Consider the following 55,783-nt stretch of genomic DNA (forward strand, 5'->3'; position numbering starts at 1 on the left):
CTGTTTGTCATCAATCTGACCGCCTTCATGGGCGGTTTTTTTATGCTTCGTTCACCATAACCCGCAGTAAGGTTTCCAGCAGGCCGGGAAACCGCGCGTCCAGATCTTCACGCCTCAACGAAATCAGATTCTCACGTCCCTGAGGGCGCTGCCAAATCACGCCGCTATCGCGCAATACGCGCCAGTGGTGGGTCATGGTCGACTTCGCTACGTCCTGACGCAAAGCGCCGCAGGTAAGTTCTTCGCCACCGGCGAGCGATTTAACAATCCCCAGTCGCAGCGGATTACCCAGCGCAAAAAGGACATTTTCAAGGCGGATTTGTTCTCGTTCGGGATGGTTGGCGATCATACTCTTCCTGTATCGGCGGTTACGGCACGGCGGCCGGCTACTATAACAAACTTGCCGGACTTCGACTGTATCGAGATTAACGATAGCTCAAATTGTTCGAATATACTCGTACAGTTGTACTATGATGATGGCGAACAAATTGGGCGGCCATCCTGGCCGTCGCTTAACAGTCAAAAAGACTAAGGACACATCATGCCCCGACCCATCCCTCTCGAACGCTATCGCAACATTGGTATTTCCGCCCACATTGATGCCGGTAAAACAACTACGACCGAACGTATTTTGTTTTACACCGGCATGAGCCACAAACTGGGCGAAGTTCACGATGGCGCAGCAACGACAGACTGGATGGCTCAGGAGCAAGAGCGCGGCATTACCATTACGTCCGCCGCGGTGAGCTGCTTCTGGCCGGGTATGGATCGCGGTTTTGAACCGCACCGTATCAACATCATCGACACGCCGGGACACGTGGACTTCACCATTGAGGTGGAGCGCTCCATGCGCGTACTCGACGGCGCCGTAATGGTTTATGACTCCGTGGGCGGCGTGCAGCCTCAGTCCGAAACCGTGTGGCGACAGGCGAATAAATACCGCGTACCGCGGCTGGCCTTCGTTAACAAAATGGACCGTCCGGGAGCCGATTTCTTCCGCGTGGTGCAGATGATGATTGATCGCCTGAAGGCTAACCCGGTGCCGATTGTGATCCCCGTTGGTGCGGAGGAACGCTTCACCGGCGTGGTGGATCTGATCAAAATGCGCGCCATTTTGTGGGACGACGCAACCCAGGGTATGACGTTCAGCTATGCGCCGGTGCCTGAAGATCTGCTGCAAACCGCACAACAATGGCGGGAAAAAATGGTGTCCGCTGCGGCGGAGGCCAACGATGAGCTAATGGACAAATACCTGGAAACCGGCGAGCTGAGCGAGGCGGAGATCGTTACCGGCCTGCGTGCCCGTACCATCTCCGGGGAAATACAGCCTATGCTGTGCGGCAGCGCGTTCAAAAACAAAGGCGTACAGCGCATGCTGGATGCGGTTGTTGAGCTGATGCCTTCCCCGCTCGACATTCCTTCTATTCAGGGCGTGGACGAAAAGGGCCAGACGATTGAACGCCATGCCAACGACGACGAACCGTTCTCGGCGCTGGCTTTCAAGCTGATGACCGATCCTTACGTTGGCCAACTGACCTTTATCCGTGTTTATTCCGGCGTGCTGCGTAAAGGCGATTCGGTTTATAACCCGGTAAAAGGCAAAAAAGAGCGTATTGGCCGCATCGTGCAAATGCACGCGAACGACAGACATGAGGTAGACGAACTTCGCGCCGGTGATATCGCGGCCTGCGTAGGGCTGAAAGACGTTACCACGGGCGATACGCTAACCGACCCGAATGCGGTGATAACCCTTGAGCGTATGGAGTTTCCAGAACCGGTAATTTCACTCGCTATCGAGCCGAAGACCAAGGCCGATCAGGAAAAAATGGGTATCGCACTGCAGCGGCTGGCGGCAGAAGATCCCTCTTTCCGACTGCATACGGACGAGGAATCCGGCCAGACGATTATTTCCGGCATGGGCGAACTCCATCTGGAGATCATCGTGGACCGCATGAAGCGCGAGTTTGGCGTGGAGGCGAACATCGGTCGGCCTCAGGTTACCTATCGTGAAACGATCCGCAAGGCGGTGAAAGATGTTGAAGGTAAATTTGTGCGCCAGTCCGGCGGTAAAGGGCAGTACGGTCACGTGGTGCTGACGCTTGAGCCGCAGGAGCCGGGGAAAGGGTTTGTGTTTGAAGATGCGACCAAAGGGGGCGTGGTCCCGCGCGAGTACATTCCTTCCGTGGAGAAAGGCCTGCGCGAAGCCATGAACACCGGCGTGCTGGCCGGCTACCCGGTGGTGGACATCAAAGCCACGCTGACCTTTGGCTCTTACCATGACGTCGACTCTTCGGAAATGGCGTTCAGAATGGCGGCGATCTTTGGCTTCAAGGACGCCGTACGCAAGGCAGATCCGGCTATTCTGGAGCCGATCATGCACGTTGAGGTGGAAACGCCAGAAGAGTACGCCGGTAACATCATGGGCGATCTCTCTTCCCGTCGCGGCATGTTGCAGGGCATGGAAGAACGTTTTGGCAGCCAGATAATCCGGGCCGATGTTCCGCTGGCGGAGATGTTTGGCTACTCCACCACGCTGCGGTCTATGTCTCAGGGCAGGGCGACCTACAGCATGGAGTTCCATCACTATGCTGAAGCGCCGCGCAACGTGGCCGACGACATTATCGCCAGCCGCGTAAAAGCTTAAGCTGTACTCAAAATGGGCGAGGTTATCTCGCCCATTTTTTTATCTGCGAGTTAGTTCCCATCCGCTCTGCAACATCCCGTATACGTCAAAAAATACCTGAAGGCCGCTCGGTCATTCTGAATCAGAGCCATGTTCCGCTTCATTTTTACACAGATACTCCCCGATATAGTCTTGTGCCTATATAGTATTTAACCTATAGTGAAAAGGATGTCGTATGTGGTCGATAAAAATGACGGATACGTTTGATGCCTGGTTTACGGCATCGGATGATGCAATCAAAGCCAGCGTCATCGCATCAATGGTGTTGCTGAAGAGCAGAGGACCTTTACTAAGCAGGCCTTACGCAGACACGGTGAGAGGTTCGCAATACGCCAACATGAAAGAGCTGCGCGTTCAGTGCAGAGGCGAACCATTAAGGCTATTTTTCGCTTTTGATATAAGACGTTGCGCCATCCTGCTGTGTGCTGGCAATAAGGCCGGAAACGAGAAACGATTTTATGATGTCATGATTCCTCGGGCCGATAAGGAATTTGCAGCTCACCTTAAACAGTTAACGGAAAAGGAGCAGATAGAATGGGTCGAACACTAGAAGAGCTACTTGCCACGGAAAAACCAGAAGTTGTCGCCGCCGCGCAGGCCATGGCCGATGAAATGCTGCTGAATATCCATCTGGCTGAGCTACGCGATCGGGTAAGGAAAACGCAGAACGAGATGGCGCAAAAGCTGGGCGTGAAGCAGCCGACCGTTGCCGAAATGGAAAAAAAAGGACGTGATATCAAGCTATCTTCACTCAAACGCTACGTCGAAGCGGCGGGCGGCAAGGTTCAGCTGGATGTTGAGCTACCGGACGGCTCTCACTTTAAAATTGCGCTCTAAAGCTATTCGGGCAGGAAGACGGCCTATGCCGTCTCCGCCGGGTAATCTATGCCTGCCCGGTTTCCTGCAAGTGACGCCACAGCACCTGTTCACCTTCACGACGGAAGATAACGGTAGACCAGCGCCCGGTAGTCGAGCCGTTCAGGGTCTGCGTCTCGCGGTAAAGCACGGCGGCACCGTACTGCCATTCGTCCAGCAGAGTAAGGCTATCGACTTCAATTGCCAGCCCTTCACGGCTGCCGCCGCTGGCGCTGAAAAAGCCGCAAAGCGCCGGGTAATCCAGCTTTGTACCGCTCAACGCGATCATCGAATAATCGTCAGAAAAGCGTGCCAAAAGCGCCTCCAGCTCGCCCTGGCCCGCGCCAAGCCAATGCTCAATGGCAACGTGGGCGTCGATCACCTCTTTAAACCAGATATTCATCGCTCAGTGCTCCTTTTGGATAAGTTGATTTTTAATGTGCTGATTATTCAGCCGCAGATGATAAGCCAGCGGGGCAAGCGTCCCGGCGGCGGCAAGGCTAAAAGTAAAAAGGTAAGCGCGAGGGGCGGGCATCAACCCCTGTAATACGGCCAGCAGCAGGCTCAGCAGCGCCACGCCAAAGCAAAAGCTTAGCTGGCGATTAATGTTCCACAGCGCGCTGGCTTCGGGCATTGCCTCAGAAGCTATGGAGATAAAAGCGGTGCTCTGCGCCGTGCTGCTGGAAAGGCTCCCGCCCAGGCCCATCAGAATATAAGCCCCCACCAGCAGCGGAGTTTGCTCGCCGGAACTGACCTGCGCCAGCAGCAGGATCCCTGCAGCCTGAAGTAAGCCTCCGGCAGTAATCAGCGGGCGAGGGCCGAGGCGGTTAAACATCTTGCCGGTAAACGAAATTGCGACAAAAGAGGCCAGCGCCCAGGGTAGCATCAGCATGCCGGTTTGGGTGGCGGACAGGCTCAGCTGAGTTTGCAGATAGACGATGCTGACCAGGCTGGTGCCCATAAAAATGCCCGGAATGCATTGGTAAACGAACATCGCGTAGCGCAGCAACGGGTCTGCCAGCAGCGGTAGGCTGAATAGAGGATAAGGGTGCCTGCCGTTCCGGCGAACGAACAGCCACAGAATAAGCGTGCCGGAGGCCAGTAACAGCAGCGCCGATAAATGTGCCGCCGGGTTTCCGGCCTGGGTGACGCCCAACAAAATAGCAAACAGTCCGGCAGATCCCAGTATCAGCCCTTTGACGTCCAGCGGCCTGCGGGGAGTTTGTTGCCCGGTGGGTTTTAGCCACAGCCCGGCGAGCACTAACGTTAGCAGCGCCAGCGGCAGGCTCGACAAAAATATCCAGCGCCAGCCGAAAGACTCCACCAGCAGGCCGCCCGCCGTTGGCGAAAGCGCCGGAGCCAGCAGCGCCACCAGCATAATGGCTGATGAAAGTCTGGCCCGCTCGTGCACCGCAAAAAGCTGCCAGGTCAGCGCCTGGCCAACGGGGATCAGCAGCCCGCCGCCAACGCCCTGCAGAATACGCGCGGCGACCAGCGCCTCGAGGCCGGACGCGAGGCCGGATGCCAGCGTACCCAGCGTAAATAGCGCAAGTGAAAGCATAAACAGGCGTTTGGCGCCCAGGCGCTGCGTCAGCCACGCGCTGCAGGGAATAACCAGCGTCAGGCCGCAAAGATAGCCGTGGCTTATCCACGCCAGTTCGGTGACCGGCGCATTAAGCTCCCTGCCCATTTCAGGCCAGGCGACGTTGGAGATAAACATATTGATCAGGTCGAGAAAAAAGCCGAGCAGATAAACGGCAGCAACCCTGTAGCGGTAAGGCATGACGGTTCTCGTGAAAAAGAAAAGGTGATTTCAGCAGGTTCGGCCGGGCGGATAAATCCTGTTGCGGCTGATACACTGTCAAAAATAATTTGATAATCAGGCGAATTAGCATGCTGAACTTACAGCGAGTGGCGCAGTTTGTGGCCGTGGTGGAGGCCGGGGGCTTTACCGCCGCGGCGCAATCAGCGCAGCAAACTAAGGCGGTGATAAGCTTTAACGTTCGCCAGCTTGAGGCGGAGCTTGGCGTTTCGCTTCTCGTGCGCTCCACGCGCCGCGTGGCGTTAACCCAGGCGGGCGAGGTGTTTTACCAGCGTGCTTTACAGCTCTTAAGAGAAAGCGAAGCGCTGGTTGAAGACGTTCAGGGGCACCACGGAGGATTTTCGGGCGAGCTGAGTATTTCGACGACGCCGGAATACGGCCAGGCAAAGGTCATTCCCGCCCTGAGCGCCTTCGGCAGGCTGCATCCCGGGCTGACTATCCGGCATGAGTCCTCTTCTGCGCCGGTTAACCTGATCTCCGGGCAGTTTGACGTTGCTATCCGCCTCGGCAAGCTGGTGGATTCCTCTTACCGCGCCGCGCTGATAGAGCGCTTTGAGATTGTGGCAGTTGCCGCCCCGCAGTGGATCGAACGCAACCCGATCGGCAGTCTGGAAGCCCTGGCCGAAGCGGAATGGGTTATTCATCGTCGGCTGCCAACGCCGAGAGAATGGCAGGTTATTGGGCGTGACCAGGAAACGCGAGATCTTACGATTACCGGGCCAGCACGCTTTATGACCGACACGGCGGCAGTGCTAATGGCCTTTGTGGTGCAGGGCTGCGGCGTGGGTTTACTGCCCGAATGGCTGGTGCGAAACGCGATAGAACGCGGTGAACTTCAGTACGTACTGCCTGAATATCGTTTCCCCTCCCAGGGGATTTATGCGGTTTACCCAAATACCCGGCACGTTCCGGCGAAGGTGCGTGCGCTGATAGATTTTTTACAGGACTGGGAAAGTAACAGACCCGCTTAGCGGGTCCGTTTTTAGGCTTACAAAGCTTTTTGAGCCTTGCCCTGCAAGGTTACAGCCGCTGGCGCAGATGAGATCCCCGGCAGCCCAATCTTCAGGCCGAAGGTCAGCAGCGAATACATCACGCCGCCGGTCAGCATCGAGGCAATCACACCCAGGTTCGCGGTGGCAAAGACGCTATGGCGGGTCTCTTCCGTCAGCAGGAAACCGACCACATGCGCGATATACGGGTCGCCCGAGGTAATCGTGCCCAGGCCCACAAACGTTGCCACGCCCAGCGAAAGCAGCGCCGTCCAGCGGCCATCTCTGCCACCAAAACCCGCCTTGTTCGCCATCGCCACATCCCAGCCCAGGCGCTTCTGGCGCAGGAAGTCGATCAGCTGAATCGCCCCGGCGGAGCCAATCACCACCGAGATAGAGGCCAGGAATGACTGGAAGGTCGCGAGGAACGAGTCAGAAATAAACATCAGGTAGAACGCGCCGAAGCCTATGATGGCCGCGTTCAGCGTGGTGGTCGTGGCGCGGCTGGCGGGAATGCCCAGCGCCAGTAATGCCAGGCCGGAACTGTACACGCCGGTAATCGCAGCCGCCAGTAGCGAAACGATAATCACGATGGAAAACGGTACGTAGAACCAAAACGGCAGCAGGTTAGTCAGCGAGGCGATAGGCGACTGCGCCGCAGCTGCGCCCAGCTCCGGGTTACTGTCGGCCAGGAACGCGCCTAACACCAGCAGAATGCTTACCGGCAGGGAAATCCCCGTTGTCGTCCAAAAAATCACTTTTGAGGCCTGCGTTTTCTTCGGCAGATAGCGCGCGAAGTCGCCGCCGTAGTTCAGGAAGCCCAGGCCCACCATGGTCATCGCCATCACCACGCCGCCGATCCAGGTCAGCAGGTCGCCGTGCGCGGCGCTCTGGCCCAGCTTTTCCCAGTGAATGTGCGGCAGCATCAGGAAGATAAAAATGATGCTCATAAACCCGGTCAGCCACGCGATGTATTTCTCGACCTTCATGATCAGCTGGTGGCCATAAATGGCGACCGACATGGTCAGCGCCAGGCTGACGATAAACCAGCCGAGAATGCAGACCAGCGTTGGTTTGCCGTCCGCCAGCGCAAACGCCGCGGGCCAGAGTTTGGCAAACAGCGCCGCGCCGGTGGACGAGGCGAGGGTAATAATGGTGATTTTCCAGCCCATGTTGGAGATATAGGCAAACAGCGTCGGGAATTTATTGCCATGATAGCCGAAGCAGAAACGGGTCTGGGTCAGCGTCGGCAGGCCGGTTCTTGGCCCGCCCACCGCCAGCACGCCGACCAGGCAGCAGGAAAGCAGGTAGCCGAGAATCCCGGCGGTGATAGACTGCCAGACGCTCAGGCCCAGCGAGTAAACGTAAATCCCGTAGGTCATCCCCAGAATGGAGACATTCCAGGAGAACCAAATCGGGAACAGCCCCGAAGGTTTGCCGTAACGTTCAGCTTCGGGCACGGCATTGACGCCGTTTGATTCAACTTTTATGCCGCCAGAGGCCGGCTGGTGTGTAGAGTTTGTCATCGGAGAACCCTTATGGGAGAAATCAATCGCAGAGAATTGCGGTTTCTAAAGCGAGCTCAATCATTTTGTCTAACGTGTTTTGGAGTTCTTCTGCCGTCGGCTCTTCACCCGTAACGCTGCTTACGCAGGCCGTTAGCAGGCTCAGGGCTTTGGCGCGGTACTGCGCGGCGATAGTGAATAGCGCCGAGGTTTCCATTTCCACCGCAAGGATGTTCATCTTTTTGAGGGCAGGGAGCATGCCTTCGGGTTTGTCGTACAGCAGGTCGTTGGTGAAGGTGTTGCCGAACTGGGTCGGAATATTATTTTGCTCAGCCGCCATCCAGCAGCGGCGCAGTAGGTCAAAGTCCGGCACGGCCGCGTAGTCATAGCCGCCAAAGCGGTCGCGGTTTACCGAAGAGGACGTCCCCGCGCCGGTGGCGACAATCACGTGGCGCATATCCACGCTTTCATCCACCGCGCCACAGGTGCCGATGCGAATAAGCTGCTTAACGCCAAACGCGTTGATCAATTCATGGACGTAAATCGAAACGGACGGAATGCCCATCCCGTGCGCCATCACGGAAAGACGCTTGCCCTTGTAGTAGCCGGTAAAGCCGAACATATTGCGGGTATCGCACACGCGCTTTGCGTCGGTTAAATAAGTCTGCGCGATGTACTGCGCGCGCAGCGGGTCGCCGGGCATGATCACGGTTTCGGCAAAGTCGCCTGGGTTGGCGTTAATATGTGGCGTCATCAGACGATCTCCTGGCTGGTTTCATGCCGCTAAGATAGAAACCCCGTCGCTTGCAGAAAAAGGCAAATGTCCGACCGGACTGACGGCGATCACAAAATTGATTTTTGCCCTGGCAAGAAAAGAGAAACGCCAGGGCTGGCAAGGGATGAGTAAAACGCGGAGTATTGACAATACCGAGGGACGATAGTTAATCTCAGCCGCCTTTTTCACCGCAGAGTCTGGTGAAACAGGCAATACTTGACGAGTTAGTGACCTTATTTTGCTGCGTGGCAGCCCTGCCGGAGAGCGACAACACCATGAATATTATTCAGCAGTTCGCTCAGCGCGGGCACCAGATCCTGCGCGATGCCGTGTACGCCGCGCCGCTTAAAACCAAAGAGATCGGCCCCGACGAATTTATTCTGCGTCAGGGCGAAGAGATCAAAGCGCTTTACTGGATAACGCTCGGCGAGTACACCATGCACTACAACGCCGAAAACGGGAAAGCGTTCAGCCTGGGGCAACGCTTCGTCAGCGATACCATCATCGGCGAAATTGAATATCTTACCCACACGCCGAGCCAGTTCTCGGTCGTGGCCCACGACACCATGGCGGTAAAAGTCATCCCGCTGGCGATGATGGACACCATCCTGACCAGCCACGCGGAAGTCGGCGTCTGGCTCAGCCAGCTGCTTTCCACCAGCTACCAGCGCGGAATGGCGAGAACCATGGAACGCTTCCTGCAGCCGCTGGTGTTTAACATCGTGGCCGACCTGTATGAACGCCATCAGCAGAACAAGCCGCTGGTGGACTTCTCGCAGGTGTCCCGCGAGGCCGAACGTTTTGGCTGCTCCGAAAGAACCTACCGCCGCGTCATTAATCAACTGATAGAAGAGCAGTACATTCAGAAAGTGGCCCATGAGTACGTGATTTGCGACATAGAGAAATTCCGCCAGGTGCTGACCCATCCAGGGCGCATTGGCTAGCAAAATTTATGTAGCAAACGGCTAAAAAACCGGGAAAAAACGGTGATAGACTCCGGCAATACATCATCCGCAAGGGAGTAGGGCTGTGAGTGAGTCCGTCGAAAATCAGAACGCGTTTAAGCATGCTTTTAATCATGCGCTTTTGCAGGAAATTGCGAACTTAATCGCGCAGCACTATCCCGCCTTTAACGTCGATGCCTTTCTAAAAAAAGCAGAGAAGCTGGATAAGCTGGAGATGAAGGCCAGGGTCCAGACCATCCGCGACGCGCTGGCGGCTGAGCTGCCGCAGGACTACCCGGCGGCACTGGGCGTGGTGGTTTCGGTATTAAAAGAGAATAAGCTTCGCGGTTTTGCCGTCTGGCCCTTCGCGGAGTTTATTCAGGTTTATGGCCTGGACCAGCCGGAAATTTCCCTCGAAGCCCTGAAAGTGGTCACCGTTTGTTTTACCGCCGAATGGGCGGTGAGGCCTTTTATAAAACAGGATCCTGACGCAACCATGCGCTTTCTGCTCAAATGTGCGCAGGACGAAAGCGTGGACCTTCGCCGCTGGGCTTCGGAAGGCACACGCCCGCGCGTGCCGTGGGGCGAAAAGCTGCATCTGTTTATCAAAGACCCGGCGGGAACACGCGCGATTCTGGATGCCCTGAAGTTCGACCCGGAGCTGTACGTCCGAAAAAGCGTGGCCAACCACCTGAACGACATCACCAAAGATCACCCGGACTACGTAATTCAGCTCCTGCAAAGCTGGCAGCAGCAGGCGAAACAGTCCGGCAGTGAAGAGGTAAAAAAAGTCGCGTGGATAACCCGCCACTCGCTGCGCACCTTAATTAAGAACGGTCACCCGGACGCGCTGGCGCTGATCGGCGTGCAGCACGGCGCGGACGTCGCGTTGGATGCCTTCTCCATCAGGCAAAAAGCCATCGCCCTCGGAGGAAACCTGGAATTTAAGGTCAGCCTGCGCTCAACCAGCGACGCTCCACAAAATATCGTTGTCGATTACGTGCTGCACTTTATGAAAGCCAACGGCAGCACCGCCCCGAAGGTCTTCAAGCTCCGCGCGTTCGAACTCCCGGCCGGAGGCACGGTCACCATAGAGAAAAAGCACGCGGTGAAGAAAATCACCACCCGCCAGTATTACCCCGGCGTGCAACTGATTGAGATCCAGGTCAACGGAAAGGTGCTTGGGGGAGAGGAGTGGGCGTTGGATTTATAGCAAGTATTCGCCACCGGCGGTTTGCGGGTGGCGACAGTTTTACTGCTCTTTAGTCTTACGTTGGCCGACAGCCAGGTTTGCTCAGGGGCAACGCCTAACGCATCGGCAATAAGCCTTTCCCCTTTAGGCCAGCGCGCTTTAACGCATTTGCCAGCGTAAAAGACGCCAGCCCAGCTTTACGATACACCGCCGCCAAAAACGGACCTTGTACACTCAAAAGAACTGAGGCCGGGCAGAGTGAAATGCTTTTTATGTTTGCTTTTATCTATTGTTATAGATATCAGGCCGGGTAATAGCCCACGCGTAATTTTTCTTATTCACCGGTTCATAGCCAAATTTTTCATAAAGCCAGGGCGCAGTTGTTGTGAATAACAAGACCCTGCGAAGCTTTTCAAACACCGGGTGGCTATGAATACATTCCATAAGCCATCTTCCTAACCCGTCGCCCTGGTATTCCTCAAGTACATACACATCACAAAGATACGCGAAAGTTGCATAATCCGTTATCAGACGTGCAAATCCTGCCTGGGATTCATTATGATAAATGCCAAAGTTAAGGCTGTTCGCTGCTGAAGTCGTGACGGTTTCCAGATCGATACCTTTTGCCCATGTGGATCTTGTCAAATACTGATGCACAGCCTGTATGTTCAACTTTGCATTGTCAGTACTAATCAGAAAATCATTCATCCGCCATTCATGTATCGCTGAAATGCTCACTTTGACACCTGCACAGATACTTTAGGGAGGCTTAACCTTAGCATTGTCTAAGAGAAATGATCCGAACTGAATCGAGCTGACTTCCAAAGATTGAACCGTTAGCGCTAAAGCACAACATCCGCAGTTCGCTCAAAGCAGAAGCAAAGAATCAAAAGCAAAAGTCCGCTTAAGTTTCTTTCAGTTGACTTCTTAAATATCACTCGTTCGCACTACAGCAGCGCTGTTATGGATTCGCCTGGCGGCATTTTGTCTCATGAGGGCAGTTGAGCCGCGTACAGGGTACATGATAAGGTGTTCTTTAAATCAACAGGGAAAAGACAATGCCAAAACAATTGTTCAAGCCGTCAGAAGTGCAACAAACGTTTGCCCAACTCAACATGCGTATCAGCAATGAGGAGCTCTTTGAGGCAATCGTCAATGTGCCGACCATGACGCCAATCGAACTTGCGGCTATTTCTCTGCCGCCAGGCTATCAGCTTGTGCGTATTGATAACCGATTGCCTGCCGTTCCTTTTGAGCATTTCGAGCTAGTGGTTATCAACCATCTGTTGCGCGAGGTGGTCTATTACAACCGCGTAATAATCCAGCCGGATGCCTTCCTGAACCATTTGCCCGTGACGCAGATTCTGGTATGGCGTACACCAAACCCAGTGCACAATGCTGCGTTGCAGGGACTGGCCGGTAAAGTGTTTACCTTGTATTTGCTGAAAAATTACAATGTGGTGATAACTGACCGCCACCAGACGCAGCAGGGGCAAAACTTTTGGTTAACGCGGCTGTATGAAGCGCTGGCGGCAAATAAATTCGTGTATGGGTATGACATGATCTCTTGCGAGCTGCGCCAGATAGAAACGCCTGAGCAAATAGGGCAGGTAACAGAGTGGCTTTGGGGAGATGATGATAACTACCAAAACCGCCTGGCGATTATCAGCGTAATGCCATTGCCAGCCGCAGAACAGACCTCATGATTGACGTTAAAGCATTACGCGAGAGTTTGGGTATCAATCGTGCCGAATTTGCTGATGCGGTCGGGACTTCGGTTGCGCTGGTGCAGAGTTGGGAGTTGGGGCGACGCCAGCCAAACGGCACGGCCTTAAAGCTCCTGTCATTATTGCAGCGTAACCCTAACCTGATAAAAGATTTGAGAGCATAAGAATCCGGGTGATCGCCGAGCTTGGTGGCAGCAGGTAGCGCTTTTTCCTGAACCATCAAAAGCAAAAAGCCCGCTTAAGTTTCCTTAAGCGGGCTTCTCAAATATGGCTCCTCTGACTGGACTCGAACCAGTGACATACGGATTAACAGTCCGCCGTTCTACCGACTGAACTACAGAGGAATCGTGTGAACGGGGCGAATATTAGCGGCGGCTCAGGGGCTTGTCAAAGGCAAAATCTCACGGTGCGGTGCGTTTGCAGAAACTATCAACATCTTGTTGCCTTTTCAGGCAATCAGAGACAAAAAAATCCTTTGCAGGATAACGATTTGTCGCCCATTATTTGAAATGCCGTTTTATCTTTCCTTGCAGGTCCTCGCTTGAACTTACATGCAGTCCTTCGCCAGACCGTGGCGAAAACGCCGTGGTACGCCAAACGTAAGAGTTATCGGGTGCTGTTCTGGCGAGAGATAACGCCGCTGGCGGTGCCTATCTTCCTCGAAAACACCTGCGTGCTGCTGATGGGCGTACTCAGTACCTTCCTCGTCAGCTGGTTAGGGAAAGAGGCGATGGCGGGCGTGGGGCTCGCCGACAGCTTTAATATGGTTATTATGGCGTTCTTCGCCGCTATCGACCTTGGCACCACGGTGGTGGTGGCGTTCAGCTTCGGCAGGCTGGATCCGGAGCGGGCGAGGGCGGCGGCCAGGCAGTCGCTGATCCTGATGACCATCGTGTCGTTTATTATGGCCGCAGGCATTCACCTGGCAGGCACGCATATCATCGATGTCATCGCCGGGAACGCCACGCCAGAAGTAAAAGGTCTCGCGCTTTCCTACCTGCAAACCACCGTCTGGAGTTACCCGGCGGCGGCCATCGCGCTGATCGGCAGCGGCGCGCTGCGCGGGGCGGGGAACACCAAAATCCCGCTGCTGATTAACGGCGGCATGAACATCCTCAATATCATCATCAGCAGCATTCTTATCTACGGCATCTTCGGCTGGGGCGGGCTGGGCTTTGTCGGCGCAGGCCTGGGGCTGACCATTTCCCGCTACATCGGCGCGGCGGGTATTATTTTCGTGCTGATGATTGGCTTTAATCCGGCGCTACGCATTTCGCTGAAAAGCTACTTCACGCCGCTCAACTGGGGCATTTTGTGGGAAGTGCTCGGCATCGGTATCCCGGCCAGCGTCGAGTCGGTGCTGTTCAACGGCGGCAAGCTGCTGACGCAAATGTTCGTCGCCGGGATGGGCACCAACGTCATTGCCGGGAACTTTATTGCCTTCTCCGTAGCCTCGCTGATTAACCTGCCGGGCAACGCCCTCGGGTCGGCGTCAACAATAATCGTCGGCAGGCGGCTGGGAAAAGGGCAAATCGGCCAGGCCGAGCGCCAGCTGCGCCACACGTTCTGGCTCGCCACGATTGGCCTGACGATCATTGCCTGGGGAACTGCGCCGTTCGCCGGGCTATTCGCCTCGTTCTATACCAGTGAAGATGACGTCAAAGAAGTCGTTAAAGTCCTGCTGTGGATGAACGCCGCGTTTATGCCTATCTGGGCCGCGTCCTGGGTGCTGCCGGCCGGGCTGAAGGGCGCGCGGGATGCCCGTTACGCGATGTGGGTGTCGATGGCGGGAATGTGGGGTTGCCGTGTTATCGCCGGTTACACGCTGGGGATTGTGCTCGGGATGGGCGTGGTGGGCGTCTGGCTGGGGATGTTCGGCGACTGGGCGGTGCGCGGCGCGTGCTTCTACTGGCGAATGATCAGCGGCCGCTGGCTGAAAAAATACCCGCGACCGCCGAAAGAACCGCTTACGGTGCCAGAAGAAAGCGCCGTTTAGCGATCGAAAGCCCCGGCAATGGCACGCATGTCGTTGCCGGTTGGCGTCTGGTGAATACGCAGCCCAAACTCGTCCACCACGGCAAAAATGTGGTCGAAGATATCGGCCTGGATGCTTTCATACTCCGCCCACACCACGGTGTTGGTGAAGGCATAAATTTCCACCGGCAGCCCTTCGCTTTCAGGGGCAAGCTGGCGCACCATCAGGGTCATGTCTTTGCGAATTCGCGGGTGGCTACGCAGGTACTCATTCAGGTAAGCCCGGAAGGTGCCGACGTTGGTCATTTTGCGCTGGTTCAGCACCGAGTCGTCGGCGTGCTGCTGGTTATATTCGCTGATCTCTTTCCCGCGCTCTGCCATATACGGTTGCAGCAGCTTCGCCTTAAGTAGCTTCTCCTGCTCGTCCTGCGACAGAAAACGAATGCTGGTAGTGTCGATGTTCACGCTGCGCTTAATGCGTCGCCCGCCGGAGGCCGACATCCCGCTCCAGTTTTTAAAGGCGTCAGACACCAGGGCGTAGGTTGGGATGGTGGTAATGGTATTGTCCCAGTTGCGGACTTTCACCGTCGTCAGGCCGATGTCGATCACCGCACCGTCCGCGCCGTATTTCGGCATTTCAAGCCAGTCGCCCATCTTCAGCATGCTGTTGGCAGAGAGCTGGATCCCGGCCACCAGGCCAAGAATCGGATCTTTAAACACCAACATCAGCACGGCGGCCATCGCGCCGAGGCCGCTTATCAATATTGCCGGGGATTTCCCAATCAGCAGCGAAACCATCATGATGCCGACGACAATCGCGGCCAGCAGCTTCACGCCCTGGAAAATACCCTTCAGCGGCAGTTGAGAAGCGAAAGAGAATTTACCCGACAGGCCGAAAATCACATCCAGCAGGGAGAAGAAGGACATCAGCGCGTAGAGCATCACCCACAGCTGGGCGCAGGTGGTCAGAATGGTCGCCGCATCGCTGCCTTTTTGCAGCCATAACACAGCCTGAACGTTAACGATGATGCCCTGCAGCAGAAACGCCAGCCGGTGAAACAGCTTGTTCTGGGTGATTATCTGCAGCGAGAGGCTGGAGCTGGACTGCGCCCGCTTCTCAAAGGCCCGCAGTACAATGCCGTGCAGAATAAAATGCACGACCAGCGCGGTCAGAAAAATGATGCCGAAAATGACGATCAGGGAAGTGGTGTGGTTGGGTTGAATACCGTATTGCTCGAGGGCGGATATCAATTCCTGCATAACGTCTCCTTTAAAAACAAGAGGACATCATGCCCTCTGAAGCCAGCGGTCGCAACCCGACCGTTCAATTTGTAAACATATTCACCGCCGATCCTTACAGAATTTTCTCGGGGCGGTTATGCTTAACGTATTCACGTCATGTTAACTAACAGGGAAATTATGATTCGTTTCTCCACGCTGGCTTTTGCTCTGGCGGCGGTCACGCAAAGCGCGATGGCCGTAACTTATCCTTTGCCGCCGGAAGGCAGTCGCCTGGTTGGCGCGCCGATCACGGTAACCGTGCCGGAGGGCAACAAGGAGCCGCTGGAACATTTTGCCGCTCAGTACGGGCAGGGCTTCAGCAATATGCTGGAGGCTAATCCGGGCGTCGATCCGTTCCTGCCCAAAGTCGGCACGCAATTGGTTATTCCGCAGCAGGTTATTTTGCCGGACACCGTGCGTGAAGGGATTGTGGTGAACGTGGCGGAAATGCGCCTCTACTATTATCCAAAGGACAGCAACACGGTTGAAATCCTGCCGATCGGCATCGGTCAGGCCGGGCGTGAAACGCCGCGCAACTGGGTAACTCGCGTGGAGCGCAAGCAGGACGCCCCGGCCTGGACGCCAACCCCGAACACCCGCCGCGAGTACGCCAAAGAAGGCAAAACGCTGCCTGCTTTTGTGCCGCCGGGGCCGGATAACCCGATGGGCCTGTACGCCATTTACATCGGCAAGCTGTACGCCATTCACGGCACTAACGCCAACTTTGGCATCGGCCTGCGCGTCAGCCAGGGCTGTATCCGCCTGCGCAACGACGACATTAAATTCCTGTTCGATAATGTGCCGGTCGGGACTCGCGTACAGCTGATTGACCAGCCAGTGAAGGCCACCACAGAGCCGGACGGCAAGCGCTGGTTAGAGGTTCACGAGCCGCTGTCGCGTAATCGCGCGGAGTTTGAGTCCGACAAAAAAGTCCCGCTGCCGATGACCACGGTATTGCGCAGCGAAACTCAGGCGTCGGATGTGCATGCTGCCGTCGTCAGCGAGGCGTTGAATCGTCGTTCCGGTATGCCGGTACAAATAAATGCAGCCGCTACGGAGTCCGGGCGACTGTAATTATCAGTAAGAAAAAGAAAAGCTCGCCATGCGCGAGCTTTTCTTTATTTGAATAATTCTGCCGTGGCGAAGAGCTTATTTTGCCCGCCTGCGGAGGTCACTTTAAACGATGTTGCCCCGGCCTTATCGGCTTTGTCGGAAAGCTGATTAATAGCCTGGTCAAGCGTAGTTGCGCCGCTGGTTGAAATGGAGCCTATGCTTTGCCCGGCGCTTGCCTGCTGAACTTCAGTGGCGGCTAAAACCGTGCCGGTCAGGGCGGTAAATACGGTAAGGGCAAGGGCGGAAGTTATCATTTTACGCATCATAATGAGTCTCTCAATGTGGGTAATAAGCGAGTCGTCGGTGAATGCGTTGCATGCTACGTTGCCACCTGGTTAATGAATAGCAGGGGTTATTGATGAAGACTTTCAAAAATTCTGGCTGGTAATATCTGGGTGTTATTGACTGTAAATTAGCTTAAGCCGCCTTATATTTTCCTTAATTAATCTGCCGCAACGTGAAGTTTTCGCGGCGATAAAGCTTTGGGCCGTTAATAAAAAAACGCACGGAGGGATCGCTCCGTGCGTCGGGTTTATTTAAACCCCAAGGCGATCGCGAAGACTGTAGTAAGCCGCGCCCATCGCGGTAAACGGAATACGGAACGTGCGCCCACCAGGGAACGGATAGTGCGGCAGGTTGGCGAAGGCGTTGAAGCGCTCGGCGTCACCGCGCAGCAGCTCTGCAATCAGGCGGCCAGCCAGATGGGTATAGGTGACGCCGTGCCCGCTGCAGCCCTGGCTGTAGTAAATATTGTTATCCAGACGGCCCACCTGCGGCATGCGGGACAGCGTCAGCAGGAAGTTCCCGGTCCAGCTGTAGTCAATCTTCACGCCTTTCAGCTGCGGGAAGGTTTTCAGCAGGTTAGGCATCACCAGGCGCTCAATATCTGCCGGGTCACGCGCGCCGTAGACCACGCCGCCGCCGTACAGCAGGCGGTTGTCGGCCGTCAGGCGGTAGTAATCCAGCAGGTAGTTACAGTCTTCCACACAGTAATTTTTCGGGATCAGCGAACGGGCAAGATCTTCGCCCAACGGCTCGGTGGTCAGCACCTGGGTGCCGCACGGCATGCTACTTTTTGCCAGCTCTGGTTCGAGCTTATCGCCAAGGTAGGCGTTACCGGCCACGATCACGTACTTCGCCGTGACCTTGCCTTTCGCCGTGCTGACGACGGCCGGGCTGCCGTGCTGAATATGGGTCACCGCAGACTGTTCGAATACTCGGCCACCGTTGAGGCGAATGGCGTTAGCTTCGCCAATGGCCAGGTTTAGCGGATGAATATGGCCGCCGCTGTGGTCGAGCAGGGCACCCACGTAACGATCGCTGTTCACTTCGCGTTTGATTTCGCCGGCATCCAGCAGCTCCAGCTGGGTATTGCCATAGCGCTCCCAGTTAGCTTTCTGCTCTTCAAGCTTTTCCAGCTGCTTGTGGTTCATCGCAACGAACAGGCCGCCAGGGCGATAGTCGCAGTCAATCTGATAGCGCTTAATGCGTTCGCGAATAATTTCTCCGCCTTCAAACATCATGCCGCCGAGCATTTTGGCCGCTTCCGGGCCATAGCGGCGCTCAATCACATCAATATCGCGGCTGTAGGAGTTAACCAGCTGCCCGCCGTTGCGCCCGCTGGCGCCAAAGCCGATGCGGGCGGACTCTAACAACACCACGTCATAGCCCATTTCGGACAGATGTAGCGCAGAAGAAAGGCCGGTATAGCCGCCGCCGACCACGCACACGTCGCAGATTACGGACTCGGTCAACTGCGGGAAGGGCTCATATTGGTTGGCGCTGGCCGCGTAATAGCTGGTGGTATGTTCAGTCATGATGAAGGCTCCAGGGCAATCCAGATGGTTTTCAGTTCGCTAAATTTTTCGAGGGCATGCAGGGACTTATCGCGTCCGTTGCCGCTCTGCTTGTAGCCGCCAAACGGGACGGTCATATCGCCGTCATTGTAGTTATTGACGAAAACGGAACCTGCTTTAAGGCTGCGGCTCATACGGTGGGCTCGGGAAAGATCGCGGGTCCACACTGCAGCACCGAGGCCATAGTCGCTGTCGTTGGCAAGCGATAGCGCCTGAGCTTCGGAGGTAAAGCGGGTGACGACGAGCACCGGGCCAAAGATCTCTTCCCGGCCGACTCGTGCATCCGCTGCGGTGTCGATGAAAATCGTCGGGCCGATGGCCGCCGGGTGGCTGCCGTTACGCCCGTCGAGCGCCAGCTTGCCCTGGCTTTCGCCATCGCGAATAAAGCCGTGGACGTTGTCGGCGTGGGCGCTGTCGATAAGCGTGCCCATCGTGGTTTCAGGGTCCAGCGGGTTGCCTGGCTGCCAGTTTTTGGCCTGCTCTTTCAGCAGGGCGATAAACTCATCGGCGATGCTTTCTTCTAACAGCAAGCGAGTACCGGCGATGCAGACCTGGCCCTGGTTATAGAAAATACCGGCGGCGGTGGTGGTGGCGGCCTTTTTCAGATCCGGGCAGTCGGCGAAAACGATATTGGCGCTTTTGCCGCCCGCTTCCAGCCAGACGCGCTTCATGTTGCTGTCGCCTGCATCTTTTAGCAGCTGTTTGCCGGTACGGGTGGAGCCGGTGAAGGTAATCACGTCCACGTCCGGGTGCTGAGCCAGCGCCTGTCCCGCTTCGTGACCAAACCCGGTCACGACGTTAAACACGCCGTCCGGCAGGCCCGCTTCTTTGGCCAGCGCCGCAAGGCGAATGGCCGACAGCGGTGATTTTTCAGAAGGCTTGAGGATGACGCTGTTGCCCGCGGCCAGCGCCGGGCCGAGCTTCCAGCAGGCCAGCAGCAGCGGGAAGTTCCAGGGCACAACGGCGGCAATCACGCCAACCGGTTCGCGCACAATCAGCGCCAGTTCGTTCACGCCTGTGGTGGCGACTTCACCGTACACTTTGTCGATGGCTTCGGCGTACCAGCGAATGGCGCGGGCGCTGCCCGGAATATCATCACGCAGGCTATGGCGGATAGGTTTGCCGGTGTCGAGCGTCTCCAGCAGCGCCAGTTCCTCGTGATGCTGTTCCATTAAATCTGCCAGCTTGCCGAGCACGGCTTTGCGTTTTGCCGGGGAAGCCTGCGCCCAGTCGCCACGCTCAAAAACATCTCGAGCAGCGCGAACGGCAACGTCGACGTCCGCTTTTTTGCCACGGGCGACTTCGGCGAGATTGCGTTGCGCAAAAGGATCGACGGTACTGAATGTTTCGCCGTCTTTGGCAGAGCAATATTCGCCGTTAATAAACAGGCGGGTTTCCGGCGAGGCATTTTTTGCTTTTTCCTGCCAGTAATTAAGATGCTGAAAGTCCATGATGACTCCTTTTATTCAATCGGATAAATGGCCTTACTGGGTTCTTCAGGCAAATTTGGGCTGCAAAAAGCCCCAGGAATTGAGTCCTGTTAAAAACGTGGTTTAAATAAGGCCTGAAAAACTCAGGCCTGAAAATAATTAGAACGTGGTGGGGGTGTGGGCGCTGATAATGCGGCAAATACCTGCCGAGGTGTTGCTGAAGCTGTGCGGCATGCTGGTGTTAATCGCATAGCTTTGCCCCGCAACAAGGTGCCAGGTTTGCCCGTTTACGGTCAGAACCACTTCACCTTCCAGTATCGTGCCCGTCTCCTCACCCTGGTGTTTGATCCTCTCGCCGGTGGTTGTGCCCGGCTGATAGGTCTCAATGATCATCGCCAGCGTACGGTTAGGATTCCCATTGTGTATTAATTTCATTGAAACACCCTGACTGCCTATTTCAATCAGGTCGTCATAATTAATAACCACCTGCGGCTCATCAGGTTTTTCCGGTTCCGCGAAGAACTCGGAGAGCGACAGCCCGTAGACTTTCAGCAGCTTTTGCAGCGTACTGATGGCAGGACTGACTTTGTCCTGTTCTATGGTGCTGATGGCGCTATGCGTTAATCCAGACAGTTCGGCGGCACGACGTTGTGAAAGACCCAGTTGCTGGCGGATCGCTGACAAACGTTTACCCGGCGCCAGGCCGTCATCGCTCATATTGGCATTTCCTTAACAGTAGTGGTCAGAGCCGCTGTTTTTCAGACAGGTGCTTCTGACAGGCGTTGATAAAACCTTCAAGCAACAAACGCGACAGGGCGTATTCGCTACTGTTCCATTCTGGGTGCCACTGAACGCCGAGGGCAAAAGGATGATCGTGAACGCTTGCCGCCTCCACCAGTCCATCCTGCGACCTTGCCTCTACGCGCAGCAGCGGGCCCACCGTTTTCGCTCCCTGGCCATGTAATGAGTTAACCCAAAACGTGTTGCAACCCGGTATTAAATGCGAAAGCAATCCTCCCTCCTGTACCTGAACTTCATGTGAAGGCGCGTACTGCTGCTCCACGGGAAGCTCGGGATCTTCACGGTGTTCCAGAAGCTGAGGCTGATCGCACAGGCGACGATACAGAGTCCCGCCTGTGGCGACAACCAGTTCCTGTAAACCCCGGCAAATGGCGAAAATGGGAATGCGCCTTTTGAGCCCGGCGGCGATAAGCGCCATGCTCAGTTCATCACGCCCTGGGTCGGCGTCAGGCTCATCGCCATTTTCACCATAGAGGTGCGGCTGCACGTTGCTGGGGCTGCCCGGCAGGAAGATCCCGTCCAGTTTTGGCAGCAGCGCATTCAGCAGTTCAGGCTCTGCCAGCGCGTGGGGAAGGGCTATCGGTAATCCGCCGGCGTTCAACACGGCATTCAGGTATTTTTCTTGCAACGTCTGGGTCAGATGACCCTTAAGCCTGTTCCTGCACATCACGACACCAATCACTGGCTTGTCAAATATATCGACCATGATCAACCTCACATAATGGACTAAATTATTGCCAAACGATTCCATGTTGCCCGTATCCGTTCAATATTTTTTCAATCTAGCAGCGGTGTAACGTCCTTGCAAACTTAAATTAACATTTGACAAACATTTTGTTTCACACCATTGTCGATAAGTGGACATTATATTTAACGGTCGACATCAGCGACCGGCATCCAACGCAACGGCGGTGAATCATGGAAACCAATATCGTAGAAGTTGAGAATTTTGTTCAGCATTCCGAAGAGAGACGAAGTAGCGCGTTTGCACGCGAAGTGAATACCTTTCTTGAGCGTTATCCCAATACCCAATATGTCGATGTCCTGCTTACTGACCTGAACGGCTGTTTCCGCGGAAAACGTATTCCGATCGCCGGTCTGCGTAAGGTAGAGAAGGGCTGTTATTTCCCGGCGTCGGTGTTTGCCATGGATATCCTCGGCAATGTAGTAGAAGAGGCCGGGCTTGGGCAGGAACTGGGCGAGCCGGATCGCCGCTGTGTGCCGGTGCCGGGAACGCTGACGCCGTCGGCGGCAGATCCCGAGTTTATCGGCCAGATGATGCTCACCATGCTGGACGAAGATGGCGCTCCCTTTGACGTTGAGCCGCGGAACGTGCTGAACCGACTCTGGCAGCAGCTGCGCCAGCGCGGCCTGTTCCCCGTGGTAGCGGTAGAGCTGGAGTTCTATTTAATCGATCGCCAGCGCGATGCAGAAGGCTACCTGCAGCCGCCTTGCGCGCCGGGCACCGACGACCGTAATACCCAAAGCCAGGTCTATTCCGTCGATAACCTGAACCACTTTGCCGATGTGCTGACCGACATCGACGATCTGGCTCGCCTGCAGCTGATCCCGGCGGATGGCGCGGTGGCAGAAGCCTCGCCAGGCCAGTTCGAAATCAACCTCCATCACACCGATAACGTGCTGGATGCCTGCGATGATGCGTTAGCGTTAAAACGCCTGGTGCGAACTGTCGCAGAGAAGCATAAGATGCACGCCACTTTTATGGCGAAGCCTTACGAAGAGCATGCGGGCAGCGGGATGCATATCCACATCAGCGTGCTGAATAACAAAGGCGAAAACGTGCTGGCGGACGCCGACGGCGAAGACTCTGCGCTGCTGAAACGTGCGCTGGCGGGCATGATCCACCTGATGCCGTCTTCTATGGCGTTGCTGGCGCCGAACGTGAACTCGTGGCGCCGCTTCCAGCCGGGGATGTACGTCCCGACTCAGGCTTCATGGGGGCATAACAATCGTACCGTGGCGCTGCGTATTCCGTGCGGTGACAGGGACAACCACCGCGTGGAGTACCGCGTGGCGGGGGCGGATGCCAACCCGTATCTGGTGATGGCGACGATCCTCGCCGGGATTTTACACGGCCTGGATACCGACCTGCCGCTGCAGGAAGAAGTTGAGGGCAACGGGCTGGAGCAGGAAGGGCTGCCGTTCCCGATTCGCCAGAGCGACGCGCTGTGGGAGTTCACTCAGAACGATCATCTGCGCGAACTGCTGGGCGAGCGTTTCAGCCACGTTTTCCACGCGTGTAAGCACGATGAGCTGGTGCAGTTTGAGCGTTTAATCACGGAAACTGAAATTGAGTGGATGTTGAAAAACGCCTGATAGTGGCTCCTGCCCGGTGGAGCAAGCGTGGCCGGGCAAGCCGATAAATAAGTAGCATCATGCGGGCTGAGCGGAGCCAGTCCGGACGTTTTGCAGGGCAACCTGCCATTTCCCGAAGTCGCGTAACGGAGCGCAGGCGGCAACGGGTCTTCTGTTAACGACAATGTGTACGACGAGGAAATGAGATGATGCAGACGCAAATGTTTAAATATCCGCACGGCGAGGGCGAACGCTGCTGCCGTATTGATAACGACGGGCCAGCGGCGTGCGTGAGTCCGATAACAATTCCCCGACAGTTACGATTAACCCCCAGGCTAAGCAGGTTTGCCCGAACGAAGAACGCTTCGCAAACCTGTATCCGCGTGGGGGGACATCGTCATGGCGACTAATTCCTCCGTAGACATCGCTTCGCAGGCGGGTAAGCCGCAGCTGCGCAAATCTCTAAAACTCTGGCAGGTAGTGGTGATGGGGCTGGCCTATCTCACGCCAATGTCGGTGTTTGATACCTTTGGTATCGTGTCCGGCATCAGCGACGGCCACGTGCCTGCGTCCTATCTGCTGGCGCTGGCTGGCGTGCTGTTTACCGCCATCAGCTACGGCAAGCTGGTGCGCCAGTTCCCGCAGGCGGGTTCAGCCTATACCTATGCCCAAAAGGCCATTAGCCCGCACGTGGGTTTTATGGTGGGCTGGTCGTCGCTGCTGGACTATCTGTTCCTGCCAATGATCAACGTCCTGCTGGCAAAAATTTACCTTTCGGCGCTGTTCCCGGAAGTCCCGCCGTGGATTTGGGTGGTGGGCTTTGTTTGCATTCTGACGGCTGCCAACCTGAAGAGCGTTAATCTGGTGGCGAACTTCAATACCCTGTTTGTGCTGGTACAGGTCGCCATCATGGTGGTGTTTATCATTCTGGTGGTGCAGGGGCTGCATAAAGGTGAGGGCGTGGGGACCGTGTGGTCGCTGCAGCCGTTTATCAGCGAAAATGCACACCTGATCCCGGTGATTACCGGCGCGACGATAGTCTGCTTCTCGTTCCTCGGCTTTGACGCGGTCACCACGCTTTCGGAAGAGACACCCGACGCGGCCCGCACCATTCCTAAAGCCATTTTTCTGACCGCAGCCTACGGCGGCATTATCTTTATCGTGGCGTCGTTCTTTATGCAGCTGTTCTTCCCGGACATCAGTCGCTTCAAAAACCCGGACGCGGCGCTGCCGGAAATTGCGCTGTACGTCGGCGGCAAGCTGTTCCAGTCGATTTTCCTCTGCACGACCTTCGTGAATACCCTGGCTTCCGGTCTTGCCTCTCATGCCAGCGTTTCACGCTTGCTCTACGTGATGGGACGCGACAACGTGTTCCCGGAAAAATACTTCGGCTACGTGCACCCTAAATGGCGCACCCCGGCGCTGAACGTGATCATGGTGGGCATCGTGGCGCTGTCCGCGCTGTTCTTCGACCTGGTGACGGCGACGGCGCTGATCAACTTCGGCGCGCTGGTGGCCTTTACCTTCGTTAACCTGTCGGTGTTTAACCACTTCTGGCGTCGCGAAGGCCGCAACAAAACCTGGCGTGAGAAGCTGCACTACCTCATTCTGCCGCTGATCGGCGCGACAACGGTGGCGGTGCTGTGGGTGAACCTGGAAGTGACTTCCCTGACGCTCGGGCTGGTGTGGGCCGCGGTCGGCGTCCTGTACCTGACCTTCCTGACCCGCCGTTTCCGCAGGCCACCGCCGGTGTTTGACGCCAGCAAGGCCGAGCGTGCCTGGGAGTAAAGCCAGGCCGCGTTAGAGAATAAAAAGCCCGCTTAAGAAGGTTAAGCGGGCTTTTCACCTTCGATCTTCCTCCGGCGCAGCCCGAATACGGAAACTGCGCCGCATTTCGTTTATCCAAACCGCCATAATCCTTTGAACCGCAGAAAGAGTTTTCTATTATCGGCCTTCTTACTTGAAAAATGCCGGATCTGCCCTTCGATGGATTAAGACTTGCTTTACGCACTATTACGCTAAGGAAATCACAATGAATCTGATGAATAATTGTGCATCCCCTACCGTGAATGTTATATTAAAATATAATATTCGGAGGTGCTCTATGCATAAAACTCGCCTTAAAAAGGTCGGCGGCTCTATCATGCTGGCGGTTCCTCCCGCCGTGCTGAAAACGTTGGAGCTGTCGACGGACAGCGAAGTGGGCATGACCATTGATAATGGCTGCCTGATTATTGAACCCCAGAAACGGCCTCGTTATTCGCTTGAGGAACTGCTGGCGCAGTGCGACCCGCACGCCGAAATGAGTGAAGAGGATCGAGAATGGATTGATTCGCCTGCGGTAGGCAAGGAGATCCTGTAAATGGACAGAGGGGAAATCTGGCTCGTTTCACTGGATCCAATTGCCGGTCACGAGCAAAGTGGAAAGCGTCCGGTACTTATCGTCTCGAAGGCATCGTTTAACAAGCTGACCCGACTACCCGTTGTTGTTCCTGTCACCAGCGGAGGAAACTTTGCCCGTACAGCCGGTTTTACCGTTTCACTGGATGATGCTGAGACCAAAACGACGGGTGTTATTCGCTGTGATCAACCGAGAACGATTGATATGGCGGCCAGAAATGGTAAGCGTCTGGAACGTCTACCCGAGGCTATTGTGAATGAAGTGCTGGCAAGGCTGGACGCTATTCTGAGTTAATCTCAACACATACAAAAGCAAAAAGCCTGCTTAGTTTCCTAAGCAGGCTTCTTAAATATGGCTCCTCTGACTGGACTCGAACCAGTGACATACGGATTAACAGTCCGCCGTTCTACCGACTGAACTACAGAGGAATCGTGTGAACGGGGCGAATACTAGCGGGGTGAGTCTGGGTTGTCAAAGGCTGTTTTGGTGAAATGCGTTCAACTGCCGATTAATCCAGCAAATCAATGAAAAAGGCCGCATTTCTGCGGCCCTTGAGCGGTTACCGGCGTCGCTGAACGCTGGCCGGTTCCGTAGCTGAAGCAAGCCAGCGGCGGGTTTCTTCCCCAACGCGCGAAGAGAGCGTCTGGCGCACCTGCCGGTGGTAATCATCAAGCCAGGCTATCTCCTGGGTACTCAGCAAATCAAAATCTACCGCCGACAGGTCAATAGGGATAAGCGTCAGCGACGAGAACTTGCAGAAGCCCGGCCGGGAGGCAACCACCTCGACCTGGTTTTCGATGCGGATCCCGTGGCTATACGCCAGGTAATAACCCGGCTCGATGGTGATGATGTTGCCCGGAAGCATCGGCCACGGGTTCACCTTCTTCGCCATGCGGTGCGGGTTTTCATGGATCATCAGCCGATGGCCGACGCCATGCCCTGTGCCATGGTCGTAATCCAGCCCAAGTTCCCAAAGCGGGCGACGGGCAAAGGCATCGAGCTGGTGGCCCTGAGTCCCCTGCGGAAACTGCAGCGAGATCAGCGCCAGGAAGCCTTTCAGCACGGCGGTGTAATGCAGGCGCCGGGTCGCGTCCAGCTCGCCAAAGCTGAGCGTGCGCGTGGCGTCCGTCGTGCCGTTGATATACTGCCCGCCGGAATCATTCAGGTAGAACTGGTCGCCGGTGAGGGCGAAATTCGTTTCCGGTGAAGAGTGGTAATGGCACATTGCGGCGTTGCTGCCCGCTGCGGAAATGGTGCTGAAGCTCTGCTCGGTAAAAGTGGCACCTTGCTGGCGGAAGCTCAGCTGTTTTTCCTGGGCTTCCAGCTCGGTGACCGGGTTGCCTGCGGCCTCGCGCAGCGGCACTTCATGGGTTAGCCAGCTCAGGAAATTCACCCAGGCCACGCCGTCTTCGACGTGGCTGTCGCGGTAGCCCGCCAGCTCGGTTTCATTCTTATTGGATTTGATAAGGGTAATAGGGTCGGGTGCCCACAACACGCTGCCGCCACCTTGCTCGACGGCAAAGCGCACCGCGACCGGCGCAGAGTCTGCATCAATCAGAATACGTTTACCTGCCGCCGCCTGCTGGCAGCGGGCGAGGAATTCACCCATCGGGCTGTGAGATATGCCGCTGAGCTGGGCTTTATCCAGATTGTGCAGTTTGCCCTCGTCAACAAACCACTCAATGCCGCCGTCGGCGCTCACCAGCGCGAAGGAGTGAGGTACCGGGTTCATCGCAATATCCGAGCCGCGCACGTTCAGCAGCCAGGCGATATTGTCCGGCAGCGTCAGAGCCAGATAATCGGCCCCGGCTTTGTGTAGCGCCTGCGCCACACGATCGCGTTTTGAGGCAGAACTTTCGCCACTGATTTCCTCCGGCATGGCGCTGATTTCCCCGCAGGGTGCCGCAGGGCGGTCTGGCCAGATCGTGTCGAGCGGGTCGTCATCCACCGCCACCAGGTCACAGCCGCTGGTGCGCAGGCTTTCGTACTGGCTGTTAACCATCAGCAGCGGCTCGAAGGCGATGCGTTTGCCCGCAGGCAGGTTGTCCCGCAGCCACAGGTGCAGCGGCTCCTCGTGCAGGTGATGAATCTCAAATTCCTGCAGGTTCACCTGATGGCGAGCCTGAACCTGGTAGCGCCCGTCCACGAACAGCAGGGCGCGGTCGGCGAGGATCAGCGCCAGCCCGGCTGACCCGGTAAAGCCGCTGATAAACGCCAGTTTATTATCATGAGCGGCACAATCTTCGCTCTGATGGGCGTCGGCACGCGGCACGATGATCCCATCCAGCTCGCGTTCTTTGAGTAGCGCACGCAGGGCGCCAAGTGATGAAGTGTGTTGCATCCAGCTTCCTTATTATTTTTGTTAACGGAACGGCGGCTCGTTGAAGGTACGCAGCTTGCGCGAGTGCAGCTTTTCGCCTTCTGCGCGAAGCAAATCAATGGCGCGAATGCCAATTTGCAGGTGTTCGGAAATCGCCCCTTCATAGAAGCGGTTGGCCTGGCCCGGCAGTTTGATTTCCCCATGAAGAGGTTTGTCGGAAACGCACAGCAGCGTGCCGTATGGCACACGGAAGCGGTAACCCTGCGCGGCAATGGTGGCGCTTTCCATGTCGATAGCCACCGCGCGGCTAAGGTTAAAGCGCAGCGCGGAGGCAGAATAGCGCAGCTCCCAGTTTCGGTCATCGGTGGTGACCACCGTCCCGGTGCGCAGGCGTTGTTTAACTTCTTCGCCCGGCATGCCGCTGACCTGTTTGGTGGCGTCGTAAAGCGCACGCTGCACTTCGGCGATGCTTGGAATCGGGATATCCGGCGGCAGCACCGCGTCCAGCACGTGGTCATCGCGCAGGTAGGCGTGTGCCAGCACGTAATCGCCAATCTGTTGGCTTTCGCGCAGGCCGCCGCAGTGGCCAATCATCAGCCAGGCATCCGGGCGCAGCACCGCGAGGTGGTCGCAGATGGTTTTGGCGTTTGACGGGCCCACGCCAATGTTAATCAGCGTAATGCCGCTGCCGTTTTTGTCGATCAGGTGCCAGGCAGGCATCTGGTGCTTTTTCCACGCCAGGTCAGAAATGGCTTCTTCCGGGGCTTCCGTTTCGGCGGTAAGCCAGGTGCCACCGGCGCAGGAGAGGGCGATGTACGGGCTGTCCGGGTCGAGTATCTGCTGGCAGCCCCAGCGGACGAACTCGTCCACATAGCGGGTGTAGTTGGTGAACAGCACGAAAGGCTGGAAGTGCTCAACCGGCGTGCCGGTGTAGTGGCGCAGGCGTGCCAGCGAGAAATCCACGCGGCGGGCGTCAAAGTGCGACAGCGGCCAGGCTTCCGTCGGGTGGAACAGGCCGTCGGCGGTTTCATCGCCAATCTGCGACAGCTCGGTGGTCGGGAAATGGCGCGTCAGCCCGGCGCTCATGGTGCGGTCGAGGTTCAGGCCGTCGAGCACGTAAGGGTAAGGGATCTCGTGCTGAGAAGGCCCAACCTCGATGTGGACGCCATAGTCTTCACACAACAGGCTCAGCTGTTCGTTCAGATAGTCGCGGAACAATGCGGGGCGAGTCACCGTGGTGGTGTAGCTGCCGGAGTGGGTAAAGCGGGCGTAGGAGCGGGTATTTTTGGGGCCACGGGGAACGCCGTCCCAGCTGACGCGCAGTTCAGGGTAGACAAACAGCCCGTCGGAGCGGGCGTCGACGTCCGGCAGCGTGCCTTGTTGAGTGTAAAGGGCAATCGCGTCGCGAAGGGCGGTTACCGAAGTTTCGTACAGGGCTTCCAGCTTATCCAGGGCCTCAGCAGGCGTCAGCCCCTGGCATACAGCGTTATTATTCATTGATTCTCCTTTACCGGTTCAGGCCGGATTAGACATTCAGTATGTCATGCCGGGAGCAGAACGGAAGGGGAACCGGGCCCGAGTTGCGAGCCTCATAAAAAATTCATCACAAATAAATGAATACCCGCGCAAAGACTGCCGATAACTCCTTTGATACCCGAGATTAATGGGATAACGACAATAATGATTAGGGGAACAACATGGGGATGTTTAAGAATTTTACCGTACGCAGGGTGATGCTCACCGTGCTGGGGCTGTTCTGCCTGCTGTGGTCGGCCGTCGGCGTGTTTACCGTCTATTCACTGGCGAAGCTTGGGGACGGTAACGCCGTTGATCATCAGCTGGTGTCACAGATGACGATTCTCAGCAAAGGGAATGACCAGTACTTCCGCTTTATTACCCGCCTGTCGCGGGTGATGGAAGCGAAGGCCGCAGGCGAAACTGCCGAGTTTAAGCCCGTGCAGGAAGCGCTGGATAACATGAAAAGCGAGCTTGAGCGCCTGAAAAGCGTTTCACCGGGCCCGATGGACCCGCTGGTTTCCGCCGACGTGATAGCAAAATGGCAGCAGCTTTTGGATAACGGCGTGGCGGTACAGATGCAGCTTGCTCAGCAGGGGAGTGCGGGAGATTATCGCCAGCAGGCCACCCAGGTTACGCCGCCCCTGAGCAGGGCGTTTGGGGCCAGCAGCAGCAAATTTACCGCCGTGGCCGAAGAACGTCTGGACCGCACCCGAGTGGCCGTAGACTCGCTAACCCGGCTGATGAAAATCACCGTGCTGGTGGCGATTGTTATTGGTCTGCTGATCCTGCTGTTTACCGACCGCTACCTCGTGAACCTGCTGGTGAAGCCGCTGGATCGCATTCGTGAACATTTCTCGGTTATCGCAAAAGGCGATCTCAGCCATCCCGTGGAGGACTTTGGGCGCAATTGCGTAGGCAAACTGTTCCCGTTGCTTGCCGAGATGCAGGCCAGCCTTCGCGATGCGGTCAGCGCCATTCGCAGCGGCACGGAGAATATCTATCGTGGGTCGGCGGAAATCTCCTCCGGCAACAACGATCTCTCTTCGCGCACCGAAGAGCAGGCCGCCGCGCTGGAAGAAACCGCCGCCAGCATGGAACAGCTGACCGCCACGGTAAAATTTAACGCCGAGAACGCCCGCCAGGCCAGCAGCATTGCGGAGAAAGCGTCGCAAACCGCCAGCCGCAGCGGCAAGCTGGTTGGGGACGTGGTGGTCACGATGGAAGGGATCTCCGACAGCTCCCGTAAAATCAGTGAAATCACCAGCGTCATCAACAGCATTGCATTCCAGACCAATATCCTGGCGCTTAACGCCGCCGTAGAAGCCGCCAGAGCAGGCGAGCAGGGCAGAGGTTTTGCGGTGGTGGCGGGTGAAGTACGCAATCTGGCCAGCCGTAGCGCGGGCGCTGCGAAAGAGATTGAAACGCTGATTGCCGATTCGGTGAACCGGGTTAACAGCGGTGCGGCGTTGGTCAATGAAGCGGGCAACACCATGAAAGAGGTGCTGAAGGCCGTCTCCGATACTACGCAAATCATGAAGCAAATTGCCTCGGCGACCGACGAGCAGAGCAAGGGGATTTCGCAGGTGAGCGTGGCGGTCAGCGAAATGGACAGCGTGACCCAGCAAAACGCCGCCCTTGTCGAGCAGATCTCTGCGGCTGCGGCGGCGCTCGAAGGCCAGACTGAAATGCTGCAAAAAGCGGTGGCGCGATTCCGCCTGTCCGGGCGTGAAGAACAGGCCGTGGTGGAAACGAAGGTAAAACCTCAGGCGAAAGTCGCCGCTGCTGGCGCGGCGGGGGATGACTGGGTAACGTTTTAACTTTCTATCGTGGGCAGGGTGCGCATTGCGTTTTCGCAGCGCGCTTTGACCGCTTCGTGCAGTAACCGCACCGTGGCAGACAGCTGTTTACGGTGCGGGCAAATCATATTCAGCGGAATGCTATCCCCTTCGTACTGCGGCAGCAGCAGCTTCAGGCGGCCTGCCTGCACATCTTCGCTCACGTCCAGCCAGGATTTATAGGTAATGCCTTCGCCTTTGACCGCCAGCCGATGAATCACTTCCGCATCATCGCTCATCATCGTGCCTTTCACCGCCACCTGCTGCTCTTTGCCGTGCAGGCTAAACGACCAGCTATTGTGCACCCGCCCGCGAAGCACAAACGTGAGCGCGTTGTGCTGAGCCAGGTCGGCAAGGGTTTGCGGCTCGCCATTACGTTCAAGATAGGCCGGAGACGCCACGAGCACGCGGCGATTTTCTGGCGCGACGGGCAGGGCGATGTAAGACGCATCATCGTTGTTGCCATAGCGAAAGGCCACATCCACAGGGTCTTTAAACACGTCGGTTATCCTGTCGGAAAACAGAAGCTTCAGGCTCAGCGCCGGGTAAGTGCTGCGAAACTGACGGAAAACGTCGAGCAGCAAATTACGGCCCAGGTCGGAAGGGACGGCGATTTGCAGCGTACCTCGCACTTCGTCGCTGGGAGGCTGGATCTGCTCGTAGCCGGCATCAAGGGTTTGCAATACCTGCATGGCATAGGGCAGCCACGCTTCGCCTTCCGGCGTGAGCCTCAGGCTGCGGGTAGAGCGGGCGAACAGGCGAATATTGAGGTTTTGCTCCAGGCGCTTAATGGCCGTGCTCACCTGGGCTGGCTGCAGCCCGGCTTCTCTGGCGGTATCGCTAAAACTGTTTAACGCCGCGGCCCTGACAAACAGGGTAAGGTCTTCCAGCCTGAGCATTTTCACTCTCCGAGTATAAGTGTTGTTTCCTGGCGCCTGTTTTTCACCTTCCGCGCTCCTTGTACCATGATTTTACTCAATTGATGAACCCATTACCTTATTGGAGCTGCTATGAAAGCTATTGCTATTACCCGCGCTGCGAAAGACGGCAGCAATATTGACGCGCTGCAGGAGATTACGCTGCCAAAACCTGTTGCTCAGGGCCACGACATCCTGGTGGCGGTGAACGCCATTTCCGTCAACCCGGTGGATACCAAAGTCCGCAGCGGCTTTAGCAGCGACACGCCTCGCGTGCTGGGCTGGGATGCGGTAGGCACCGTTGTGGAAACAGGCGAAGCCGTGACGCTGTTCAAACCAGGCGACGCGGTATGGTACGCCGGTTCGCTGACCCGCCCCGGCAGCAACAGCGAATATCAGCTGGTGGATGAGCGCATTGCGGCGCTTAAGCCTCAGTCCGTAGAAAATGCCGCAGCGGCCGCGTTGCCGCTGACGGCGATCACAGCCTGGGAAATGCTCTTTGACCGCCTGGGCATTCAGGAAAACGGCAGCGAAGGTGAAGTGCTGCTGATCGTCGGCGCGGCCGGTGGCGTGGGTTCTATCCTGACCCAGCTAGCCCGCAGGCTGACAAAAGTCACGGTCATTGGCACAGCTTCTCGCCCTGAAAGCCAGAAGTGGGTGACCGAGCTTGGCGCACACCACGTTATCGACCACAGCAAACCGCTGACCGAAGAGTTGCAGCGTATTGGCGTGAAGCACGTCACGCATGTTGCCAGCCTGACCAACACCGAGGAGCATTATGCCCAGCTGATCGAAGCGCTCATTCCGCAGGGGAAATTTGCGCTGATTGATGACCCGGTTGCGCTGGACGTTCGCGCGCTGAAGGCCAAAAGCATTTCGCTGCATTGGGAGTTTATGTTTACCCGTTCGATGTTCGTCACCAGCGATATTATTGAACAGCACAACCTGCTGACGCGCGTGGCGAAGCTTATCGACCAGGGCGTGTTGAGAACCACGCTTGGCGAACATTATGGCACGATTAACGCGGACAACCTGCGCCGCGCCCACGCGCTGCTGGAAACCGGGCGTGCGGTGGGCAAAATTGTGCTGGAGGGCTTCTGATATGGCGACGACGGAAACGCTGACCATTATTGCAATGCTGAAGGCGAAAGCCGGTCAGCAGGATAATCTGAAAGCCGCGTTGAAAGCGCTGGTTGCGCCGAGCCGCCTTGAACCGGGCTGCCTCGATTACACGCTGTTCCAGCTTCAACAAGCGCCTGATACGTTTTATGTCCGCGAGTCGTGGCGGGGCCAGCAGGCGCTTGATCTGCACAATTCGCTGCCTCACTTCCAGGCATTTGTGCAGCAGATGGACGCCCTGCTGGCGGAACCGCTGAAGCTGGTGCCGCTGGACGAAGTTGCCGTTTAACTTATATGCGCGGCGGCCAGGCAGGCCGCTGCAAAACACAAAGACTTATTCAGGAAAAATCATGAACATTATTGATGCTGCCTCCCGCCGTTATGCGACGAAAGCTTTCGATGCTGCTAAAAAAATTGCCGCCGAAGATGTGGATAAGATTAAAAATCTGCTGCGCCTCAGTCCTTCAAGCACCAACTCGCAGCCGTGGCACTTTATTCTGGCGAGCACGGATGAAGGCAAAGCGCGTATCGCGAAAGCGACCACCGGGCCTTACGCGGCAAACCAGCCCAAAGTGCTGGATGCTTCACATGTCGTGGTGTTCTGCGCGAAAACTACCTACGACGATGCTCATCTGCATACGCTGCTGCAAAAAGAGCAGGAAGACGGGCGTTTTGCCACCGAGCAGGCAAAAGAAGGGCAGCACAAAGGCCGCTCTTTCTATGCCAATAAGCACCGTTTTGACCTGAAAGATGCGCAGCACTGGATGGAGAAGCAGGTTTATCTCAACCTGGGCACGCTGCTGCTGGGCGTCTCCACCCTGAATATTGATGCCGTGCCGATTGAAGGGTTTGACGCCGCCGTGCTGGACGAAGAGTTTGGCCTGCGTGAGAAAGGCCTTACCAGCGTGGTGATGGTGGCGTTGGGCTACCGTAGCGTGGAGGACTTTAACGGCAGGCTGCCGAAGTCGCGTCTTGATTTTAGTCAGATCCTGACAGAGATCTAAGTGCGTGATGATAACGTGATTTAACTTTTATTTTCCCTGCGCGCAGGAATGGATATTAGGCCATTCCTGCGCTTATTCATCAGATTGGGGGCATTGAGGCGTGGAAAGAGGGGGGAAATGATCTATACTTTGCTCTCTTAATTCTACGGATGGCCATGGTTGTGAAGGACACGTATTATAATGACAGCAAGGTAAATTCATTAATTCAGCGCGAACTTGATGAATTTATTCTGAATTACAAACATACGACCTATGCGTATGCTGTGATGAATAAGAAAGACCCTTCCCAGATGCGTATTATCAATAACAATCCGCAATGGTTTAACATCTATCTCGAAAATAAATATCAGTTTATTGACCCGGTGATTGTCCGGTCTCTCAGCAGCCTCGAGGATTTCTCCTGGGACAGCGGCATGATGGTCTCTTCCGGGTATACGCTGAAACGTATTTTTGACGAAGGCTCGCAGCACAACATCGTTCAGGGGCATACGTACCCGCTGCATGACTATGTTAATAACCTTGTGGTGCTCTCGCTGATCAGCCATCAGCCTTCCGACGCTAACCTGACAGAAAACCGCGAAGCGGTGATTGCTTTCTTTATCAGGCTGCATCAAAAGATGCTGAATTTATACAGCGATATTCGGCAGAAAAAAAACGTCTTCCTGTCGCCGCGTGAGCAGCAAATTTTGCAGTGGGTTTATGCCGGTAAAACGTATGCAGAAATCGCCGTGATTCTCTCAATCACCGAGCGTACGGTAAAATTCCACATGGGCAATGCCATGAAAAAGCTGGGCGTAAACAATGCCCGCCACGCGGTCAAATTAAGTATCGAACTCCGCTTGTTGGACCTGAACGCCTGACCGAAATACTACAGGTGGTTGAGCTGTGTAAGCGTGTCGCGCAGCCATGCGCTGTTGTTGTCTTTATTGATAATGTCTTCGATAATCTGTTGATTGGCGGGCATAAAAATATAATAAACCGCCTCGCCCTTCTCTGAGAGCCCTTTCTGAATCACCTCAACTTTCCAGTCTGCCTGACGGAAAATGGCGTACATCCCACGACTGGTTACCGCGTGCATGCCGGGATAGCCGTTTTTAATGCAATACATAATCATCGCCAGGAATAAGGCTTTGCTGGCGGGCAGGGTGCGTAAATTACCGTCGTCACGACGTTCTTTGTCGAGGAATAATCGGGTGATTTCACAGCATGGAATATCTTTTGGTAAACTAATATTATTGAAATATTGATGAAATATTTCATCGGTCATTGTCGGGTATTTAGCGTCAATAAAGCGCGCGCCACAAAACAATTGGCCTTCCGACATGCCCATTAAATAAGTTGTATTCTCGTTATCGAACTGATCTCTTTCCAGATTATCTTCACATTTCACATCCCATTCGAGCCGTTCATGAAATGTTTTTTTGCGCAACGCATACAGCTCCCGGGCAAGACCAGGGTGTAAATCATTATGATGACTTATAAAAAATTCAATTGCAGAACACATAGCGTATCCCTGTATGTGGAAGTCCCCCTGTACTTAAAGACAGCTTTTTTTTGCCTAAGGCCTTCTCTAAACTAAAAAAATCCTGACCGGCCGCGCCAACACGCAAACTGGTCAGGCGGTCAAAGACCTGAGCAACACCAAGGGAAATGTTCACAGATTATTATCTAGTACACCGATTTCCCGATGCACAAGATTGTAAGCACTTGTAATTTTACATTACGAAAAATAAAAATAAAGAAAATTAAGCCCTCGCTCATGCGGGGGCTTTTCTTTTATATCTCTCAGGATCGCTACACGTTCTCCGCCGTTCTCTACAATATGCCGCATTTCTTCGTGAAAATTTACTAACATAACGGCCTGCAGGCGGAAAATTATTTTATAAAACAGAGGGCTTTGATCGCGCGAAAAGCGTACGGCACAGTTGAATAGTAGCCGACGAATTAAAAAAGTGAATGCCTTGCGCGAGGGAAAAGTGAATTTTGTGAGGGCGTAAAGGCTGTATGAAAAATCCAGATGCAAAAAGCCCGCTTAAGTTTCCTTAAGCGGGCTTCTTAAATATGGCTCCTCTGACTGGACTCGAACCAGTGACATACGGATTAACAGTCCGCCGTTCTACCGACTGAACTACAGAGGAATCGTGTGAACGGGGCGAATATTAGCGAGGGCGCTCTGGCTTGTCAAAGCCTGCAAGACATCTTTTGCATCGTTTGCCGATAAAACAATCAACCCCCGGCTAAAATCAGTCCCCGACATAACTTTACAGCGCAAAGATTGCCAATCTTTCACCAGCCGCTAAGATAGGCCGGGTTAAACAGTGAGGGCCTAATGGTAAAACAGCAGCGTATAGGAATATGGTTTCTTTGTCTGGCATGTGTCGTGGTACTGGTTTGTACCGCACAACGCATGGCGGGCCTGCACGCGTTGCAGATGCAAACCGTTGCCAGCGCCGTTGTTGCCCAGTCCGAAAGCCCACAGGCCGACAGTGACGCCCCGGTCACGCCCTGTGAGCTGAGCGCCAAATCACTGCTGAGCGTGCCGCCCGTATTATTTGACGGCGCCTTATTCGTATTCTGCCTGCTGCTTTCACTGCTGGCACCCGTGCGTTCCACGCGAATGCCGTTTTCCCCTCCAAGAGCGACTTCACCTCCCACCCTCAGGGTGCATCTACGTTTCTGCGTATTCCGTGAATGACAGACCGGCTGTTACCGACAGTTAGTTAATCATTTACGGAGAAAAAACATGTTTAATCGCTTCAGGCAGGCGCTGCTTTGCCTGCTTATGCTATGGCTGCCCGTATCCTGGGCGGCAGAGGCCGGCTGGCAACAATCACCGGATAACGATCACGCCAGCGTCAGGCTGCGCGCGGACACCACAGCCAATAACGAAACTCGTCTTCTGCTGGACGTAAAGCTTGAGAAAGGCTGGAAAACCTACTGGCGCTCGCCGGGAGAAGGCGGCGTTGCGCCGTCTATTGCCTGGCAAGCGGATATGCCAAAGGTGGAATGGTTCTGGCCCACGCCTGCGCGCTTTGACGTCGCCGGAATAACGACCCAGGGCTATCACGACCGGGTCACCATCCCGATGGTTATTCATGGCCGTGCGCCGGAAACCCTTCGCGGCGTGCTGACGCTTTCCACCTGCAGCAACGTTTGCCTGCTGACCGATTATTCCTTTACCGTCACCTCTACGGCTGCGGACGCTACGTTTGCTCACGACTTCGCTCAGGCGATGGGGCAGGTGCCGGTTGAAGGCGGGCTGACGGATTCGCTAAAAGCGGGCTACCGCCAGGGAAGCCTGGTTATCGACGCCGTGCGTGCCGGAGGCTGGACGAATCCGGGGCTTTATCTTGACCCACCGGAAGATACGGATCTGGGCAAGCCGACCTTCCGCATCGACGGCGACACGCTGCAGGCGACGGTGCCGGTGAGCGACGGCTGGGGCGAGGGTGCGCCAGATCTACGCGGTAAATCGGTCACTCTGGTGCTGGCTGACAGCGGCATCGCCCAGCAAAACACGCTCACTATTGGTTCGGCTCCCGCCGCTGCAGGCGGAAACGACGCGTTCCCGCTCTGGCAGGTGGTGCTGATGGCGCTGGTGGGCGGTCTTATCCTTAACCTGATGCCGTGCGTGCTGCCCGTGCTGGGCATGAAGCTCGGGTCTATTCTGCTGGTTCAGCAAAAAGACAGAAGTCTGGTGCGCCGCCAGTTTTTAGCCTCGGTTGCAGGAATTATCGCTTCCTTTATGGTACTGGCCTTGTTGATGACCGCCCTGCGGCTGACCAACCAGGCGCTGGGCTGGGGCATCCAGTTCCAGAACCCGTGGTTCATCGGCTTTATGGCGCTGGTGATGCTGGTGTTCAGCGCCAATCTGTTTGGCCTGTTCGAGTTCCGACTTTCCTCCAATATGAACACTCGCCTGGCTACCCAGGGCGGCAACGGCATGGCCGGGCATTTCTGGCAGGGTGCTTTTGCCACGCTGCTGGCAACGCCGTGCAGCGCGCCTTTCCTCGGCACGGCGGTAGCCGTTGCGCTGACCGCTTCCTACCCGGTTCTGTGGGGGCTGTTCCTGGCATTGGGGCTGGGCATGAGCCTGCCGTGGCTGCTGATTGCGCTTCGTCCCGGCCTTGCCATGCGCTTACCGCGTCCGGGGAAATGGATGAACTGGCTGCGCCGCGTGCTTGGCCTGCTGATGCTCGGGTCGGCTATCTGGCTGGCAAGCCTGCTGCTGGTGCATTTCGGGGTTTCTGGCGGCAAGCCCGCGCAGGAAAATATTGCCTGGCAGCCGCTCAGCGAACAGGCGATTCAGGACGCGCTGGCGCAGCATAAACGTGTGTTTATCGACGTCACCGCCGACTGGTGTATCACCTGTAAAGCCAACAAATACAACGTGCTCAATAAAGAGGACGTGCAAGCCGTGCTGCAGGCTCCGGACGTGGTTGCCCTGCGCGGTGACTGGACGCTGCCGTCCCCGCAAATCACCGACTTTTTAAGAAGCCGCGGCCAGGTTGCCGTGCCTTTCAACCAAATTTATGGCCCAGGCCTGCCGGAAGGCAAAGTGCTGCCCACGCTGCTGTCTCGCGACTCGGTTCTGACGACCCTGGATGAAGCCAAAGGAACAACCCAATGAAATACGCCTTTATTCTGATCCTCTCTCTGTTCTCCGGCCTGGCGCTGGCGGCAAAAGAAGAGCCCGCTCCGTTTTCCGCCGAGCAGCAAAAGCAGCTGGAAGTGCTGATTGAGCAGGCGCTGTTTAATGACCCGGCCAGCCCGCGCTTCGGCGCCAAAAAACCGCTATTAACCCTGGTGAACTTCACCGATTACAATTGCCCGTACTGCAAGCAGCTCGACCCGATGCTGGAGAAGATTGTGCAGAAATATCCCGATGTGGCGGTGATTGTGAAGCCGCTGCCGTTTAAGGGAGAAAGCTCCGTGCTGTCGGCGCGAACCGTGCTGACCACCTGGCGTCAGCATCCCGAACAGTTTCTGGCGCTGCATGAAAAGCTGATGCAGAAGAAGGGCTATCACGATACGGCGAGCATCGCGGTAGCCGTTGAAAAGAGCGGAGCAACCCCGGTAAAGCCGGATGAAAAAAGCATGGAAACCTTAAGCACCAACCTTCAATTAGCGCGCATCGTCGGCGTGCAGGGCACACCAGCCACCATTATTGGCGATGAAATGATCCCCGGTGCGGTGCCGTGGGAAACGCTGGAAGAAGTGGTCAAAGAAAAGCTGGCGGCCGCCCGTGGCAAGTAAGCTGCGGCGCTGGCTGCGAGAAGGATTAATTCTGCTGGTGCTGCTGGCGGGCGTGATGCTGGTAATGGACTGGTGGCGCGCACCTCAGTCACCTCCCGCTTTTGACAGCACCCCGCTGTACACGCTAGACGGGCAAAACGTCACGCTCGGTGCGCTGAGTGCGGATCGCCCGCTGCTGGTTTACTTCTGGGCCAGCTGGTGCGCGGTGTGCCGTTTTACCACGCCGGACGTGGCGAAGCTGCAGGCCGAAGGGCAGAACGTGATAACCATTGCGCTCCGCTCCGGCAATGAAAGCGAAGTTTCCCGCTGGCTGTCGCGTAAAGGCGTGAGCTTCCCGGTTATTAACGACGCCGACGGCGCAATATCCCGCAGCTGGAAGATTGACGTGACGCCAACGCTTGTCGTGGTGGATAAAGGCAAGGTGGTGTCTACAACCAGCGGCTGGACGAGCTACTGGGGAATGAAAATGCGCCTGTGGTGGGCCGGGATGTGAATAACCGTGTCGGTTTATAACCGGCACGCTGTTTTCAGTCTCAGAAATGCACCCTCGTGGTGCATTCATACCTCTTATGGGGCATAAGCAAAACCCCAGTTTCATTAATCATCCCCGAAGGCTTTATTAGTTTCTCTTATTATCCAGCCTGTTATCGTGTTTGTGCCGTAAACGAGAAATGTGGCAAGCATATTGCAAAACCTTCTACGACATCACTGCCATGACTGGCGCTGGCATTCCGTAATAGGGGGCAAAATGAATTTAAGACGACTGAAGTACTTCGTAAAAATCGTTGATATTGGCAGCCTGACCCAGGCGGCAGAAGTACTGCATATCGCACAGCCGGCGCTCAGCCAGCAGGTTGCCACCCTGGAAGGGGAGCTGGATCAGCAGCTGTTGATCCGCACCAAACGAGGCGTAACGCCGACGGAAGCGGGAAAAATTCTTTATGCTCATGCGCGGACCATTCTGCGCCAGTGTGAGCAGGCGCAGCTGGCGGTTAATAACGTCGGCCAGACCATTAACGGGCACGTCTCCATTGGCCTGGCGCCTGGGATGGCAGCCTCCTCTATTACCATGCCGCTGCTGCAGGCCGTGCGTGCCGAGTTGCCGGATGTGCAGGTTTATCTGCATGAAAACAGCGGGTCGCAGCTTAACGACAAACTGCTCAGCGGGCAGCTTGATATGGCCGTTCTGTATGACCGCACGCCAACGGCCGGGCTAACCAGCCAGCCGCTGCTGAAAGAAGATTTGTTCCTGGTGGGCACCCGTGACTGCCCGGGCACGACGATAGATTTGTCTGACGTTGCCGCCATGGATCTTTTCCTGCCACGCGACTACAGCGCGGTGCGCAAACGGGTGGATGAGGCTTTTTCCCTGCGCCGCCTGACGGCAAAAATCATCGGCGAAATCGAGTCAATTTCGACGCTAACTGCGGCGATTGCCAGCGGTATGGGCGTGACCGTGCTGCCGGAATCTGCGGCTCGTTCGCTTGCCGATTCGGCCAGCGGCTGGATGGCACGCATCACCAGTCCGTCGCTAAATTTACCGCTGTCGCTGAACCTTTCCGCGCGTTTACCGCTTTCCCCTCAGGCCCAGGCGGTAAAAGAAATTCTTATGTCTCTGGTGACCCGCCCGGCGCTGGAAAATCGCGAGCTGATGCTGGTGGGTTAAGTTCGCTTATTACTAAATGGAATAGGTTGCTGGTTTTTATTATTTGTCCCGCCGGGGCTGTGACTTTAACAATGGTGTAAAGAACAGTCACGATCCCGGGGGCGATGTGAACTTCCAGCAACTTAAAATAATCCGCGAGGCGGCGCGGCGGGACTACAATCTCACCGAAGTCGCCAACATGCTTTTCACCTCTCAGTCCGGCGTCAGCCGTCATATTCGCGAGCTTGAAGAAGAGCTGGGCATTGAAATATTCATTCGTCGCGGCAAACGGTTATTAGGTATGACCGAACCGGGCAAGGCCCTGTTAGTGATCGCCGAACGCATTCTTAATGAAGCCAGTAACGTTCGTCGCCTGGCCGATCTCTTCACCAATGACACCAGCGGCGTGTTAACGATAGCCACGACCCACACCCAGGCTCGATATAGCCTCCCGGTGGTGATCAAAGCCTTTCGCGCATTATTCCCCGAAGTTCGCCTCGAGCTTATTCAGGGTACGCCACAGGAAATTGAATCCCTGCTGCACAGCGGGGCGGCTGATATCGGCATCGCCAGCGAACGCCTGAGCACCGACCCGCTGGTGGTCGCCTACCCGTGGTTCCGCTGGTATCACAGCCTGCTGGTGCCGCAGGGGCATCCGCTGATTCATACCAGCCCGCTGACGCTGGATGATATCAGCCGCTGGCCGCTGATCACCTACCGCCAGGGGATAACCGGCCGTTCACGCATAGATGAGGCGTTTGCCCGCAGAGGCCTGACGGCTGATGTGGTGCTTAGCGCCCAGGACTCCGACGTGGTGAAAACCTACGTCGAGCTCGGCCTGGGGATTGGGCTGGTGGCCGACCAGGCCAGCGGTGAAGAAGGGAGTCTGGTACGCCTGGACACTCGCCATCTGTTTGACGCCAACACCGTGTGGCTTGGCATTCGACGCGGGCAGCTGCAGCGAAACTATGTCTGGCGCTTTATTGAATTGTGCAACCCGGAGCTTTCGGTCGACGAAATTAAGCGCCTGGCGCTTGAGCCCGAAGAACCCGCCATCGATTATCAAATCTGATATGCCCATACCCTAATTGTGGTATTTGTGGCGTTGTTAATAAAATATTAAATAATTAAATAAAGCGGTGCGCGGTGAATTTATATTTACCGCGCGCTTGCTGTATTTTTAAAAATAGTGTTGAGAAAGTTTCTCGCTGAGAAAAATAAGACAGAAAAACGCTCCCTATCGCAAATTATCGATCAATTGCGATTCAATTAATAGCTCTCAGCTATCTATGTGGCCTGACCATACGAAAAAACCGATCAAATTCATAAAGTTAATCAGAATGTATCCGATAAGCCTGTACGAGGTGCTTCCATCCCTTTGTGCTATTTATTTTCTGCTGTTTCGACCGCAGAGGATTTTGCGCATTCATAAAAATACGCTTCCCAAGGGAGAAAAAATGTCACTACATGATGTAAAAATTCGCAGCAAATTAACGCTGACGATCGCTATTTTTATTGTGCTGATGGTATTCAGCTCGGGGCTTTCTTTACTCAGCCTCAGCAGGGCAAATACCGGCATCCAGACCATTGTTAACAGTGATTACCCGACGACCGTTAAAGCCAACGACCTGATTGATAGTTTCCAGGAGTTTGTTAATACGCAGCAGCTGATGCTGCTGGACGAAGCGGGCGTCTTTCGTCAGAAGTCAGAAAAGCACCTGGCCGAAATTAGCGCGCACATTACCGCGCTGCTGGCCGATTTAAACAAATCCAGCACCGACGCGGCTTCACAAAAAGCATTGCAGGAGCTGACTGGCATCCGTAAAGAGTATCTGGACTCGCGTTTTCGTATTTTACAGGCGGTGCAGCAGAACAACCGGGCCGGCGCGCTGCAGGAAATGATGGCCACTACCATTCAGATTCAGGAAAAATACAAAGATAAGGTGCAGGAGCTTATCGTCATCCAGAACCAAAAGATGGCCGCCGCCGGGCTGCAGGTGGATAAAGATTACCGATCCAACCGGCTCGTCACCGTCCTGCTGACGCTGCTGAGCATTGCGCTGGGTACCCTGATTGGCATGTTCATCGTGCGCTCCATCACCCGCCCGCTGGTTCAGGCCGTTGAGTTTGCCGAGGCGATTGCGGAAGGTGACCTTACGGGCAGCATCACGGTGACCCATAAAGACGAAACAGGCGAACTGCTGCAGGCGCTGATGAGCATGAAAGTGCGCCTGCAAGAGATTGTCCATCAGGTTCAGCAGGGCTCGGAAACTATCTCTTCTGCCGCCGCGCAAATCGTGGCCGGTAACCAGGACCTGGCGGCGCGTACCGAAGAGCAGGCCAGCTCGGTAGAGGAAACGGCTGCTTCTATGGAGCAGATTACCTCTACGGTGAAAAACACCTTTGACCACACCAACGAGGCAACCAAACTCTCATCCGAAGCCGCGTCGGTGGTGAAAAACAACGGCCAGATGATGTCTCAGGTCACCAGCAAAATGCGCGTGATTAACGAAACCTCTAATCGTATGTCGGACATCATTAACCTTATCGATTCCATTGCGTTCCAGACCAATATTCTGGCGCTGAACGCGGCGGTGGAAGCGGCTCGCGCGGGTGAGCACGGCCGCGGTTTTGCGGTGGTGGCCGGTGAAGTTCGCCAGCTGGCGCAGAAAAGCGCCTCGTCCGCGAGCGAGATCAGAAGCCTGATTGAAAACTCGACCACCCAGACCCGTGAAGGGATGGGCCTGGTGGAGAAAGCCAACGCGCAGATTGCCGGTATGATCGAAAACGTGCAGGAAATGAACACCATCCTCGGCGAAATCAAGCAGGCAAGCCAGGAGCAAACCGACGGCATTTCCCAGATCAACAGCGCCATTGGCATGATTGACTCAACCACCCAGCAGAACTCCGCGCTGGTGGAAGAGTCGGTGGCGGCGGCGGCGTCGCTTAACGACCAGGCAAAACAGCTGCGTGACCTGGTGCGCGTGTTCCGCCTGCAATAACCTTTCACCCCTTCTTTAAGCCAGCGCCCGCTGGCTTTTTTCATTTCTAGCGCCTGCTTTTTTCGCTTCCGGCATGACAACATTCATCATTATTGTTATGTTATAACATATCAATAATAACGACATGGTCGGTAAGGAGTTGCAATGTCATCGTTTACACAGGCCCACAAAGGGGCGAAAAAGCTGCCCGTTACCGTGCTGTCCGGTTTTTTGGGCGCCGGGAAAACCACGCTGCTGAACCATATTTTAAACAACCGGGAAGGGCGCAGGGTGGCGGTGATCGTCAACGATATGTCCGAGGTGAACATCGACGCGGCGCTGGTGCGTGAGGGAGGCTCGAGCCTGACGCGCACCGACGAGAAGCTGGTGGAGATGAGCAACGGCTGCATTTGCTGCACGCTGCGCGAAGACCTGCTGGTGGAAATTAGCCAGCTAGCCAGAGAGGGCCGCTTTGATAACCTGGTGATTGAGTCAACCGGGATTTCTGAACCGCTGCCGGTCGCCGAGACGTTTACCTTTGTGGACGACAAGGGTGAGAGCCTGTCCGATATCGCGCTGCTCGACACCATGGTGACGGTGGTGGACGGATATAACTTCCTTCGTGACTATGAATCTTACGAGAGCATTCAGTCGCGCGGGGAATCGATGGGGGAAGAAGACGAGCGCACGGTGGTTGACCTGCTGATTGACCAGATCGAATTTTGTGATGTGCTTGTCCTCAATAAAACCGATCTTATTAGTGACGAAGAGAAGCGCCGCCTGATGTCCATGCTGCATTCCCTTAACCCGAGGGCAAAAATTATTACTTCGGCGTTTAGCGAGGTAAGCCTTGACCAGGTGCTGAATACCGGCCTGTTTGATTTTGACGCCGCCGCACAGGCTCCGGGCTGGCTCAAAGAGCTGCGCGGGGAGCACACGCCCGAAACGGAAGAATACGGCATTCGCAATTTTGTCTTTCGCGCTCGTCGTCCCTTCCACCCGGCACGTTTCCAGATGGTGACCGACGGTGGGCTAAAAGGCGTTATTCGCTCCAAAGGTTTTTTCTGGCTGGCGAGTCGCCCTCATCATGCCGGATCCTGGTCCCACGCGGGCGGCGTGATGCGTCAGGGGCTGGCGGGAATGTGGTGGGCTGGTATTCCCCGTGAACGGTGGCCGCAGGACCCAGAAAGTCTCCAGCACATTTTAAACAACTGGGAAGACGGCATCGGCGATGCGCGGCAGGAAATTGTCTTTATCGGTATTGATATGGATGAGGCTGTTTTGCGTGAGAAGCTGGAATATGCGCTGCTCACCGATGCCGAGATGGCGGAAGGTCCCAAAGCCTGGGCACGCTATTACGATCCGATAGATGCCTGGTTTGACTGACCGAATTCCCGGCCGCCCGTTTGCAGGCGGCCGGGCTATCTGGCTTAGTGCAGTTCTACGGCGTAGTCGTCTACCGGGGTGATTTTCTTGATCAGCTTGTTATCAAACAGGAACTGTTCGTAAGCCTGGTAGCGTGCACGATCGAGTTTTGCCGGGTCAGCGGCAAACAGCGGCAGGCTTGCCTGCCAGGCCTGCTTGTTCAGCTCGGTATTCAGCTCCGCGTGGGCTTTAGCAAATGCCTGCCAGGTTTCCTGCGGATGTGCCTGCAGGTACTCGTTGCCTTTTTTCAGCGCGGCGAGGAATTTTTTGATTTTAGGCTCGTTGGCCGCGTTGCGGTTCGCCACGAAAATCAGCTCATCGTAGGCCGGGACGCCGTAGTCCTCGACGTTAAACACCGTCGGCGTTTTACCCTGAAGTTTAAGCTCCAGCGCTTCGATATTGCGATAGCCGCCGATCACCGCATCCACCTGGCCCGCCAATAGAGCGCTGGTCAGCTGGAAGTTAACGTTTATCAGCTTCATTTCTTCCGGCCTGATGTGCTCATGCTCAACCATGGTGGCAAGCGTCGCCTGCTCAATACCGCTCACGGAATACCCTATTTTTTTGCCCTTGAGATCCGCCGGCGATTTGATGTTTTGATCCAGCGTCATCACCGTATTCAGCGGCGAGTTTATCAGCGTGCCCACGCGCACCAGCGGCAGGCCCTGGTCGGCAAAGAAATGCAGCTGCGGCTGGTAGGTGATGGCCAGGTCGGCCTGCCCGGCGGCGACCAGGCGTGGCGGCAGGGCAGGGTCGGACGGCGGGATAATCTTCACATCCAGTCCCTCAGCTTTAAAAGCGCCTATCTGTTCGGCGACCATGATCGGCGCGTGATCGGGATTGATGTACCAGTCGAGCACCAGCGTCAGCTTTTCGGCGGCGGAGGCCTGGGCGGCAAAGGCAGCGGTGAGCAGCAGGCCACAAATCGTTTTTTTCATTTTAATTGGTTCCTTAATTAAGACGGTTATTCAGTGTTTTCAGGCGACCAGGCGATCAACCGCCGCAGCAGGGCATCTACCGCCAGCCAAAGCAGAACGGTCATCAGGACTAAAATAAACAGCGCGGCAAAACAGACGTCGGTTTGCATACGGGCGTTGGCGTTGAGCATGACGTAGCCCAGCCCTTCGGCAGAGCCGACCCATTCGCCAATAATTGCCCCGATGGGGGCCACTGCGGCCGCCATGCGCAGGCCTGATCCAAAAGCAGGCAGCGCCGCCATCAGCCGCACGTGCCTCAGCTGTGCCCAGCGCGAAGCGCCCATGGTGCGGGCCAGATCCAGATAGTCGTTGTTCACCCGACGCAGCCCGTCAAAGAACGACGACACCACCGGGAAGAAGATAACCAGTACGGCCATCGCCACTTTGGCGCTCATGCCAAAGCCAAACCACAGCACCAGCAGCGGAGCCAGGGCGAAGACCGGGATTGCCTGACTGGTGAGCACCAGCGGCATTAGCCAGCGCTGCAGGCGGGGGGAAAACATCATGCCCAACGCCAGGCCTGCGCCGAACAGCACGCCGAGGATAAGGCCGCTGATAATCTCTGAGGCGGTGACCAGCGTGTGCCAGACGAGATAGTCGCGGCCATGCCATAACGCCAGCGCCACCGCCGAAGGTGAAGGCAAAAGAAAGGCGGGAATATTGCCGAGGGTGAGCAGATACCAGAGCAGCAGCAACCCGGCGAAGACGGTCAGCCCCCGGCACAGGCGAGTAGCATGACTTTCTGAGGGTGACCTCATTCTGCGGCCCTCATCAGCTGTTGCAGCAGGCTTGCCTGGCTTTTCAGCAGGTCCACATCGTCCGGCGCGCGAGGCGGTTGCCCGGCAATAATATGCGTATCATCGAGGCCCGCAGGCCAGCGGGACAGCACCAGCAGGCGGTGGCTGAGCCGACAGGCTTCCATAGGATCGTGGGTGATCAGCAGCACGGTGTTTTTTACCAGCAGCTCCGCCGCCAGATCCTGAATCGCCGTTCGGGTAATGGCGTCCAGCGCCGAAAACGGCTCGTCCATCAGCACTATCGGCCGCCGTTCGTAGAGCGTTCTGGCGATAGCTGCGCGCTGCCTCATACCACCAGACAGCGCGGCGGGCAAAGCTTTGGCATAGCCCGCCAGCCCAACCTGCTCAAGCAAATGCGTCGTCCACTGGCGATCAACAGTCTCGCCACGCAGGCGCGAACCCAGGGCCACGTTCTGCTCGATGTTCAGCCACGGATAAAGCAAATCTTTCTGCCCCATCCAGGCTATGCGCCCGGCAACGGGCTGGCCGTCGCTGCAGGTCACGCTTCCGGCACTGGCCTGCGCCAGCCCGGCGATAATCTTCAGCAGGCTGGTTTTACCGGCCCCGCTCGCGCCCAGCAGGGCAACGAAGCTCCCGCCAGGAATATCAAAATTCAGCCCTTCAAAAATGGTCTGGCTGCCAAACCGCAGGCTGAGATCGCGAACCTGAATGCCCGGCGAGACATGGCTTTCGGTCATGAGGCGTTCAGCCCCATTTGCCAGAAGGCGGATTCAAGCTGCGTTGCGGTGGTGAAAATTTGCGAAAGCTCGGCGAAGCGGCTCTCTGCCCCACGCTGACGCCCTACGTTTTCAAGTAGCTGAACAGCGGCCTGCACCCCGGCCAGGTAACCCTCATCGCCATAGTTACGGATCCAGGTGGCGTAGGGGTTGCCCTCCATTACCGTATCGGGGCTGTGCAGCAGGCCAAGTCCGATTTCGGCATAGCCAGCCACGCAAGGCATCAGGGCGGCCAGCAGATCGAGCGCGTCACCTGAATGGCCGATATCCAGCACGTAGCGGGTGTAATTCATTGTTTCCGGTGCTTCCGCCTGGGCGGCCATCTGCTCCTCGTCTAAACCCCAGCTTGCACACCAGGCCACATGGAGCGGCAGTTCAGAGACTATTGCATTCAGAGAGGCGGTCGCGGCGCGCATTTCGGGCAGCGTGCGGAGCTTGCTCACCAGCAGGGCATAGGCACGGGCAAAGTGGATCAGGAAAAGGTAATCCTGGGTCAGATAGCGCTGAAATGCTGCTTTGGGCAATGTTCCGACGGCAAGCTGCTGCAGAAAAGGATGATCGACATAATCCTGCCAGTGGCGACCGGCCTGCTGACGCAGCCGTCCGTAAAGACCGTTTTCGAAAAGTGGGGTGTACATGGGACCTCCTGTGTAAGTGGAGATCCGGGCGCGCAGAGGTATGAACAGGCAATAACACAGGCGAAATTGCCGACCGTCCCTTCGCTGGCATGACCCAGATCAGGTTCAAAGGGTTCGGCTTACGCCATCTCAGCCCATACAGGACACCCCTCGGAGGTGCCTGTTATACGACATTTACTTTTTGATTACAATCGTCAGGCGCTGTGCCTGGCCCCGATCAAACCGGTGATTCGTTTAGTGCGGTATCTCAATATTTTGCTGGCGTTTGGGGCGAAACTTTTGTCACTGTAGGCCGATTACCCCGAGTCTAAGGACGATATCCGATGAAAAAGATTGGCTTTCTCTCGTTTGGCCACTGGTCGCCCTCTGCCCAGTCTGGCACCCGCTCTGCGGCAGACACGCTGCTGCAATCTATCGACCTTGCCGTTGCCGCAGAAGAGCTTGGCGCGGACGGGGCTTACTTCCGTGTGCATCACTTCGCTCGCCAGCTAGGCTCGCCATTTCCGCTGCTGGCAGCCATTGGGGCAAAAACTAAACGTATTGAAATCGGCACTGGCGTTATCGATATGCGTTATGAGAATCCGCTTTATATGGTGGAGGATGCCGGTGCTGCCGACCTGATTTCCGGCGGACGTCTGCAGCTTGGGATAAGCCGCGGCTCTCCTGAGCAGGTGATCGACGGCTGGCGCTACTTTGGCTATGTGCCTGGAGAAGGGGAAACCGAGGCCGATATGGCTCGCCGCCATACCGAGGTGTTCCTCGAAGCGCTGAAAGGCGAAGGCTTTGCCGAGCCGAACCCGCAGCCGATGTTCCCCAATCCTCCGGGGCTGTTGCGCCTTGAGCCGTTTTCTGCCGGACTGCGCGAGCGAATCTGGTGGGGAGCAAGCTCCAACGCGACCGCTGTGTGGGCCGCGCAGTCAGGGATGAACCTGCAAAGCTCGACGCTGAAAACTGATGAAACCGGCGAGCCGTTCCATATCCAGCAGGCGAAGCAAATCCGCGCCTATCGTGCCGCCTGGAAAGAGGCTGGCCATGCGCGTGAGCCGCGCGTCTCCGTCAGCCGCAGCATTTTCGCGTTAATGGATCAGCGCGACCGCAACTACTTTGGCGGCAGCGGCAAAGAAGGCGACCAGGTGGGCTACATCGACCCACAAACCCGGGCTATTTTTGGCCGCAGCTACGCCGCCGAACCGGAACTGCTCATTAAGCAACTGGCGCAGGATGAAGCGATTGCCGAAGCCGATACGCTGCTGTTAACCGTGCCAAACCAGCTGGGCGTGGACTATAACGTGCACGTAATCGAATCTATTCTGAAGCACATCGCGCCGGAACTGGGCTGGCGGTGAACCCAACAGGGAAAAGGTGATGCCATGAACACGGAGTTTTACTGGATTAATGCGCCGGAAGTCTGGCGTGAAAATGACGGCACGCTGTCGGTCGTCACCGACGAACAAACCGACTTCTGGCGCAAAACATGGTACGGCTTTGAGCGCTTCTCCGGCCATTTTTATGGCTGCGACGTAAGCGGGGACTTTACCTTCCAGGTGAAGGTTATCGCTGATTTCAGTGCGCTCTACGACCAGGCCGGGATCATGCTAATGGTGGACGAATACCACTGGTTAAAAGCAGGCATTGAGTTCAACGACGGCGCCCCGGCCATCGGCAGCGTGCTGACGCTCGGGCATTCCGACTGGGCCACCGGCGTGTTCCCCGGTAACGCGAATCTGTTCTGGATGCGCCTGACCAGAAAGGGCGACAGCCTGCGGCTGCAATATTCCGCCGACGGCAAAACCTGGCCGCTGCTGAGGCTGGCGCATTTCCCTGTCGCCAATAAGTGCCGGGTAGGCGTGATGTGCTGCACGCCACAGCGCGGCGGCCTGGCGGTGAACTTCGAAGATATTGTGCTGAGCGACGCGCTGAATAAAGACCTGCATGATTTAAGCTGACGCCTGTATGTTTCCAGGCCTGCCGTGGGAGACCCAGCAGGCTTTTCTATTTTGGAAAAACAAAAGGCAGGCCTACTATTTTTGGTAGGTTATGATTTTTATTTAGCGGCATTGAATCGTATTAGAAGAGGTTATTATATACGGCGCATTACCGTACTGAATAAGCCAGATAACTGGCGTTTACATATAAACATTATAAAGGGATAGCGTTGTGTTGAAGAGACTGGTCACGGGGCAACTCAGTTTGCCGATGACGTTTTGGGGATGGGGTTTTTGCGGGGGATTTCTTCTTGGGCTCGTAGGTATCGTCGGGATACATGCCAACCTCCCTGCTCTGGTGCCGCTGAGCTATCTGCTTAAAATAGTGCTGTTTAGCGCGGTATTATCCGGTGTGACATGCATTCTTCGCAGAAAAATCACCGTATTTGGCGTGCTCGCATTTCTGGTTGTCCTCGTGCAGGTCGTCATGGGCGTCGTGATGGCCGTTGGGCTTTCTTCTTTGTTGTTTAACTAATCAGCACGGGCGATGAGTTTAACTTGGTGTCCTATAAATAGGTTTGATAACAAAAATAGGTGTTTTTTAATTAAAAGATAATAAATCGGTGAGTCTCAGTATGAATATGTGCAAGCATTCTGAAGTCCTTGAGTGCCTACATAGTAAATTGATATAAGTTAAAAATTCATGGTTATTTATCGATTCTTGCTAAGGTCATGGGTTAATTGACTACGGAAGATACTTGGGGATGAATATGGGACGTAGATCGGGATTTGAAGGCTTAATTCGAGCAACGGCTAGAGCAGCAGCGGCGGCGGAACGTGAACGGAAAAGATCAGAAAGGCATTATGTTGCAGAAATTCGGCGTTTAGATCGCGAAACCAAAAGAGCTAACACTCTAAGGATGCGTGATCAAAAAGAGGCTGAAAAAGCCGCTAAAGCAATGTACTTAGAAGCAAGACAGGATGAGGTTTTGGATCTCAATTCTGAGCTTAAAGAAGCTATTACCTCACTTTCAAACATACTCGAACACACTCTTGAATTTGATGATTCGATAGATTTCAAAACATTGAAGAAAATACCGAAGTTTGAAGATTTTAGAACACCTGAGCATTTGTTACCTGAAGCTGAACCCGAACTGATAGTTGTAAAGACCCCTGCCGCCTGGAAAATGATCTTTCCTTGGGTAAAGAATAAATATCTACGCGGAATACAGGATGCTGAAGTTTGTTATACAAGAAGAAAAGAAGAATATTCACAGAGGGCTGCAGAAAAACATCTTGAATTAGATTCGTTACTTTCAGACTATGAGCAGTGTAAGGCAGCCTATCTTGAAGAAATAAATACACAGCATGAAGAAGTGGATCAATTTGAGCAAGATTATTTAAGCTGTGTCCCTGATAGCGTGCTGACCTATTGTGAAATGGTTTTGACTCGTTCTGAATACCCTGAAACGGGCTTTCCTCAGTCCTTTAGATTGGCGTATTTGTCTGAAAGTAAAGAGTTGGTGGTTGAATATGTTTTGCCAGAAATATCCATTGTACCTCAGCAACTTGAGTATAAATATGTAAAAACAAGAGATGCTATTGATTCAAAAGCACGGAAAATTGGTGAGATAAAGTCACTCTATCAAAATATAATTGCGGCGGTCACACTTCGGACATTGCACGAATTATTTGAGGCAGACAAGGCCTCAGCTTTGAATTCCATTCTTTTTAATGGGGTCATCGATACCATAGATCCTAGTAGTGGACATGATATTAACGTTACTTTAGTTTCAACACGAGCTCACAAAGACGATTTTATGCAAATCAAACTTGACCGGGTTGAAAAAAGTGCATGCCTCAAAAGTCTGGGTGCTCATGTTTCTGTACGGCCTGATGAGCTTCAGGCAGTTAAGCCGATTCTTGAATTTGACATGGTCGATAAACGTTTCATTGATCAAGGGGATGCTTTATCAGGGCTTGAGGCACGCCCAAATTTAATGGAACTTTCTCCATCCGAATTCGAAGTTTTGGTATCAAATCTGTTCACGCAAATGGGGTTAGATACGAAACTTACTCGAGGTACTAAAGACGGCGGTGTTGACGCAGTTGCATTTGATACGCGTCCAATCTTGGGGGGGAAGGTAGTTATTCAGGCAAAAAGATATAAAGATACTGTTGGTGTCAGTGCGGTCAGAGATTTGTACGGCACAATGATGAACGAGGGAGCGAATAAAGGGATACTGGTCTGTACCAGCCAATACGGTAAAGATGCTTATCGATTTTGTGAAGATAAACCAATAGAGCTCATCGATGGTGGTGGGCTTCTTTATCTATTAAAAGAGCATGCGGGCGTTTTTGCTCGCATTAATCGCAATTATTAATCTCAATCAGTACGCCTCAGTTGTTAGCTGATGGTGCTAAACAGTCGCGGGCTAGAAAGTCCGCTTCTTCTGCTGTTTATTCTTAAAGCATTTAGCTTGATCAATGGTTTTAATTTGAACTGAGGTAGATGCCGTCAGATCTTACAATCATTAAACACATCGCCCAGGTACAGCGAGTATTGCGAAAAAAAGTTGAAGCTGCCTAAGCCATAACCCGTGGCTGTAGCTGATAAATCCAGGCGGTCACCGTCCTGCCATCAAGCGTGGTGACATCAATCTCTACACGATCGTAACCGGCCTCGAACTCATCCAGCATCGGCCAGTGTTCGTGCAGGTTGGGAGATATAAACAGATAGCCGTGCACCTCCGGGCCGTTCTTGTCCAGCAAGATGCCGGGAAAATCGGCGGCGGCTCCCCAACCTTTTTCATAAAAAGTCCCGTTCACGTAGCCAGGCCGCCACTCTCCGCCGATGTTCTCCATGATATGTGCATTAACATGGCCGGGCCGAAGCGTGCCGTAGACAAACAATGATTCCATTTTTCCTCCTCGTGCAGAGCAGCTAAATCAGGGGTGGGGAAGGGGATTTAACATACGGCGTAATTGGGCGGCTGGCAACGGGAAAGCGGGGTATTTAGAAAAGCAAAAAGCCCGCTTAGTTTCCTAAGCAGGCTTCTCAAATATGGCTCCTCTGACTGGACTCGAACCAGTGACATACGGATTAACAGTCCGCCGTTCTACCGACTGAACTACAGAGGAATCGTTTGAACGGGGCGAATATTAGCTTTAGCCATAAAAACTGTCAACAGTAAAAGTAACGCATTAATTCATATGATTAAATTTAAGCCGCGTTGCTGATTTAATGCACCGTATTTCCGGCAATGCCGGGTGAGTTTTCGCGCTCAACCAGACGTTGTATTGGATCTTGCCCGTAGAACTGGCAAAAACGTTGGTAAAGTGAAGCGAAACGCGGCGTGAAAAGCTGCGGGGCGCTGAAAAAATATTCTGAAAGCACGGCAAAACATTCTGCCGGGTCGGTGGCGGCATAGGCGTCGATGCTGGCGGCATTTTCGCCAACCATGTCGATTTCATCCTGAATGCTGTCCATCGCGGCGTGGAGGTCATGTTCCCAGCCCGCAACGTCGCGCAAAGCAATCAGGGGAACGCCGCTGGCGCGGTCGCCGTTACGGCTGTCCAGTTTATGGGCAACTTCGTGAACAATCAGGTTAAACCCGGACGCGTCGAAGGAGTCCTGCACGTCGAGCCAGTTCAGGACGATGGGGCCCTGCTGCCAGCTTTGCCCGGACTGCACCACGCGCTGGCTGTGCACCAGGCCGAAGTCGTCCTGCCATTCGTCATCAACGATAAACGGCGCGGGGTAGAGCAGAACTTCGTGGAAACCGTCCAGCCACTCGATGCCCAGCTCAAGCACGGGCAGGCAAAACAGCAGCGCAATACGAGTGGACTTCAACTCATCCAGTTCAAAACCCTGCAGCGGCACCAGCCGTTTTTGCTGTAAAAACCTTTCCGCAAGGCTAACTAATTTCTGCTGCTCGGTTTCACTGAGGGATGCCAGAACGGGAATAGCTAACGCCTGTTCCCACGGCAAAGCGGGGTCAGGGCTTGAATCACTTGCTTTCCAGGGCCACTTAATCATGTTACTTGCTCGCAAAGTCATCGTTTGAACTGAAACGAAAGAACCCAGACTGTTAAAATGCCGCATAACCTGGCATGATGGCAACCATCAGAACGGAGAGATGCCGGAGCGGCTGAACGGACTAGTCTCGAAAACTAGAGTAGGGGCAACTCTACCGGGGGTTCAAATCCCCCTCTCTCCGCCAATTATTCAAGCACTAATCGCATTAAATTTCAGTGACCTATCTCTCGCTCCCGGAAGTCGGGTGCAACCATTCTGCATGACACAAAGCTTAACGAGCCCGTGATTTCCCCGTTGTTGAAATTCCGCGCCTCATTAAGTTCTATACTCTCCCGAGGATTTTATACAACGGGAAAAAAAGATGCTTAATACTTACGTTATCCTCGCCATCTCTATCTGCGCTGAAACGCTGGCCACAACCATGATGAAAGCCTCCGACGGGTTTAGCCGGCTGGTTCCCAGCGTGGTTGTCGTCGTGGGCTATGCGATTTCATTCTACGGTCTTTCCCAGGTGGTAAAGACCATGAATATTGGTATTGCCTATGCAATTTGGGCCGGAATGGGGATCTTCCTGGTTTCGGTGATGTCATTCCTGTTTTATAAGCAGAAACTCGATCTGCCGGCTATCGCAGGCATGCTGTTTATTGCCGTGGGCATCATCATTATTCAGCTTTTCTCAAAGTCTGTTACCCACTAACTGACGCGTTATTCCCCGGCCTTTCTGTCGTCACGCCATTTGAAGGAGAAGCGTTGATACCAGGGCTCGGGGACAGGGTGAACGATGCTGCGCAGCGCTCTGGCGTAATCCATCACCAGTCCCGGTGTCCAGGCCATGGAAATGGCTCGTTTGCGTACCTGAGCGGCTATCCAGAGTTCAGGCATGGCGAGCGTCCTGAGTATCGATAGCCCGCTTTTTGTGCGTTTTGAGAGCACGCCATCCAGCGACGCTTCCAGGGCGTAGGCAACGCTGCTGGAGCAATTGCGAT

General features: G+C 55.3%; 55 protein-coding genes, 5 tRNA genes, 1 pseudogene and 1 riboswitch (1 of these 62 cut by a window edge). Of the genes and pseudogenes, 33 read left to right on the forward strand and 28 right to left on the reverse strand.

The window, feature by feature from the left end:
- Positions 1–40: 40 nt before the first annotated feature.
- Positions 41–349 (reverse strand): helix-turn-helix transcriptional regulator, encoded by a 309-nt coding sequence (locus tag HX778_RS11330; protein ID WP_038481382.1) that lies wholly within the window; start codon positions 347–349, stop codon positions 41–43.
- A gap of 192 nt (positions 350–541) precedes the next feature.
- Between HX778_RS11330 and fusA the strand changes: the two genes are divergently transcribed.
- From fusA to HX778_RS11345, 3 genes are all read left to right on the forward strand, one after another.
- Positions 542–2,644, forward strand: a complete 2,103-nt coding sequence (fusA, locus tag HX778_RS11335) for an elongation factor G (protein WP_176982022.1) — start codon at positions 542–544, stop codon at positions 2,642–2,644.
- A 214-nt stretch (positions 2,645–2,858) separates the two neighbouring features.
- A complete protein-coding gene (locus HX778_RS11340; protein WP_038481388.1) occupies positions 2,859–3,233 on the forward strand; it encodes a type II toxin-antitoxin system RelE/ParE family toxin in 375 nt (124 codons plus the stop codon).
- Positions 3,218–3,520, forward strand: a complete 303-nt coding sequence (locus HX778_RS11345; RefSeq protein ID WP_038481391.1) for a helix-turn-helix domain-containing protein — start codon at positions 3,218–3,220, stop codon at positions 3,518–3,520. The genes HX778_RS11340 and HX778_RS11345 overlap by 16 nt, the downstream gene beginning before the upstream one ends.
- 46 nt (positions 3,521–3,566) lie before the next feature.
- On the opposite strand, the gene HX778_RS11350 is transcribed toward HX778_RS11345, so the two are convergent.
- Entirely contained in the window at positions 3,567–3,941 is a 375-nt protein-coding gene (locus HX778_RS11350) for a DUF4440 domain-containing protein (protein WP_176982023.1), read from the reverse strand.
- 3 nt (positions 3,942–3,944) lie between these two features.
- Entirely contained in the window at positions 3,945–5,321 is a 1,377-nt protein-coding gene (locus HX778_RS11355) for an MFS transporter (RefSeq protein WP_176982024.1), read from the reverse strand.
- A gap of 110 nt (positions 5,322–5,431) precedes the next feature.
- Between HX778_RS11355 and HX778_RS11360 the strand changes: the two genes are divergently transcribed.
- On the forward strand, positions 5,432–6,331 hold the full coding sequence (locus HX778_RS11360) for a LysR family transcriptional regulator (protein WP_176982025.1): 900 nt from the start codon (positions 5,432–5,434) through the stop codon (positions 6,329–6,331).
- A 17-nt stretch (positions 6,332–6,348) separates the two neighbouring features.
- On the opposite strand, the gene HX778_RS11365 is transcribed toward HX778_RS11360, so the two are convergent.
- Positions 6,349–7,875, reverse strand: a complete 1,527-nt coding sequence (locus tag HX778_RS11365) for a cytosine permease (RefSeq protein ID WP_176982026.1) — start codon at positions 7,873–7,875, stop codon at positions 6,349–6,351.
- Positions 7,876–7,897: 22 nt separating this feature from the next.
- The gene (deoD, locus tag HX778_RS11370) at positions 7,898–8,611 is read right to left on the reverse strand and encodes a purine-nucleoside phosphorylase (RefSeq protein ID WP_235212943.1); all 714 of its coding nucleotides are present in this window, start codon (positions 8,609–8,611) and stop codon (positions 7,898–7,900) included.
- Between the two features lie 218 nt (positions 8,612–8,829).
- On the opposite strand from deoD, the gene HX778_RS11375 reads away from it, so the two are divergent.
- Both HX778_RS11375 and HX778_RS11380 read left to right on the forward strand, forming a co-directional pair.
- Positions 8,830–9,573, forward strand: a complete 744-nt coding sequence (locus tag HX778_RS11375) for a Crp/Fnr family transcriptional regulator (RefSeq protein ID WP_235212888.1) — start codon at positions 8,830–8,832, stop codon at positions 9,571–9,573.
- An 85-nt stretch (positions 9,574–9,658) separates the two neighbouring features.
- Complete coding sequence (locus HX778_RS11380) at positions 9,659–10,786, forward strand: DNA alkylation repair protein (protein ID WP_176982027.1); 1,128 nt, start codon at positions 9,659–9,661, stop codon at positions 10,784–10,786.
- 65 nt (positions 10,787–10,851) lie between these two features.
- On the opposite strand, the pseudogene HX778_RS25120 reads toward HX778_RS11380, so the two are convergent.
- Positions 10,852–11,030, reverse strand: a pseudogene (locus HX778_RS25120) (helix-turn-helix domain-containing protein); the annotation flags it as partial.
- A 17-nt stretch (positions 11,031–11,047) separates the two neighbouring features.
- Positions 11,048–11,503 (reverse strand): GNAT family N-acetyltransferase, encoded by a 456-nt coding sequence (locus tag HX778_RS11390; protein WP_176982028.1) that lies wholly within the window; start codon positions 11,501–11,503, stop codon positions 11,048–11,050.
- A 320-nt stretch (positions 11,504–11,823) separates the two neighbouring features.
- Between HX778_RS11390 and HX778_RS11395 the strand changes: the two genes are divergently transcribed.
- Positions 11,824–12,471 (forward strand): hypothetical protein, encoded by a 648-nt coding sequence (locus tag HX778_RS11395; protein ID WP_176982029.1) that lies wholly within the window; start codon positions 11,824–11,826, stop codon positions 12,469–12,471.
- Positions 12,468–12,656 carry a DNA-binding transcriptional regulator gene (locus tag HX778_RS11400; RefSeq protein ID WP_176982030.1) on the forward strand — a complete coding sequence of 63 codons (189 nt, stop codon included), beginning with the start codon at positions 12,468–12,470 and terminating at the stop codon, positions 12,654–12,656. The genes HX778_RS11395 and HX778_RS11400 overlap by 4 nt, the downstream gene beginning before the upstream one ends.
- A 104-nt stretch (positions 12,657–12,760) precedes the next feature.
- Here HX778_RS11400 and HX778_RS11405 read toward each other — a convergent pair.
- Positions 12,761–12,836, reverse strand: a tRNA-Asn gene (locus tag HX778_RS11405).
- A gap of 197 nt (positions 12,837–13,033) precedes the next feature.
- On the opposite strand from HX778_RS11405, the gene HX778_RS11410 reads away from it, so the two are divergent.
- Complete coding sequence (locus HX778_RS11410; RefSeq protein WP_176982031.1) at positions 13,034–14,488, forward strand: EmmdR/YeeO family multidrug/toxin efflux MATE transporter; 1,455 nt, start codon at positions 13,034–13,036, stop codon at positions 14,486–14,488.
- Here the strand turns inward: HX778_RS11410 and HX778_RS11415 are convergent.
- Positions 14,485–15,726 (reverse strand): mechanosensitive ion channel family protein, encoded by a 1,242-nt coding sequence (locus HX778_RS11415; protein WP_176982032.1) that lies wholly within the window; start codon positions 15,724–15,726, stop codon positions 14,485–14,487. The two genes, HX778_RS11410 and HX778_RS11415, sit on opposite strands and share 4 nt — an antisense overlap.
- Positions 15,727–15,885: 159 nt before the next feature.
- Between HX778_RS11415 and ldtA the strand changes: the two genes are divergently transcribed.
- Positions 15,886–16,821: a L,D-transpeptidase gene (ldtA, locus tag HX778_RS11420; RefSeq protein WP_176982033.1), complete on the forward strand. Its 936-nt coding sequence runs from the start codon at positions 15,886–15,888 to the stop codon at positions 16,819–16,821.
- Between the two features lie 44 nt (positions 16,822–16,865).
- Here ldtA and HX778_RS11425 read toward each other — a convergent pair whose 3' ends face one another.
- The 5 genes from HX778_RS11425 to puuD all read right to left on the reverse strand — a co-directional run bounded on the left by HX778_RS11425 (position 16,866) and on the right by puuD (position 21,653).
- Complete coding sequence (locus tag HX778_RS11425) at positions 16,866–17,126, reverse strand: DUF1471 domain-containing protein (RefSeq protein ID WP_038481422.1); 261 nt, start codon at positions 17,124–17,126, stop codon at positions 16,866–16,868.
- Between the two features lie 270 nt (positions 17,127–17,396).
- Positions 17,397–18,677 (reverse strand): FAD-binding oxidoreductase, encoded by a 1,281-nt coding sequence (locus HX778_RS11430; RefSeq protein WP_176982034.1) that lies wholly within the window; start codon positions 18,675–18,677, stop codon positions 17,397–17,399.
- The gene (gene puuC, locus HX778_RS11435; protein ID WP_176982035.1) at positions 18,674–20,167 is read right to left on the reverse strand and encodes an aldehyde dehydrogenase PuuC; all 1,494 of its coding nucleotides are present in this window, start codon (positions 20,165–20,167) and stop codon (positions 18,674–18,676) included. The genes HX778_RS11430 and puuC overlap by 4 nt, the downstream gene beginning before the upstream one ends.
- A 138-nt stretch (positions 20,168–20,305) precedes the next feature.
- Positions 20,306–20,863 (reverse strand): HTH-type transcriptional regulator PuuR, encoded by a 558-nt coding sequence (puuR, locus tag HX778_RS11440; RefSeq protein WP_154189164.1) that lies wholly within the window; start codon positions 20,861–20,863, stop codon positions 20,306–20,308.
- 25 nt (positions 20,864–20,888) lie between these two features.
- Positions 20,889–21,653 carry a gamma-glutamyl-gamma-aminobutyrate hydrolase gene (puuD, locus tag HX778_RS11445; RefSeq protein ID WP_038481434.1) on the reverse strand — a complete coding sequence of 255 codons (765 nt, stop codon included), beginning with the start codon at positions 21,651–21,653 and terminating at the stop codon, positions 20,889–20,891.
- A gap of 212 nt (positions 21,654–21,865) precedes the next feature.
- Here puuD and HX778_RS11450 point away from each other — a divergent pair, with 212 nt between their 5' ends.
- The 4 genes from HX778_RS11450 (at position 21,866) to HX778_RS11465 (ending at position 25,958) form a co-directional block, all read left to right on the forward strand.
- On the forward strand, positions 21,866–23,284 hold the full coding sequence (locus HX778_RS11450; protein ID WP_176982036.1) for a glutamine synthetase family protein: 1,419 nt from the start codon (positions 21,866–21,868) through the stop codon (positions 23,282–23,284).
- Positions 23,285–23,662: 378 nt separating this feature from the next.
- A complete protein-coding gene (locus HX778_RS11455; RefSeq protein ID WP_038481440.1) occupies positions 23,663–25,051 on the forward strand; it encodes an APC family permease in 1,389 nt (462 codons plus the stop codon).
- A gap of 316 nt (positions 25,052–25,367) precedes the next feature.
- Positions 25,368–25,625, forward strand: coding sequence for an antitoxin (locus HX778_RS11460; RefSeq protein WP_176982037.1), 258 nt, complete (start codon positions 25,368–25,370; stop codon positions 25,623–25,625).
- The gene (locus tag HX778_RS11465) at positions 25,626–25,958 is read left to right on the forward strand and encodes a type II toxin-antitoxin system PemK/MazF family toxin (protein WP_038481446.1); all 333 of its coding nucleotides are present in this window, start codon (positions 25,626–25,628) and stop codon (positions 25,956–25,958) included.
- Positions 25,959–26,016: 58 nt separating this feature from the next.
- Here HX778_RS11465 and HX778_RS11470 read toward each other — a convergent pair.
- From HX778_RS11470 to HX778_RS11480, 3 genes are all read right to left on the reverse strand, one after another.
- Positions 26,017–26,092 (reverse strand) — tRNA-Asn (locus HX778_RS11470).
- A 131-nt stretch (positions 26,093–26,223) separates the two neighbouring features.
- A complete protein-coding gene (locus HX778_RS11475; protein WP_176982038.1) occupies positions 26,224–28,005 on the reverse strand; it encodes an aminopeptidase P family protein in 1,782 nt (593 codons plus the stop codon).
- Positions 28,006–28,026: 21 nt separating this feature from the next.
- Positions 28,027–29,481, reverse strand: coding sequence for an AMP nucleosidase (locus HX778_RS11480; protein WP_176982039.1), 1,455 nt, complete (start codon positions 29,479–29,481; stop codon positions 28,027–28,029).
- 200 nt (positions 29,482–29,681) lie between these two features.
- On the opposite strand from HX778_RS11480, the gene HX778_RS11485 reads away from it, so the two are divergent.
- Positions 29,682–31,319 carry a methyl-accepting chemotaxis protein gene (locus tag HX778_RS11485; RefSeq protein WP_038481451.1) on the forward strand — a complete coding sequence of 546 codons (1,638 nt, stop codon included), beginning with the start codon at positions 29,682–29,684 and terminating at the stop codon, positions 31,317–31,319.
- Here HX778_RS11485 and HX778_RS11490 read toward each other — a convergent pair.
- Positions 31,316–32,236, reverse strand: a complete 921-nt coding sequence (locus tag HX778_RS11490; protein ID WP_038481454.1) for a LysR family transcriptional regulator — start codon at positions 32,234–32,236, stop codon at positions 31,316–31,318. The two genes, HX778_RS11485 and HX778_RS11490, sit on opposite strands and share 4 nt — an antisense overlap.
- A gap of 111 nt (positions 32,237–32,347) precedes the next feature.
- Between HX778_RS11490 and HX778_RS11495 the strand changes: the two genes are divergently transcribed.
- From HX778_RS11495 to HX778_RS11510, 4 genes are all read left to right on the forward strand, one after another.
- Positions 32,348–33,355, forward strand: coding sequence for a zinc-binding alcohol dehydrogenase family protein (locus HX778_RS11495; protein ID WP_176982040.1), 1,008 nt, complete (start codon positions 32,348–32,350; stop codon positions 33,353–33,355).
- A gap of 1 nt (position 33,356) precedes the next feature.
- Positions 33,357–33,662 (forward strand): putative quinol monooxygenase, encoded by a 306-nt coding sequence (locus HX778_RS11500; protein WP_038481459.1) that lies wholly within the window; start codon positions 33,357–33,359, stop codon positions 33,660–33,662.
- 61 nt (positions 33,663–33,723) lie between these two features.
- Positions 33,724–34,377 carry an oxygen-insensitive NAD(P)H nitroreductase gene (gene nfsB / locus HX778_RS11505; RefSeq protein WP_176982041.1) on the forward strand — a complete coding sequence of 218 codons (654 nt, stop codon included), beginning with the start codon at positions 33,724–33,726 and terminating at the stop codon, positions 34,375–34,377.
- A 155-nt stretch (positions 34,378–34,532) separates the two neighbouring features.
- A complete protein-coding gene (locus tag HX778_RS11510) occupies positions 34,533–35,237 on the forward strand; it encodes a LuxR family transcriptional regulator (RefSeq protein ID WP_081948204.1) in 705 nt (234 codons plus the stop codon).
- 8 nt (positions 35,238–35,245) lie between these two features.
- Here HX778_RS11510 and HX778_RS11515 read toward each other — a convergent pair whose 3' ends face one another.
- Entirely contained in the window at positions 35,246–35,881 is a 636-nt protein-coding gene (locus tag HX778_RS11515) for an acyl-homoserine-lactone synthase (RefSeq protein ID WP_038481465.1), read from the reverse strand.
- Between the two features lie 558 nt (positions 35,882–36,439).
- Positions 36,440–36,515, reverse strand: a tRNA-Asn gene (locus HX778_RS11520).
- A 191-nt stretch (positions 36,516–36,706) separates the two neighbouring features.
- Between HX778_RS11520 and HX778_RS11525 the strand changes: the two genes are divergently transcribed.
- The 8 genes from HX778_RS11525 (at position 36,707) to zigA (ending at position 45,645) form a co-directional block, all read left to right on the forward strand.
- On the forward strand, positions 36,707–37,072 hold the full coding sequence (locus HX778_RS11525; protein WP_038481471.1) for a hypothetical protein: 366 nt from the start codon (positions 36,707–36,709) through the stop codon (positions 37,070–37,072).
- A 48-nt stretch (positions 37,073–37,120) separates the two neighbouring features.
- A complete protein-coding gene (locus tag HX778_RS11530) occupies positions 37,121–39,007 on the forward strand; it encodes a protein-disulfide reductase DsbD (RefSeq protein ID WP_176982042.1) in 1,887 nt (628 codons plus the stop codon).
- On the forward strand, positions 39,004–39,633 hold the full coding sequence (locus HX778_RS11535; protein WP_176982043.1) for a DsbA family protein: 630 nt from the start codon (positions 39,004–39,006) through the stop codon (positions 39,631–39,633). Before HX778_RS11530 ends, HX778_RS11535 begins: the two co-directional genes overlap by 4 nt.
- Positions 39,623–40,126 carry a protein disulfide oxidoreductase gene (locus HX778_RS11540; RefSeq protein WP_176982044.1) on the forward strand — a complete coding sequence of 168 codons (504 nt, stop codon included), beginning with the start codon at positions 39,623–39,625 and terminating at the stop codon, positions 40,124–40,126. Before HX778_RS11535 ends, HX778_RS11540 begins: the two co-directional genes overlap by 11 nt.
- Positions 40,127–40,381: 255 nt before the next feature.
- On the forward strand, positions 40,382–41,299 hold the full coding sequence (gene nac / locus HX778_RS11545; RefSeq protein ID WP_038481483.1) for a nitrogen assimilation transcriptional regulator NAC: 918 nt from the start codon (positions 40,382–40,384) through the stop codon (positions 41,297–41,299).
- Between the two features lie 106 nt (positions 41,300–41,405).
- Positions 41,406–42,350, forward strand: coding sequence for an HTH-type transcriptional regulator Cbl (cbl, locus tag HX778_RS11550; protein WP_038481486.1), 945 nt, complete (start codon positions 41,406–41,408; stop codon positions 42,348–42,350).
- A gap of 385 nt (positions 42,351–42,735) precedes the next feature.
- Complete coding sequence (locus tag HX778_RS11555; RefSeq protein ID WP_176982045.1) at positions 42,736–44,280, forward strand: methyl-accepting chemotaxis protein; 1,545 nt, start codon at positions 42,736–42,738, stop codon at positions 44,278–44,280.
- Between the two features lie 144 nt (positions 44,281–44,424).
- Positions 44,425–45,645 (forward strand): zinc metallochaperone GTPase ZigA, encoded by a 1,221-nt coding sequence (gene zigA, locus HX778_RS11560; RefSeq protein ID WP_176982046.1) that lies wholly within the window; start codon positions 44,425–44,427, stop codon positions 45,643–45,645.
- 44 nt (positions 45,646–45,689) lie between these two features.
- Here zigA and HX778_RS11565 read toward each other — a convergent pair whose 3' ends face one another.
- The 4 genes from HX778_RS11565 to tenA are packed head-to-tail and all read right to left on the reverse strand — an operon-like array spanning position 45,690 to position 48,833.
- Positions 45,690–46,622, reverse strand: a complete 933-nt coding sequence (locus HX778_RS11565; RefSeq protein WP_176982047.1) for an ABC transporter substrate-binding protein — start codon at positions 46,620–46,622, stop codon at positions 45,690–45,692.
- A gap of 26 nt (positions 46,623–46,648) precedes the next feature.
- On the reverse strand, positions 46,649–47,419 hold the full coding sequence (locus HX778_RS11570) for an ABC transporter permease (RefSeq protein WP_176982048.1): 771 nt from the start codon (positions 47,417–47,419) through the stop codon (positions 46,649–46,651).
- Positions 47,416–48,156, reverse strand: coding sequence for an ABC transporter ATP-binding protein (locus HX778_RS11575; RefSeq protein WP_176982049.1), 741 nt, complete (start codon positions 48,154–48,156; stop codon positions 47,416–47,418). Before HX778_RS11575 ends, HX778_RS11570 begins: the two co-directional genes overlap by 4 nt.
- Positions 48,153–48,833, reverse strand: coding sequence for a thiaminase II (tenA, locus tag HX778_RS11580; RefSeq protein WP_176982050.1), 681 nt, complete (start codon positions 48,831–48,833; stop codon positions 48,153–48,155). The genes HX778_RS11575 and tenA overlap by 4 nt, the downstream gene beginning before the upstream one ends.
- 59 nt (positions 48,834–48,892) lie before the next feature.
- Positions 48,893–48,994, reverse strand: a riboswitch (TPP riboswitch).
- A gap of 162 nt (positions 48,995–49,156) precedes the next feature.
- Here tenA and HX778_RS11585 point away from each other — a divergent pair.
- The 4 genes from HX778_RS11585 to HX778_RS11600 all read left to right on the forward strand — a co-directional run bounded on the left by HX778_RS11585 (position 49,157) and on the right by HX778_RS11600 (position 53,142).
- Complete coding sequence (locus tag HX778_RS11585) at positions 49,157–50,179, forward strand: LLM class flavin-dependent oxidoreductase (protein WP_176982051.1); 1,023 nt, start codon at positions 49,157–49,159, stop codon at positions 50,177–50,179.
- A gap of 24 nt (positions 50,180–50,203) precedes the next feature.
- A complete protein-coding gene (locus tag HX778_RS11590) occupies positions 50,204–50,779 on the forward strand; it encodes a DUF1349 domain-containing protein (protein ID WP_176982052.1) in 576 nt (191 codons plus the stop codon).
- A gap of 211 nt (positions 50,780–50,990) precedes the next feature.
- Positions 50,991–51,293: a hypothetical protein gene (locus tag HX778_RS11595; protein ID WP_176982053.1), complete on the forward strand. Its 303-nt coding sequence runs from the start codon at positions 50,991–50,993 to the stop codon at positions 51,291–51,293.
- Between the two features lie 229 nt (positions 51,294–51,522).
- On the forward strand, positions 51,523–53,142 hold the full coding sequence (locus HX778_RS11600; protein ID WP_255483381.1) for a restriction endonuclease: 1,620 nt from the start codon (positions 51,523–51,525) through the stop codon (positions 53,140–53,142).
- A gap of 202 nt (positions 53,143–53,344) precedes the next feature.
- On the opposite strand, the gene HX778_RS11605 is transcribed toward HX778_RS11600, so the two are convergent.
- The 3 genes from HX778_RS11605 to mtfA all read right to left on the reverse strand — a co-directional run bounded on the left by HX778_RS11605 (position 53,345) and on the right by mtfA (position 54,797).
- Positions 53,345–53,680: a gamma-glutamylcyclotransferase family protein gene (locus tag HX778_RS11605; protein ID WP_176982054.1), complete on the reverse strand. Its 336-nt coding sequence runs from the start codon at positions 53,678–53,680 to the stop codon at positions 53,345–53,347.
- A 143-nt stretch (positions 53,681–53,823) separates the two neighbouring features.
- A tRNA-Asn gene (locus HX778_RS11610) sits at positions 53,824–53,899 on the reverse strand.
- Positions 53,900–53,999: 100 nt separating this feature from the next.
- Positions 54,000–54,797, reverse strand: coding sequence for a DgsA anti-repressor MtfA (mtfA, locus tag HX778_RS11615; protein WP_038481526.1), 798 nt, complete (start codon positions 54,795–54,797; stop codon positions 54,000–54,002).
- Between the two features lie 94 nt (positions 54,798–54,891).
- On the opposite strand from mtfA, the gene HX778_RS11620 reads away from it, so the two are divergent.
- Positions 54,892–54,981, forward strand: a tRNA-Ser gene (locus HX778_RS11620).
- A 177-nt stretch (positions 54,982–55,158) separates the two neighbouring features.
- Complete coding sequence (locus HX778_RS11625) at positions 55,159–55,494, forward strand: multidrug efflux SMR transporter (protein ID WP_038481530.1); 336 nt, start codon at positions 55,159–55,161, stop codon at positions 55,492–55,494.
- Positions 55,495–55,502: 8 nt separating this feature from the next.
- Here the strand turns inward: HX778_RS11625 and HX778_RS11630 are convergent, their stop codons facing one another.
- Positions 55,503–55,783: the 3' end of an HdeD family acid-resistance protein gene (locus HX778_RS11630; protein WP_038481533.1), read on the reverse strand. 1,045 nt of this gene lie beyond the right edge of the window; 281 of the gene's 1,326 nt are visible here — the last part of the coding sequence; its start codon lies beyond the right edge, outside the window — the gene reads right to left on this strand; the stop codon is at positions 55,503–55,505.

Source organism: Cedecea sp. P7760 (assembly GCF_013386425.1).
Classification (GTDB): domain Bacteria; phylum Pseudomonadota; class Gammaproteobacteria; order Enterobacterales; family Enterobacteriaceae; genus Cedecea; species Cedecea selenatireducens.

Excerpts from the sequence above, each read along its gene's own strand:
- HX778_RS11425 (WP_038481422.1), bottom strand. The coding sequence starts at position 17,126 with ATGATGCGTAAAATGATAACTTCCGCCCTTGCCCTTACCGTATTTACC.
- HX778_RS11345 (WP_038481391.1), top strand. The coding sequence starts at position 3,218 with ATGGGTCGAACACTAGAAGAGCTACTTGCCACGGAAAAACCAGAAGTT.
- HX778_RS11590 (WP_176982052.1), top strand. The coding sequence starts at position 50,204 with ATGAACACGGAGTTTTACTGGATTAATGCGCCGGAAGTCTGGCGTGAA.
- fusA (WP_176982022.1), top strand. The coding sequence starts at position 542 with ATGCCCCGACCCATCCCTCTCGAACGCTATCGCAACATTGGTATTTCC.
- HX778_RS11515 (WP_038481465.1), bottom strand. The coding sequence starts at position 35,881 with ATGTGTTCTGCAATTGAATTTTTTATAAGTCATCATAATGATTTACAC.
- HX778_RS11330 (WP_038481382.1), bottom strand. The coding sequence starts at position 349 with ATGATCGCCAACCATCCCGAACGAGAACAAATCCGCCTTGAAAATGTC.
- HX778_RS11355 (WP_176982024.1), bottom strand. The coding sequence starts at position 5,321 with ATGCCTTACCGCTACAGGGTTGCTGCCGTTTATCTGCTCGGCTTTTTT.
- puuC (WP_176982035.1), bottom strand. The coding sequence starts at position 20,167 with ATGGACTTTCAGCATCTTAATTACTGGCAGGAAAAAGCAAAAAATGCC.
- mtfA (WP_038481526.1), bottom strand. The coding sequence starts at position 54,797 with ATGATTAAGTGGCCCTGGAAAGCAAGTGATTCAAGCCCTGACCCCGCT.
- HX778_RS11475 (WP_176982038.1), bottom strand. The coding sequence starts at position 28,005 with ATGCAACACACTTCATCACTTGGCGCCCTGCGTGCGCTACTCAAAGAA.
- HX778_RS11625 (WP_038481530.1), top strand. The coding sequence starts at position 55,159 with ATGCTTAATACTTACGTTATCCTCGCCATCTCTATCTGCGCTGAAACG.
- HX778_RS11565 (WP_176982047.1), bottom strand. The coding sequence starts at position 46,622 with ATGAAAAAAACGATTTGTGGCCTGCTGCTCACCGCTGCCTTTGCCGCC.
- HX778_RS11350 (WP_176982023.1), bottom strand. The coding sequence starts at position 3,941 with ATGAATATCTGGTTTAAAGAGGTGATCGACGCCCACGTTGCCATTGAG.
- zigA (WP_176982046.1), top strand. The coding sequence starts at position 44,425 with ATGTCATCGTTTACACAGGCCCACAAAGGGGCGAAAAAGCTGCCCGTT.
- HX778_RS11555 (WP_176982045.1), top strand. The coding sequence starts at position 42,736 with ATGTCACTACATGATGTAAAAATTCGCAGCAAATTAACGCTGACGATC.
- HX778_RS11500 (WP_038481459.1), top strand. The coding sequence starts at position 33,357 with ATGGCGACGACGGAAACGCTGACCATTATTGCAATGCTGAAGGCGAAA.
- HX778_RS11605 (WP_176982054.1), bottom strand. The coding sequence starts at position 53,680 with ATGGAATCATTGTTTGTCTACGGCACGCTTCGGCCCGGCCATGTTAAT.
- HX778_RS11400 (WP_176982030.1), top strand. The coding sequence starts at position 12,468 with ATGATTGACGTTAAAGCATTACGCGAGAGTTTGGGTATCAATCGTGCC.
- HX778_RS11465 (WP_038481446.1), top strand. The coding sequence starts at position 25,626 with ATGGACAGAGGGGAAATCTGGCTCGTTTCACTGGATCCAATTGCCGGT.
- tenA (WP_176982050.1), bottom strand. The coding sequence starts at position 48,833 with ATGTACACCCCACTTTTCGAAAACGGTCTTTACGGACGGCTGCGTCAG.
- HX778_RS11455 (WP_038481440.1), top strand. The coding sequence starts at position 23,663 with ATGGCGACTAATTCCTCCGTAGACATCGCTTCGCAGGCGGGTAAGCCG.
- HX778_RS11460 (WP_176982037.1), top strand. The coding sequence starts at position 25,368 with ATGCATAAAACTCGCCTTAAAAAGGTCGGCGGCTCTATCATGCTGGCG.
- HX778_RS11480 (WP_176982039.1), bottom strand. The coding sequence starts at position 29,481 with ATGAATAATAACGCTGTATGCCAGGGGCTGACGCCTGCTGAGGCCCTG.
- HX778_RS11415 (WP_176982032.1), bottom strand. The coding sequence starts at position 15,726 with ATGCAGGAATTGATATCCGCCCTCGAGCAATACGGTATTCAACCCAAC.
- HX778_RS11430 (WP_176982034.1), bottom strand. The coding sequence starts at position 18,677 with ATGACTGAACATACCACCAGCTATTACGCGGCCAGCGCCAACCAATAT.
- puuD (WP_038481434.1), bottom strand. The coding sequence starts at position 21,653 with ATGGTCGATATATTTGACAAGCCAGTGATTGGTGTCGTGATGTGCAGG.
- HX778_RS11585 (WP_176982051.1), top strand. The coding sequence starts at position 49,157 with ATGAAAAAGATTGGCTTTCTCTCGTTTGGCCACTGGTCGCCCTCTGCC.
- HX778_RS11340 (WP_038481388.1), top strand. The coding sequence starts at position 2,859 with ATGTGGTCGATAAAAATGACGGATACGTTTGATGCCTGGTTTACGGCA.
- HX778_RS11450 (WP_176982036.1), top strand. The coding sequence starts at position 21,866 with ATGGAAACCAATATCGTAGAAGTTGAGAATTTTGTTCAGCATTCCGAA.
- nac (WP_038481483.1), top strand. The coding sequence starts at position 40,382 with ATGAATTTAAGACGACTGAAGTACTTCGTAAAAATCGTTGATATTGGC.
- HX778_RS11485 (WP_038481451.1), top strand. The coding sequence starts at position 29,682 with ATGGGGATGTTTAAGAATTTTACCGTACGCAGGGTGATGCTCACCGTG.
- HX778_RS11600 (WP_255483381.1), top strand. The coding sequence starts at position 51,523 with ATGAATATGGGACGTAGATCGGGATTTGAAGGCTTAATTCGAGCAACG.
- HX778_RS11530 (WP_176982042.1), top strand. The coding sequence starts at position 37,121 with ATGTTTAATCGCTTCAGGCAGGCGCTGCTTTGCCTGCTTATGCTATGG.
- HX778_RS11365 (WP_176982026.1), bottom strand. The coding sequence starts at position 7,875 with ATGACAAACTCTACACACCAGCCGGCCTCTGGCGGCATAAAAGTTGAA.
- HX778_RS11570 (WP_176982048.1), bottom strand. The coding sequence starts at position 47,419 with ATGAGGTCACCCTCAGAAAGTCATGCTACTCGCCTGTGCCGGGGGCTG.
- nfsB (WP_176982041.1), top strand. The coding sequence starts at position 33,724 with ATGAACATTATTGATGCTGCCTCCCGCCGTTATGCGACGAAAGCTTTC.
- HX778_RS11490 (WP_038481454.1), bottom strand. The coding sequence starts at position 32,236 with ATGCTCAGGCTGGAAGACCTTACCCTGTTTGTCAGGGCCGCGGCGTTA.
- puuR (WP_154189164.1), bottom strand. The coding sequence starts at position 20,863 with ATGAGCGATGACGGCCTGGCGCCGGGTAAACGTTTGTCAGCGATCCGC.
- HX778_RS11495 (WP_176982040.1), top strand. The coding sequence starts at position 32,348 with ATGAAAGCTATTGCTATTACCCGCGCTGCGAAAGACGGCAGCAATATT.
- HX778_RS11395 (WP_176982029.1), top strand. The coding sequence starts at position 11,824 with ATGCCAAAACAATTGTTCAAGCCGTCAGAAGTGCAACAAACGTTTGCC.
- HX778_RS11575 (WP_176982049.1), bottom strand. The coding sequence starts at position 48,156 with ATGACCGAAAGCCATGTCTCGCCGGGCATTCAGGTTCGCGATCTCAGC.
- HX778_RS11525 (WP_038481471.1), top strand. The coding sequence starts at position 36,707 with ATGGTAAAACAGCAGCGTATAGGAATATGGTTTCTTTGTCTGGCATGT.
- HX778_RS11360 (WP_176982025.1), top strand. The coding sequence starts at position 5,432 with ATGCTGAACTTACAGCGAGTGGCGCAGTTTGTGGCCGTGGTGGAGGCC.
- HX778_RS11535 (WP_176982043.1), top strand. The coding sequence starts at position 39,004 with ATGAAATACGCCTTTATTCTGATCCTCTCTCTGTTCTCCGGCCTGGCG.
- ldtA (WP_176982033.1), top strand. The coding sequence starts at position 15,886 with ATGATTCGTTTCTCCACGCTGGCTTTTGCTCTGGCGGCGGTCACGCAA.
- HX778_RS11510 (WP_081948204.1), top strand. The coding sequence starts at position 34,533 with ATGGTTGTGAAGGACACGTATTATAATGACAGCAAGGTAAATTCATTA.